This is a genomic window from Marivirga sp., from assembly GCF_035704835.1.
Taxonomy (GTDB): Bacteria; Bacteroidota; Bacteroidia; order Cytophagales; family Cyclobacteriaceae; genus Marivirga.
Genome location: NZ_DASSWQ010000082.1, coordinates 57672 through 115342, shown reverse-complemented (window position 1 = coordinate 115342; position 57671 = coordinate 57672). Strand labels below are relative to the sequence as shown.

The window sequence follows — 57671 nt, the reverse complement described above, 5'->3', positions numbered from 1 at the left end:
AAATTTTCATCAGGTATAGCATCTGCTCGTAAAACTCTTAAACTATTCGCATCCTCTCCTTGCTTCAAATTCACTGGTTTAGAACCATTAAATATTTGAATATCCGGTCTAGGAATCTTCTTTACACCAAATTCTTTGGTTCCGATTCTATTACCATTTGAGTTTACTACTAAAGTAACTTTTGGGGCATTTGGTATAATTGTAACTCTACCTCTTGCTTGACCTGCAATAGTTGTTGCTCCTGTAGCAGAAAAAGAAGGATTATAAGAAGTACCTAATGCCGGTACTAACACATCTAATTCATTCCCACAATTAAGATAAAGTGAACTTAAAGCAGCAGATTGAACTTGGATAACAGGTTGCGCAACAAAATATTCTATTTCCTGTCTGTAAACACTGTCTTTAAGTTTCGCAGTTGCCTCATAAGTTTTCCTAGCAGTTCCTTCTGGCCCATATGCACTAGCTGGCGTAACCGTAAATTCAATTTTTCCAGAACCATTTACAACTGTTAGCTCATTACCATTAAATGTCATTTCTGGATCTTCTGCTGTAGAAGATGCTGCTACAATCAAATCAGCTTTGTATTTTGCACCTGCCGCAACCACTTTAGATTCAGGCAATGCTACTAATTGTATTCTGTCAAATTTCAGATCTCCAGCTCCCACTCTTCTTGCTAACACATCAAGAGCTTTTGCTTCATAAGCCATTACTTTATTTTGATAGTCACTCATTGTGGCCAAGGCTGCTGGTGTTGGAGCTCCCATAAATTCTAAAGTAGCCCAATCTTTTCCTTTTTGATTTGGATTATTTTGGAATCGTGGATTTTCATCCGCATCTAAGGCAAGAGGAGGGAATTTAGCAGCTGAATCAGCAACAGTTTCATCCATAAATTGAGCGTATTCATTTAATGATTTTTGAAGTTTAATACCATTGTTTTTGTTCTCTGGCATCATGTAGTCCCCAACTTTATCATAGTCAGTTTTACCTTCTAATTCACCTTCTTCGCTGTAACCACCAGTAATTTCAATGAAAGTCTCTTTATATGACTTCAATTCATCCACCATAGCACGAGTCTTCTCACGAATTTGTTGGGCTTTATTTAATATTTTAACATCATCTGGTCGTCTCCCAGATTCTTCAACAGCATTTTCAATTCTGCGTAAAGTATTACCGTTTTGTTCTCTTGCAGCGTCAACAGAGACTTCAAGTGAATTATTTATGTCGATGAATTTGTCGAGTACCGTAACTGATACGTTAAGCGCCAAAAGGGCAGTCAGTACCAAGTACATCATGCCAATCATCTTCTGTCTTGGGGTTTCTTTTCCTCCAGCCATAGATATTAATTTTTAAGCTTTTATATACAAATTAACCTTTCATTGCAGAAAGCATATTTCCATATACCTTATTTAACTGAGAAAGATTAGTTGTCAGGTTTTTAACTTCAGTTTGGAATTGAGCAGTATCTTTACTCGCTTCTGTCATACTGTCTAAAGCAGTTGCTAAATTCTTATAAAATTTATTCATTGCTTTAACATGATTTTGAGAATCTTGCAATTCCATTTCATAAACTTGATTTAATGCAGTCAAGTTTTTTGTTACAGCTTGCACCTGTGAGTGGTAAGATTTAGCATCAACCGAAGCGTTTGACATTTCTGACATAGCTTTTACAGTTGAGTCATAAGATTTATTCATCTCTAATAATGACTTACTCGCTTGTTTCACATTCTGAGCATAATCATTAGTAGCTACTGCTGCATTGCTTAAGTTAGACATTTGTTTAGCCGAGTCAGCCATACTTTTCATTCCTTCACCTAGGCTTTTAATTAATTCAGGACCCACTTTACCTTCTTCTAACACTTTATCTAATTGTTGTGCAGTAGATCCAGCATTTTTAGATATTTGCTTATTAGATGCTTTGGCATCTAAATCTTGATAAGAATCATTGTCATCAAAGTCACCAGCTAATTCAGGGTAAACTTTACTCCAGTCAACTTCTTTATGTTGAGGTTCAAAAGCACTTAATAAAAATATTAAAGCCTCTACTCCAAGACCTATACCAAGCATGGCACCTGCACCTGGTAAGTGAAGAATCTTAAATAATGCGCCAACAATTACAACTGCTGCACCAATACCATATACCTTTGGCATGATGGTTTTAAATAGTAACTCCTGAAATCCGCCTTTTTTATTACTCATGTTTGTAGTTTTAAATGGTTAATGTCCTAAATATTGTTCTATTTTTTTAAAAAGTCAATTAAAATTCTGCTCCAGATGATCTTCCTAGATAAGTCATCGCACATCTGAAACCAATATATGCTCTTGTTGAATCTTTATGTTCGAATGACCTGGTACCAGTTTCTAAATAATAAGCTATATCTTTCCATGATCCGCCTCTTACCACTTTTCTGGGCTCACTATCATCATAGAATGTTGGATTTAAATCCCATACTAATGGAACTGAAGCAGGATTGAATGCATCTTCACACCATTCAGAAACGTTTCCTGACATATCAAATAAACCAAAATCATTTGGAAAATATGACATTACTTGAGCTGAGTAGGCATTACCATCATCAAAATAATTCCCTCTTCCAGGCTTAAAGTTCGCTAACATACACCCTTTTGCGTTTCTTATGTAAGGGTTTCCCCAAGGATATTTCGCCATATCTCTTCCGCCTCTTGCAGCATATTCCCATTCAGCTTCTGAAGGTAATCTGAATGCAGGCATTGAGAATTCTCCCATAGACTCACGATATGCATTGAGATAATCTGTTCTCCATTGTGAGAATACCTTTGCTGCTTCCCAATCAACACCCACAACTGGATAATCATCGAAAGCAGGGTGCATATAATAATATGCTTGCATTGGATCTCCATGATGATTGGTGAAATCTTTCATCCAAACTGTTGTGTCAGGATAAATTTCAGTCATAATATAATCTCTACCTAATGTAGAAGCGGAATCTTCCATCATTCTTGTTATAAACTGACGATACTCATTATTAGTAATTTCAGTTTCGTCCATGTAGAAGCCACCAATAGTAACCTGGCGGTTAAAATTTATTTGACTAGCAGCAATATCTTCATCTGCCTGACCCATGTGAAAAGTTCCTGCTGGAACTGCTCTCATACCATAAGGAGTGGCCATATACCATCCTTCTCTACCAGCAACACCTACCAAATTGCCTCCATCGCCTGAACCTCCTCCAAAAAGACCACAGCCTTCAAGAAAAAGAGTTGCAACAAACACAATTGATAGGGTTAATTTTTTCAAAACACCTTTATTATTCATAACACCTATTTGTTTCTAACTTAACGCTAATATATTGTTAATTCTTAAATTTATCTTTTACACCTAAATAAATTAACCTCTAACTGTAAGGTTTTATTGTATTTTAAATAATTTTTAGAAATATCTTCACAATTTTGATAAAAAAGATCTATTTCGCAAACATTTTACGATTAATGTCTAAATCTAGGCGTTCGCACTACCTTTTTACCCGATGTAGATATTGCAGGAAGTCTATAACTCAGCATAACTTCATGGGAGGTTGCACTTTTTGCACTTTGAGCTACAAATGTATAATCAAACGCATAACCAAATTTTAATGTATTTTCCTTGAAGAAGCTATATCCTAACATAACAATTGCGGCTTCTTGCTGTCTGAAGGAAAGCCCACCCCATATCTTCTCTTTATAGGTCGCTACAGCTGAAACATCAAATGTGTAGGAAGTGAATTCAGTAGTTCTAACCAAGAAACTTGGAGTTAAAGTAACATCGTAATTGACCGGAAACGTGTAACCTGCAGTTACCAAAAAATCTTTAGGATAAGCATTTCGAATTGCATCTGAACCAAAACCGAATTCAGCTTCAATCAAATGATTAAAAGCCGCCCCAACATAGAAGTCTTTATGTTGAAAATTTACTCCTAAAGAAAAGTCAGGTCTAACTTGAGTGGCTTGGAGATTTTCAATTTCTGGGTCCGGGTCAATGTAGATATAATTATCTTTATTGATGTTTTGTGTAATAATTCCACCTCTAAAACCAATACTTATTTTTGAATCTTTAATTCCTAGATGATAAGCACCTGATGCTTGAATCTGTATATAGTTTAATTGATTTACTATGTTTTCATTCAGTACGTAAAAACCGAATCCACTATTATACCTCATAATAGGAGAGGTTAAGGATATAAGCTGCGAATTGATTCCGCCAACAGATCCATTAGTTGGCGCATAACCAGCCCATTGTGTTCTGTGCATCGCTGTTAGTTGAGTATAACCTTCCACCCCAGAATATGCCGGGTTATTGAATAAGTTATTAAACATATAATGAGAGAACTGCGCATCTTGACCATAAGCCGAATTTACGACCGTAGAAATGAAGACAAAGCTCAATATTTGTACTAATTTTTTCATATCCTCGACACTTTAGAAGGATAAATATAATAAAAATAACTTTTGTTCAAGCTTTTATGTAATTAATTTAAAGTTATTATAGAATAATATATATTTAAGTAACTAAATATCAATCACTTAAGCCCATTAGCTTTTTTTATATAAAGTTCTAATGCTCCTGTCATTGAAGGAGCGTTTGGCATAGGTGCCTCTATATCTATAATCAAGCCCGCATCCCTTGCTGCCTGAGCAGTTGTGGGACCAAATACTGCAATTCTTGTTTTATTCTGTTTGAACTTAGGGAAATTCACAAGTAGTGAATTAATACCCGATGGACTAAAGAACGCTAAAATATCATAGGTAATATTTTCTAAATCAGATAAATCTGCTGCTACCGTTTTATAAATGATAGCTTCAGTAAAATTATAGCCATTCTTTGTCATGAAAGAAGGAATATCATCTTTTCTGATATTAGAACACGGGAACAAATACTTTTCGTTCTTATGTTTTTTAATTACATTTAAAATATCTTGAGCAGTTCTCTCACCAACAAAAACTTTTCGTTTTCGAACCACTATATATTTTTGCAAATAATTAGCTGTTTGTTCTGAAATACAAAAATATTTCATTTCAGGTGGCATTTCCACTTTACTATCCTTACAAATTCTAAAGAAGTGATCTACCGCATTTCTACTAGTAAAAATTACTGCCGTATGCTTTAATATATCAATTTTCTGCTTCCTAAATTCTTTAGAATCAATAGGATCAACTTTGATGAATTGCCTAAAATCAATTTTGATTTTGTATTTATCCGCCAATTTATGGTACGGAGAATTTGAAATATCTGCCGGCTCAGGTTGTGAAACCATGATACTTTTTACCGGATAAAATCGGTCTTTTACAGTTGTTGACATATTAATCGGTCTACTTTGAAAAGTTTTATCTCATGAAATATTTTAGTCCTATTAAAAATGGGAATATTTCTGTGGTGCAAAAGTAAGAAAATAAATAGAGATTAGTGAAACTGCTTAATTTTAATATTTTAAAATATAATAATATTAGCCTCACGAAATAGAATAGTAGAAGTCCATATATTGCCGTACTTAACCAAATCGGTGGTATGTCTCCTATAAAAAGGTAAATTAGGATAGAACTAAAAAATAAAATCATTAAGAAAAATAGATTGATATTAAGCATTTCCTTTATGTAGAAAGCCGAAATTTTCCCATTTCCAAATAGATTAGAGGCAATGGCTACTACCACAATTTTCAAAATTAAGCCCAAAGCAACTATTCCAAAAATTTTTAAATATTCTAATATTCCATTCGGGTCAATTCCTAAAAAATCCATACCCTTACCTAAACTCAAAAAATATATGAATCCGGAAGTAAGAAAAGTATAAAATCCAGCAAAGACCAAATTATCTTGATCCATAATTCTAACCCTCGATTGATCACCTTCATTTAAGCGAAAAGTGAAAATTTTACTTAATGATAATATATTTATATAACGCTTATCATAATTAATCTTTATAATGGCCATGATGGAGGATGCTACTATTCCTAATATCAATAGAAAATTATCCACAATCCAGTTCGTTTCCCTATTCTCATTATGTAGTCTATAATACTCATCATTATCGGAAGATTTTTTAATAGAATAAATTCCATAATTCAGTTTTTGAACATCATCAGCTAAATTCAAAAACGCAGTTTCATTTTGATTATTCGCAAACGAGTATTTCAAAAATCCTTTTGAAGATTTTTTAATGAGGGTATCTCCAATAAATAAGTATATTTCAGCATCAGTTTTAGCTTCTAGATAGGTTGGGGAAGCATAATTAATATTTAATTTAATTTGCCTTACACTATCCATCGACCATTGAGTTGAGTTCAATAAAGTGTCTCTATAATGCCAAACGCGAATTTCTTGCTCAGAAGTAGCTTGAAAATTTTCCTTTGCTGAATTATCTTGACTGCAAGAAATTAACAAAAATATATATAAGAGGAATACAAACCTTTGCATTAATACAAGATGATTTAATCCATTATTTCTAAAAAACTGCAATATAGCCAAAATGCACTTTCCCTTGAGAAAAATCCGGCATATTTCCTGCTTGTTCGCCTAATGCATAAATTATTCTGAACCATCCATTATTACTTTTAATATCAAGGCCTGCTCCCGTGCTAAAAACCCATCCAATATTGGATTGTAAATTCGCAAAATCAGTCAACAAAAAGAAACTTGATTTTTGGTCAAGAAAGTATCTATAATTCAAATTTATTAATCCAAAATATCGAGTGTAGAAAAAATTCCGGTCAAACCCTCTCAGATTTTGCAATCCACCTAAGCGTAATAAGTCATTTTGAGAAAGAGCAGGATTTTGAATAGCAGCGTATTGAGGAATAGCTTCTATTAAAAATCTTCTACCCAATACCTTTTGTAAATGAAATTTAAATCCTCCTCTGATAGTATTGCTGTTTTCTGGCACATTCTGCCATGCTGCTGGTAATCCAGAGAAATTGGTTATTTGTTTATTTCCTACACTTAAATTTAGCTGCGCAAAAGTATAATCTTTTAACTGTGGGTAAGTCAATGGTATTTTCCATTTAGTATTTATCATAACTGCATTAATAGATGAACTTCTCAGCGGATTTATATCAGATAAATCTATCTCAGAAAAATCTCTAAGCACATTACTATTTAATCGCTGGTAGGATATTTCTAGGCTTACGGATTTCCTTAGGGAATATTGAGTACCTAATTGAAAATCAGTTTGGAGAAACGTACTGTCTTCTTGTAGCAACTCAAAGCCAAAATTAATACCTAAAGGACTTTTAAAAGCATTCAATTGGTGAATTCTAGTATTTAGAAATTGAGAATTAGTTGAATATTTTTGCCAAAACACATCCATTGCAATTCCTCTTTTAAATAAATTCCGCAAGCGCGCGTCTACCTGACCAGTGAAATTCGTGCGAGAACCTTCGGGTATTATTCCAATTAGAGCATCAAATTGATTGGTTTTCTCAGGCTTCACATCTAGCGTAATCATTGCTTTATTATTAGCAAAAGACAAGGCAGGTTTAGTGGATAAGCTTATAAATTCCAATTGCTCAATCTTATCTGAGATATTTCTAAATGCTTGAATATTGAATGGCTCACCATATTTTAAACCTAAATAATTACTTAAATAGGACTGATTTACAGCTTGACTATCTCTTTTTATTAAGAGAGAATCATATGAAATATAATTTTGAGGAAGGATCTTTACCTTAGCATCGATTTTATTTTCCGTAAGATTATCAATGAATAAATTGGCTTTAGCCAAAGGATATCCATTTTCGTGATATTTCAACTTTACATATTCTGTCAATACTTCATTTAACTGATACTGATTGGCAATTTTTCCTACTAATTTTTCAATCTCTGGAATTTCTGAAAGTACTTTAAATTCCTCAACGGCAATAGTACTCCAAAAATAAGGTCTCCCTTTCTCTATTAAAAAGTTATTTTCAGCATCAATTTTAACTTGAGCTTCCCAGTAGCCCGATTTAATTAAGGAATCTTGCAGTTCTCTTTTATGTTGAAAAATACTATCAGATGGGATTTGAGCAAATGAAAACAAATAACCCCAGAAATATAGAAGAGGTAGTAGCAGGTACTTCTGTAAAATTCGAGCTAAGTTTGCATTAATTTTGGCAGGCATATACATACATATTCCCTTTTGTAAGCAGGCATGCTTCTACTGTGACTTTCATTTTTCTACCAATATGGTGATTAAAAACGAAATGGTGGAAGCAATCTGCAAAGAAATTACTCTTCAGCAAGATTATCTGGATAAAGAGCCAATCGAATCCATCTATTTTGGTGGTGGTACTCCTTCCGTGTTAGAGGAAAATCATTTAAAGTCTATTTTAAATAAACTCCGGCAGCATTATAAAATTTCATCAGATGCCGAAATTACTTTTGAAGCCAATCCTGATGACATCACGCCTGAAAAATTGAAGATGTTATTTCAAAACGGTATCAATAGATTAAGCGTGGGCATCCAATCTTTTGATGAAGATATTCTGAAATGGATGAATAGGGCGCACGATAGTAAAGAAGCTTTTCAGTGTTTGGAATGGATTAAAGAAAGTGAGTTTAATAACTTCAGTTTGGATTTGATTTATGGAATTCCTATTTCTACGCATGAAATCTGGGAAAAGGATTTAAAGACTTTGGTTGATTTCCAGCCTCCACATATTTCTTCCTATTGTCTGACTATTGAGCCTGATACTGTTTTTGGAAGATGGCAACAAAAAGGGAAACTAAATGAAGCTTCGGAAGATTATGCTTCGGAACAATTTCTTCATTTATCAGGATATCTAAAAAAAGCTGATTATGAACATTATGAAGTTTCCAACTTTGCCAAGGAGGGTTTTCATTCCAAACACAACAGCAGTTATTGGCAGCAAAAGCCTTATTTAGGAATCGGCCCATCTGCGCATTCCTATGATGGCAAAAACAGGCAATTCAACATTTCTAATAATGCTAAATACATGAAAGCCCTTAAGAAAAATGAAATCCCAGCTGAGATGGATATTTTATCTGCAGAAGATCGCATCAATGAATATTTGATGACTTCGTTACGAACTTCAGCGGGTTGCAATCTTCAATATCTGAAAAACGAATTGAATTATGATTTAATAAAAAATGCAAAACCTCAAATTGAACAATGGAAAAGTTCAGGGCTTTGTATTTTAGAAAGTGATAATTTAAAACTAACTTTAAAAGGTAGGCTTTTGGCTGATAAGTTGGCTTCCGATTTGTTTTTAGTAAACTAGTTACAAAAAAAGGATTCTGGATTGTTTTAAATTACAGTCTTACTTTTCCTATTTTTCTTATGCCTCAAGAAATTAATTGATTGAAAAATTAATTTCCTTTTGTATTGATTTAGAAATAGTATTTCCATTGCTCTGAAAACTAAATTGTAAATCTAGGGAAGTAGTATAAATTCCTTGAGTTAAGGAATCATTATCAAAATTATAATTGCACAAAATGCTGGGGTAATTCTCAGATTCACCTTCTTTTGGTATCCAAGGCAAAGTCACATAGAAGGTCTCATCTGAATTGATTGGATAACCTCCGATAAATTCGCAGCCTGCATTTTTAAAAGGTTTACCAAAACTTAAAGGTTCGGAATTTTCATTCAACTCCGTAGTCGAAAATACTTTAAAAATATTCTCGTCACTTAAATTGTGAGAAACTAAGTAAGTATCATCATTTGAATTATTGATTATTTGAAGATTGAATATAGGTTGAGTGCTATTTTTAAATTCAGTGGTAATAATGCCTTCTTGATTTATTAGATTAAATTTCAGCTCTATACGATCTTGATGAATTTCTTCAGATGTACAATTAAGAAATAGAAAGGATGAGAAACAGATTAAAAAAATTGCTTTCATAAGTCAATAAACGTTTATTAAAATCAATTTAAAAAAATCAAATTTAACTTACTAATCATAAAGACACTATTCTCATGAGATGGCTCATTGACCGGAAGCAGAAAAGCCCGCTATAAAAGTACAGGGACCTAAGGGACCCCTATCGTGGGCGACTTTAGAATTTAAAGACTCATCAAATCCTTAAACTTTGTGGCTTGTCTTCGACTTACTTCTACTTTTTCTCCGCCTTTTAATTTTACCATTAAGCCACCATTGAACCAGGTTTCAATTTCATCTATCCATTCCAAATTGATAATATGCTTTCTGCTCACTCTGAAGAAATGTTTATTATCCAATTTTTCATCCAAGGCATTAAGTGATTTATGAATCATTGGCTTATTTTTATCAAAATAAACTTTGATATAATTTCCATCAGACTCGAATAAACGAACATCTTTCAACTTTACAAACCAGCAATTATCACCATCCTTGACAAAAACCTGATCGTTAACGGTCAGTTGATTACCACTTTTTTGTTTTTCTGCCTGGGCTTCTACCTCTTTTCTAATTTTACTAACTGATTCTGTCAGCCTCTTGGGTTCTATTGGTTTTAAAAGATAATCTAACGCATTAAATTCAAAAGCTTTCAATGCATATTCATCATAAGCAGTTGTGAAAATAACTTTTGGAGTTTTTTCCAAGGTTTCTAATAGCTCAAAACCGGTCCTTCCGGGCATTTGTATATCTAAAAAGATAAGGTCTGGGTTAAGCCTATCAATCATTTCTTCTGCTTCATCTGCATTAGCTGCCTCTCCTAATATTTCAATATCTTTATATTCAGCTAATAAATTACTCAATTCCTTGCGAGCCAACCTTTCATCATCAATAATTAATACCTTCATATTTATAATTTAAAATTTTTAATAACTGATTTGTGGAATCTTCAAAGTGGTTAAAACCAATCCTTCTTGCTCATTTTTGATACTAAATGATGCGTCTTTATCAAAGATTAGTTTTAATCGTTGCTTTGTGTTTTCTAAGCCAAAACCTTTACGGCTTCTTCTCTTGTCTAACTTAAAATTCCCTGAATTTCTGATACAGATATTTAAACACTTTTTTTCATCTACTTGAGTTTCTATCGATAACTTTCCACCGTAAGTTAAATTAGAAATACCATGCTTAATTCCATTTTCCACTAAAGTTTGAATCATTAATGGTGGCACTTGATATCTGTAAGAGTCAGGATGAATCACAAACTCTGTTGTCAGCCTTTCTTCATATCTTATTTTTTCCAAAGCCAAAAAGTCGATCACCGTATTCAACTCATCATTAAAGTTAATCAATCTTTTCTTATCCAATATTAAGGAGTTTCTGAGAATATTGGATAACTGTGTAATGGAATTTTTTGCTTTGGCTGGATCTTCATCTACCAAAGCACGCACACTATTTAATGCGTTAAATATGAAATGTGGGTTAAGTTGAGATTTAAGATTATTTAACTCAATTTCATTCATAGCTGCATCAAACTTCAGCGAGCGATTATAATTTTCCACATAATGATACATAAAGTAAACTAAAGACCAGAGAAAATATAAAATTAAGTTGGCAAGAATACTAAGAAAAATTACGATTGGATTAAGATCGAAAGCTGGATCCAACAGCCCTAGAATTGAAGATATACTAAATAGAAACCCGTAATTAATTATACTCAAAATCAAACAGGCAATTATTACCCGCACCACAAGTTTCTGGATGATGATTTTTAGCCAACCATTTCTAATGATAAAATTCCTGTAAAGATGGGTAATGGTAATATAAAAAGGCACTAAAATGAGCTGACCTATAGCTTGCTCTGTTGAAAGGCGCTCTCCAAGATATGCCAAATAGATGTTAAGCAACCCATAAGCCGTCCAACCTATAATTTGCAAAGTCCAATAGAGTAGCTTTTTATTCATCTCACTAAAAAAATATTTAATTCATATTTACTATAACACAAAAGAAGCTCCTTTTCAGAGATTTAGAAAACCGTCTGTCAAATCTAAACTCTTTAAACCTTCTCTTTTTGACTTTTTACTTTCGGTATGAATGGTCTAATGATTAAACGCGTCCCTCTATCGTATGTAAAATAATTCCAAATCCAGTTGCTAAGAATCACAATTTTATTTCGGAATCCAACAATTGAAATTAGATGCACGAACATCCAAATAAACCAAGCAAAAAACCCACCAAAATGCAAGTTTTTGGGCAGATCAACAACTGCCTTATTACGGCCAACTGTTGCCATACTTCCTTTGTCTAAATATTTGAAAGGCTTTTGTTCTTTTCCTTTTAAGGAAGCCAAAATATTTTTTGCAAGTCTTTCTCCTTGTTGCATGGCTACTGGCGCAAGCATTGGATGTCCTTTAGGGAAATCTTTCGTTTCCATTAACGCGATATCCCCAACGGCATATATATTTTGTGTACCTTCTACTAAATTAAAATGATTTACTCTATATCTACTGTTTTTCACACTTTGTTCTGAAAGGCCATCAATTACATTTCCCATAACACCTGCTCCCCAAAGAAGCGTAGCAGCAGGAATAGTTTCTCCATTACTAAATACCACTTTCTCTCCATCGTAACTATTGACCATCGTATTCAACTTCACCTCTACATCAAATTTCTTGAGATATTCTTGTGATTTTTTATCTGCAAAATCTGACATACCACCTAACAGTCTACCCATTCCTTCCACCAAGTAAATATTTAATCTGCTAAAATCTAAATCAGGATAATCATTAGGCAAAACATGTTTTTTAAGTTCGCCTAATGCACCAGCTAATTCAACTCCTGTAGGGCCACCACCTACAATTACAATATTCATTAAACGTTCAATCTTTTCCTCATCAGAACTTAAAACTGCCTCTTCAAAATTTTGCAAAATATGACTTCTGAAGTCCAACGCCTGTGGGATTTGCTTCAATGGAAATGCCTTCTCAAATTTATCGCTTTGTCCAAAGAAATTAGTTTTTGAACCAGCCGCTATTATCAAATAGTCATAATAAAGTTCCCCGACATTACTGTACACTTTACTTTCCTCATGGTCGATTTTAGAAACGGTAGCCATCCTAAAATATATATTCTTATGGTTCTCTAGCAGTTTTCTCAATGGCTCAGCTATAGAATCAGGTTCAAGTCCTGCTGTTGCAACCTGATAAAGTAAGGGTTGAAAAGTATGATAATTATGCCTATCCAGTAGCACCACTTGCACATCTTGTCCAGCGAATTTTTTTGCCATGGTGATACCCGCAAATCCTCCACCAATTATTACAATTCTCTTTGTTTTGATATTGGGAATTTTAAAAGAATTAGGCTTATCCATAAATGATTGTTTTAAAAAAAAAGTAGCTACATTATTAACTCTTCCAAAATTATTTGGTTTTATCGGTTAAGTTGCCCTCAAATTAGTAGTATCGGTCTAATATTCTTACATAATTAAATTAAATTTTGATTTAATATTTCGCTATAAAAAAGTACAACAAACATTCTTGGAGTTGTACAAGATCCAATTAGACTTTCAATCTTAATTATCAGTTTAAACCATCTAAATCAATAAAGAATTTAGGATTAAGAATTTCAGTACAATTTTTAAAGATGTGTAAATAAAAAAAGAAAAATATAGAAAATCATAAATAATTGATAATCAATTATTTATTTAATTTTAGTTTTCTTTAAAGCCCAGGTTTAAATCAAAAAATAATCTTAATCCAATCGCTCATAAATTGAATTTAAAATCTTAACAGCTGATTCTAAACCTAATTTTCTAATTATATATCGAATAAACACAAAATTTTATATCGTACAATCTTTTATTGTTTTATTACATATTTCTTACACATAAAGTACGTCTACCAAATAATATTTTAATTTTTACGTGCAACTTTTCGTAATTATTCTGCGTCAAGCATACAAAAGAACCTAAAACAAAATATTATGAAAAAGGTAATTATAACTTTATCGATGATTCTTGCATTCGGCAGTGCGTTTGCAAATGAAAAGAAACTGTCTAGTGATGAAAAACTAATTAAAGAAGTAAAGGCTGAAATGGAAGAGCCAATATTTTTTATAACAGATATAGAGCAAAAAGCCGATGTGTTAATTTATAACATTGACGGCCAGCTATTACATAGCTTTCAAAAGGATAAAATCGACTATATCGCCATGAGAAATGTTGACTTAATTATGGAAACTAAAACACAAAAAATATTTATTAAAGTAAAGGAACTAAATCCTACTATTTAAGCTTAGTAGATTATAGTTTAATTCATAGTGAATGGTTGATGTTTTGGTAAGTGAAAGCCTCCATACTGAGAAGTAGGAGGCTTTTCTTTTCAATTGTAATAAAGTTAGTTTAATTTTCTTCAGCTACTGAATCGAGCAATCTAAGTGCATTTGGTCCCAAATGCTTGGCAATAATTTTTCTATAACTAGGGCTATTTCTGTAATTTTCAGTTAAAAATTCCTTAAACGGTTTATCCCAATCACTATTTTTTGGCATTAAAATGCCGAATTCCTCTGCAGTTTGGTCTCCAGCAGGATGTCTTTTAATAGGCTTATTAGATTGTACTGCTTCCAAATAGTAAGTGAAATCAATACTGATAAAATAATTTGGATCTCTTGCAATCATCACCATTCCCTCATCAAAGTAATTAACATATTCAATCTTTAATGAAGGAAAATGCTTATTCTTAATTTTCATAATTTGTTTTTCATTTGTTGTCCCTTTTATTGTGATAGCGGTTTTACCAGCAAACACATCAGAAATATTAGAGATATCATTTAAAGTAGGAACAGATTCGTTAGAAAGCAACATGGCAATATTGGTGATATAAGGCGGACTAAAATTATATTCCTTTTTACGTTTAGCGGTGATTGTTGTATTACTCAATCCAAATACACCATTAGTAGAATTCTTTACGGCCTGTAAATAATCTGTGAAGTTATTGGCGTGTTTCTTCTCCATTTTAGAATTCACTGTAATACCATACTTATCTAGCAAAAAGAATTCGAAATCACTCATTATATCTACACATACTCCCGTAACTTCACCACCAATATTAGCAGCAAAGCCTGGTGCCTCTGAATAAACATAGGTTAAGTTGGCTGTTTTACTCTGCTTTGCCTTTGCAAAAGTGTCTCCCGAAAATTGCGCTTGTGCATTAAAGCCCATAATTATCGCAGAAAACATCAAAAATGAATTGAAAAGTAGGTTTTTCATAGTTTCTATTTTATGTCTAATTTGAAAAGTAATTAAAGCAACTTGAAATAAGAAGCAATTTTCTGTAAAACAAGTACTTTTATCGACTAAATAAAATTTATAAAAGAATGAATACGTAAATCATGAACTTATATCGTACTAAATATAACTATTTTAATATTACATCATTTTTAATGAAATAGCATAAAAAAAGCGCAGTCTCATGTGAAACTGCGCTTTCTTTACTAAAATCTTGATTTTTAAGTATCAATAGAACCCATTACCCTTTTCATAAAACCATTCAATGCTTCTTTTTTGGGGATTCCAGCTCTCACTTCTTTTTGAACTTCCAATGCCCCAGAGAAATTAGATAATAGTTCACCAATCACTTCTAACTCTTCGTCTTTTATACCTTTTGCTTCAATTAAGTCCTCAAGCAATTCCATGCTTTCTACAACATAATCTTCATCATTTTTCTCAATGAACTCTACTATATGCTTAATTATTGGTAACCTCATTTAATAAATCTGTTATGATACTTGGTTTATTTCCTGAAATTGAATTTACTAATTTACCATTTTTAAAACCTGCGAAGGTTGGCAAATTTTTAACTTCTGCCAAAGATCTTGAATTAGGCAATTTTTCAGCATCAACATAAACAAACTTTATATTTTCATTCTCTCCTGCCAATCTTTTAAACTTAGGCTTAGTAATTTTACAATTTCCGCACCATGTAGCTCCATATTGCACCATTACCAATTCATTTCCATCAACTATTTCTTTTAAATTATCTTCTGCTAATTCTATCATTTTCAAATTCGTTTAAATCTTATTGTATCTGAACCACAAATTTACGAATAGGTTGCGATTAGTTAAATTGATTGTTTACATACTAGTATAGATAAAATCTATACTGGAGTCTCCAATTTATAATTGCTCGTATATCCTATTAAAGGAAGTTGTTTTACTTATATAAGATTCCAACTCGCTTATTGGCATTCTTTCCTGCTCTGTAGTATCTCTGTGACGGATGGTAACCGTTTCATCTTCTAGGGTTTGATGGTCAATTGCAATACAATAAGGGGTTCCTATTAAATCCTGGCGAGTATAGCGCTTTCCAATCGATGCAGCTTCTTCATAAACAACATTGAAAGACCCTTGTAATGATTTATAAATCTCCTGACCTTTTTCTGCTAATCCGTCTTTTTTGGTTAAAGGAAGAATAGCTGCTTTCACAGGAGCCAACGCAGGATGCAACTTCAAGTAGGTTCTAGTTTTTACATTATCTCCTTCTCCTACTTCTTCATTTTTATAGGCATTACAAAACAGCATCAAAAACAATCTATCGCAACCAACAGATGTTTCTACTACAAAAGGAATATAATTCTTTCCGACTTCAGGATCAAAATACTGTAATTTCTTTTTGGAAACTTCCTGATGACTTCTCAAATCAAAATCAGTTCGACTATGGATTCCTTCTACTTCTTTAAAGCCAAATGGAAATTTGTATTCAACATCTACGGCTGCATTTGCGTAATGTGCTAATTTTTCATGTTTGTGTAGACGTAAATCTTCTTCTGCTATTCCAATTGCTTTATGCCATTTTAAACGCATATCTCTCCATTTTTCATACCAGCCAATTTCTTCACCTGGACGTACGAAAAACTGCATTTCCATTTGTTCAAATTCACGCATCCTGAAAATAAATTGACGCGCTACAATTTCATTTCGGAAAGCTTTTCCTATTTGAGCAATCCCAAATGGTACTTTCATTCTGGCAGTTTTTTGAACATTCAAGAAATTTACAAAAATACCCTGAGCAGTTTCAGGCCTTAAATAAATTTTACCTGAACCATCTGCTACACTGCCAATTTGTGTCGAGAACATTAAATTAAACTGACGAACCTCTGTCCAATTTGCTGTTCCTGAAATTGGACATTTGATATCTTCCGCTATAATCAATTCTCTTACCGCATCTAAATCTTCCGCCTCCAGTAGTTGACCTGTTTTTTTCAAGAGCGCATCAGCTTTCTCCTGCTCACCTGCATTTTCATATTCTGCAGCTTTTTCCTCTAACAAAACATCCGCTCTATATCTTTTTTTGGAATCTTTATTGTCAATCATCGGATCGTTGAAACTCTCAATGTGACCTGATGCTTTCCAAGTATCAGAATGCATAAAAATAGCAGAATCTAAGCCTACAATATCGTCATTGAAGCGAGTCATGGTATTCCACCATAATTCTTTTATATTTTTCTTTAATTCTGCTCCGTAGGGTCCGTAATCATATACAGCCTGCAAACCTTCATAAATTTCACTAGAAGGATATACAAAACCATATTCCTTCGCGTGAGCAACTATATCTCTAAAAAGTGTATTTTCCGTAGTCAATTCTTTCTTTGCCATGCCGCAAAGATAAATTAAATAGAACCTATTAGGCAATTACAAGAGGAAATTTTACAACCAATTGACCATCACCCAAATGGCTACTATCTTTCATGTAAAAGATTACAAGAGAATTTAAGATTTAGGTAATTTGATAAGGAAAGTAGTCCCTTCACCTTTCACAGATTCCAGATTTATGGTCCCACCTAATCGCTCTACCATATCTTTTACGATATATAAGCCTAAACCTGAACCTTTAGAATTTTCTGAAGCTCTGAAAAACATATCGAAAATCCTGGACTGTGCTTCTAAGGGGATACCTTGGCCATTATCAATCACCTTAATGACAACATTTTCCCCGAAATCCTCGGTCTGCACTGCTACATATTTTCCTGGATGATTATGACGATGATACTTAATAGCATTATCTACCAAATTATTGAGGATAACACCAAGTCTGCTTTGATCTGTCTGTAAAACTGTTTCTGGATCAACCCTCATTCTGAAATCAATACCGGCTGAAAGTTCTCTGTATCTTGTATTTTCAAAGGTTTCCTTAACCAGGTCAAAAAGTTTTACATCTTGTTTTACAATCTCTGTTCGAGTATTGCGAGCAAAACTGATAATTTCGTCAATAAACGTATATAACTTTTTCACCCGGTTTTTCATCATTCCGAGTAATTGTTTAAGCTCCTGACTATCCTCTGTAGTATCACCAATGTTTATTAAACCTTGAATTGAGTTTAGTGGGGCTCTTAAATCATGTGAAACACTATATACAAATCTATCTAGCTCTGCATTAGTGTGTTCTAAAAGCTGATTTTTCTCCTTGATTTCTTCTTCTCTGAGCTTTTTATCTGTGATATCTACTAAAGAGCCCACCATTCTTACCGGTTTTTCATCATGAGACCATTTTGCCTGGCCCGACCCTTGAAACCAACGATAGCTTCCATCTTTGCATTTTAATCTGTACTCAACAGAAAAAGGTTCTTTGTTTTGAAGATGACGTTTGAAGTCTTGTACTAATCGAGGATAATCAGATTTTTCAGCTAATAAATTTTTAAAACTATGTTGATCTGGTGAAAATTCTTTTGGGTTATAACCTAATAATTCATACAATTTTGGGGACCACCATTGTTGGTCTTTATTGATGTTTTCCCAATCCCAAATACCAGCATTTGTACCCTCCACAGCTAATCGAAAACGTTCTTCGCTTTCTTTCAGCTTTCGCTCCTGTTCCAAAATCTTTTGTTCAGATTTATATTGAAGTTTTACCTGAAAATAAATTACTATCGTAAGTCCTAGAAATGTAAACAAATAATTTAAGAAGTAAATTTTATCTTCTTTAGCTTCACTAATAGTATCAACTGAAATGATTTTATAAGTGGTAAATTCACTGACAACAAAACATGCGAATGCTATAAATCCATAAAACAACCAAATTTTCACTTTCTTATAACCAAACAAGGTTATTGAAGCTACTAAAATCGGGAATAAGTAGAGTTGCGAACCATAATATTTCCCCTCATTTGACATAAAAATGAAGACGAAAAATATAGCTATAAGTAATAGACTATGTTTGGACAATTCGTATTTGCCAAATCGGTTGAGTACAAATCCAAAAACACCTCCAAAGATACCTACCATGAAGGATGGAGTTAAGGAAATATCCCAGAGAAATACATTTAATAATCCGTTAACTGTACTTATTACGGTCAAAATTAGGCAGCAAACTCCTACTAATAAAGCTTTACGATAGTCTGCTTCTGATTCAATGCGGGCACCTTCACCCAATATAATATTTCGAAAAGTGAATTTTTTCATACTGATAATCAGTAAATATACTTGTTTTCCGAAATATCTTTAATTAATCAAGAGGTTGTGAATAAATGCAAATGTATTATTTATCTCAATTTTAAAGATTTAGTTGTGGGTTTCCTCTGTTATTCCTCTTAAAAAGGATTTAATCAAAAAACAATGATGTAATAAATCACATATAATTTATTTTAACTTTTGCAGCATAAAAGTACCCATACTATGCCGATTCTGAACTACAACTTCCTTGAAAGGCTCTATCAACTCCATATTACGTTCTTTCATATTTTGGACAAATACTTCTGCATTTATGATGTATCTTATTTGTTCATTGGGTAGCAGATACAAGTTTTCATCTATTAGAAGTTGATCCTGAGGCAAATATTGGTCTGTCATTGTTCGTATAAAGATTTTACCACTTGGGGCTAATACACGAAGAAGTTCATAAATCATCGAATTAAAATGTTCAGCATTTCTAGCAAAATGCAATACCGCACTGCAAATGACCACATCAAAAGTATTGTCAGGAAAAAGAATCTTTTCCATTTTCATGACTTGAAATCTGGCCTCGATATTATCTATTTTAGATTGTTTGGCGTACAATCTTAAAAAATCAATGGCTTCCGAGTTTTGATCAAATCCGAAAACATTCATATTATTTTTCAGACAAAAAATTATATTTCGACCTTCACCAGAGCCTGCATCCAATATTTTGGCTTTATCGGGCAAATATCCCTTTAAAATAAAATCAAGCCAATAAAGATCTATATTACCTAATTCATTATTTAGTTGTTTCCAGTCCATTTTTATATTGGCTGTAAGATTTTTCAAAAGCTATTTTACCTAATTCTACAAGCTCATTGCTTTTATAAAATTCAAATGTACCGCAGGAATTTCTGGAAATCTGAACTAACATATCAGGCTTGATTATTTCCATTTGCAAATTGGTCATTTTTTCCTGCATCAAATCAATAGACCTATTGAGCAAATCAAAATAACCGAATTTTTTGGGGATTGTCGAGGAGTCTTTTGTATTGTAATAAGGTAGAAAGTTTTTAATACGCGTTGTAAAATCCTCTAAAAACTGCTTGTTTTTTTCATCTTGTTGAACTTCTTCTGCGGTAACGGCTATTTTTTTTTCAAAAGGCACCGCTGCGTTTACATCTACAGCGATTAAAATATCCCCTTTAGTTCGTTTCACTCTATCTAATGGAATAGGATTTAAAACACCTCCATCCACAATTTCTTCATTTTCATGATAAATTGGGGTCATTACGGTCGGAATGGCACAAGAAGCACGCAGAGCATCCATCAAATTTCCTTCTGAAAAAAGCACTTCATTTGAAGTTCTAATATTAGAAGCAACCGCAGTGAATGGTATTGAAAAATCTTCAATGTTAAACTCGCCTAAAAGCTTTCTCATTTCCTTAAATACTTTTTCTCCTCTTACGATTCCCTGAAAGCTAAGCGTAAAATCTAATAATTTGAAAACATCAATTTTATCGAAATGAGTGACCCATTCTTTATACTCCTGCATTTTACCAGCAGCATATAATCCACCAATTACAGCTCCCATACTAGAACCAGAAATTGAAGAAATTTCAAAGCCATTTTCTTCTAGGGCTTCAATAACACCGATGTGTGCAACACCTCTAGCGCCACCGCTGCCTAAAACTAAGGCTACTTTTTGCTTCATCAATTTAAAAATTTAGCTGATCGGCAAGTTAGGAAAATTAGGAATTAGAATACAAAATTAAATAGACTGATTGATTTGAACTGAACTATTAAAAAAAATAAAACACTAATTTACCCCTATATCTAATTGATAACCAGTCTTTTGTTTTTAATATGCCCCATAATTATATCGGCATGAACTCTGCTATTTTCAATAAACCATTTGTTAGTTTCCATTCCACCACAAATTACGCCTGCTAAATAAATTCCCTCTACGTTGGTTTCCATGGTTTTAGCATCATATACAGGAGCAAATGGGGCTTCGTCTCTTTTTTCAACTCCCATATTATTTAATAATTCATAATTAGGTTCGTAGCCCGTCATAGCCAACACAAAATCATTTTCAATGGTAATGTTTTCTTCGGGAGTTTTGATATCGATCTCATTTTCTCTAATAGCCTTTAGTTCACTATCAAAATACGCTTTTATACTCCCTTCTTTAATTCTATTTTCTATATCTGGCTTCACCCAATATTTTACTGTTTCACGAATTTTTTCTTCTCGAATCACCATGGTGACCTCCTTTGCTCCTTTTCTGAAACATTCCAAAGCAGCATCCACTGCAGAATTCGCAGCTCCTACTACTGCCAGTTTCATATCAAAATAAGGGTGTGCTTCTTTATAATAGTGAGTAACTTTAGGTAAATCTTCACCTGGAATTCCCAGTTTATGTGGTAAATCATAAAAACCTGTAGCCACAATAATATTCTCAGCTTGAACATCAAATTTGTCAGTATTCACCTTAAAACCATTTTCATTTTTCTCTACTTTATTCACGGTATTGTAAAGCGATGTATTCAATTTATGAGAACTCGTAACTCTTCTATAATATTCTAAAGCTTCCATTCTGGTCGGCTTCGGATTATGAGAGATAAATGGAACTCCACCAATTTCTAATTTATCGGAAGTACTAAAAAATGTCATGCTAAAAGGATAGTGATAAAGTGAATTTACCAATGTGCCTTTGTCAACTATTAAATAGGATAACCCTATTGATCTTGCCTTTATACCACATGCAAGACCTATCGGACCAGCTCCAATTATTAAAACATCTATATTTTGCATCTAATTAATATCTTGAGTTGTAATCAATACCTATTTAATACGAGAAGTGGGGCGAAGGTTTTGAGAATTCGGGATTTTATGAAATTTAAGAAGCTTGGAAACTACACAAACCTGTCAGTTTATCTAACTTTTAAGCTAGTCAGTGAGCTACCAGCTAGGGTAGAATGGCCTCAATGCTATTAAGTTACGCTATATTCCAAACAGTTTTTCGCTTAAGCGAAAAACTGTTTGTTTTCCCTGCCTGCTGCAGACAGGTTTTGCCTCTCGTATGTTTTGTAGTTTAAAGTAACCTTTCCTTATTATTCTATTAACAGTGGTAAATTGCTACCACGACATGTTCCGTATTCATCGGGAAAAGAAGCAAGAGCACACAAAAGAAAAATAACCTTGGTTTTTTTTGAATTGCAGTGAAACATGACCTTCAAAGCCTAACACAATACCATTATGGCTGACCCCATGGTTGGTTAAACACCCACCATTTTTCTAACCAAACTTGTGAAATTATTAGAAGTATATCACTTTTAATCAATCCACTCAAAACCAGTATAGGCTTGTAATGCTTTTGGAACTCGAATCCCTTTTTCAGTTTGATTATTTTCCAAAATGGCTGCTAAAATCCTTGGGAATGCCAATGCACTGCCATTTAAAGTGTGCAGTAAATGCTTTTTCTTATCCGCATCTTTATAGCGCAATTTCAATCGGTTGGATTGATACGTTTCAAAATTGGAAACAGAGCTAACTTCCAACCATTTTTCCTGTGCCGCTGACCATACTTCCATATCATAAGTTAATGCAGATGTAAAACCTAAATCACCACCACATAATCTTAGAACCCGATAAGGCAATTCTAATTTTGTCAGCAAACTTTGAATATAATTACTCATCTCCTCTAAAGCCTGATATGATTTATCAGGATGCTGAACTTGCACAATTTCTACTTTATCAAACTGGTGTAAACGATTCAATCCTCTTACATGGGCTCCCCAAGAACCTGCTTCTTTCCTAAAGCAAGGCGTGTAAGCAGCTAATTTGATAGGCAAATCTTCTTCATTAATGATTTCATCTCTCAACAGATTGGTTATCGGAACTTCCGCTGTAGGAATCAGATATAAATCTGTATCTTCAATATGATACATCTGCCCTTCTTTATCAGGTAATTGCCCAGTTCCGATGCCTGAAGCTTCGTTTACGACAATAGGGGGTTGAATTTCTTTAAAGCCTTGATTATCCGCTTCATCTAAAAAGAAGTTTAATAAAGCGCGCTGCATTCTAGCTCCTTTACCTTTGTAAACTGGAAATCCTGCACCCGTTATCTTAATACCTAACTCGAAATCAATGATGTCATATTCTTTAATCAGATCCCAGTGTGGTTTTTTGCCTGCATATAATTCAGGTTTATTACCATGCTCAGAAATGATTTCATTGTCATCTTCCCCTTTTCCTTTTTTGACATCCTCGTGCGGAACATTTGGTATTTGGTAAAGAGTATCGGTTAATTCCTTTTCAATTTCTTGGGATTCTTCTTGCAAAATTTTACTGCGTTGCTTCAATTCAGCGGTTTTAGCTTTCACTTCTTCTGCCTCCTCTTTCTTGCCTTGCTTCATTAAAATGCCAATGTTTTTGGAAATTTGGTTTGATTCAGCCAAAACTGAATCCAGTTCAGTTTGTAATGCTTTTCTTTTATCATCCAAAGCGATCACTCCATCAATTAGAGATTCCGCATTCGCAATATTCCTTTTCAATAAGCCTTTAACTGCTTTGGCTTTTTCTTCACGCAAATTTGCAACTTGTAACATTTTCCAGATTTTTTGGCAAAATAAGCTATTTTTAACGGTATTATAAACAGAATCCTATCTTAAATGCCAATTTCTATTTTATATTTCTTAATTTGCTTGACAATTAAAAATGCTTGGCATATCATTGTATTATCTAAAGAAAGACTAAGTAAAGTTCAATTGCTTCGTTTTAAAAAATCCAAAAACATAATATCAAATTTATCATACCAACACAGAGTCAGGTTCTCAAATCCTGAACAAGTAAAAGTCCCTTTATGTATAACATTGAAGAATTAAACTTAAAGCTACTTTCTGAACTTAAAGAAATAGCAGAAAAACTGGGAGTATCTCAGTACAAGAAATTGCCGAAGAAAGAACTGATTTACAAAATTTTGGACCAACAAGCACTTTTACCTGAAAGTGATTTGCCAAAAAAAGAAGTAGAAAAATCAACTCCAAAATCTTCTCCGGCACCAAGAAAAGAATCAGCTCCAAGTGCTAAAACTCCCGAGAAGAAAGAGGAAAAGGTTGAAGCTAAAGCCCCTAAAAAGGAGGAAAGAACAGAATCTAAGCAAGATAAGGAATCTGAAAAAACTGATTCCAAGCCACAATCTGAAGCTGTCGATAAGCAAGATCGCAAGCCTCGCCTTGATGCAAAGGACAAAAGACCGAGACCAGAAAGAACAGAACGTTCGAATGAAAAAGGCGAAAGACCTCCTAGAACAGAGAGACCAGAAAAAAATGATAATCGTCCGAAAAAAGCAGACATTAAAGATTTTGACGGCATTATAGAAAATGAAGGTGTATTAGAAATGATGCAAGACGGATATGGTTTCTTGCGTTCATCTGATTACAATTATTTAGCGAGCCCTGATGATATTTATGTCTCTCCATCTCAAATCAAATTATTTGGTTTAAAAACAGGAGATACTGTTAAAGGACAAATAAGACCCCCAAAAGAAGGTGAAAAATATTTCGCTTTATTAAGAGTTTCATCTGTAAACGGAAAAACTACAGAGGAAATCAGAGACAGAGTTCCATTTGAATATTTAACTCCGCTTTTCCCTGAAGAAAAATTCAACTTAAGCACCAAGCCTAACAAATATTCTACTCGTATTCTAGACCTTTTCGCTCCTATTGGAAAAGGACAAAGGGGTATGATTGTAGCCCAGCCTAAAACAGGCAAAACAGAGCTATTGAAAGAAGTGGCAAATGCCATGGCTGAAAACCATCCTGAGGCTTATTTATTGATTTTATTAATCGATGAGCGTCCGGAAGAAGTAACAGATATGGCTCGTTCTGTAAAAGCAGAAGTAATAAGTTCTACTTTTGATGAGCAAGCAGACCGTCATGTGAAAGTTGCCAGTATGGTGTTGGAAAAAGCCAAAAGAATGGTAGAATGTGGTCATGATGTGGTAATTCTTTTAGATTCTATCACTCGTTTGGCAAGAGCATACAATACAGTGGTTCCTTCATCAGGTAAAATATTATCCGGAGGTGTGGATGCCAACGCATTACACAAGCCGAAAAGATTCTTTGGTGCTGCCAGAAATTTAGAAAACGGAGGTTCTTTAACCATTTTGGCTACTGCCTTAATCGAAACTGGTTCTAAAATGGATGAAGTTATCTTTGAAGAATTCAAAGGTACAGGTAACATGGAATTAGTACTAGATAGAAAATTAGCAAACAAACGTATTTATCCTGCAATTGACGTTCCTGCTTCTGGAACAAGAAGAGAAGACTTGTTGATGAGCAAAGAAGAACTACAGAGAGTTTGGATACTACGTAAATTCATGGCCGACATGAACTCAGGTGAAGCGATGGAACTTTTATTAAATAAAATGAAAGGCACTGTTGACAATGACGAGTTTTTGATTTCCATGAATGGATAAATTAGCAAAGAAAATAATCAATATACCTAAGCGGCTTCTTGTAGAGGAGCCGCTTAATTTATATTCGGGCATTCGTGGAATGTTCGGTGAAAGTTCTAAAATCGCAGGACTTCCTCCCGGAAGTGCAGTATATACAGGCTTCAGAAAAGACACCCCTTTTAATATTGACCTTTTTTCTTATAGTGAAGGTCAATTGGAAGAAAAAACCAATGTCCTATTAGAAGAGGTGATTAATTTGCCAAAAAATGGCGATTTTCATTGGGTAAACATTGAAGGTATCCATCATGCCGAAAAGGTAAAGGAAATTTGCGATGCGATTCAGATTCATCCTTTAACAATGGAAGATATTCTTTCTGTAGGACAGAGACCTCAATTAGATGATACTGAAAATTATCTTTTCCTATCCTTAAAAATGCTCCAATTTGATGAAAAGAAAAAGAAAACCCTTAATGAGCAAGTTAGTTTCATCTTAACCAAAGATTTACTAATTACTTTTCAGGAAAGAAAAGGCGATACATTTGAAGCAGTTCGAAACAGATTGAGAGCCGGTAAAGGTAAAATTAGAAAAGAGGGTCTTGATTATCTGCTTTATGCCTTGGTTGATACCGTAGTTGACAATTATTTTGTTGTGCTAGAGAAATTCGGAGATATTTTAGAGGAAATTGAAGAACGCATTATGTTCCAAGGGCAGAAAAGAGACTTTGATTTGCTCTACACGCTGAAGCGTGAGTTAATCCATATTCGAAGATCCGTTTGGCCACTTCGTGAGGTAATTGTAAAATTGGAGCGTGATGAAATCAGATTGATTCGGAAGCAGACCCGTATATATATTCGAGATGTTTACGACCACACCATTCAAGCTATTGATTCAGTAGAAACCTACAGAGATTTCATCTCCAGTTTAGGAGATTTATATCAATCCGTTATCAGCAATAAGTTGAATCAGGTCATGAAAACACTCACCATCTTCTCGGTTATTTTCATTCCATTAACTTTCATTGCGGGAGTTTATGGGATTAATTTCGAGAATGTTCCCGAATTCGGTTGGGATTATGGCTACGCATACTTTTGGTCCCTTATAATCGGAATGGCTGTTGTGACTTTAGCTATTTTTAAATACAAAAAATGGATGTAGATACTTCATCTATAGCTTAAACCAACTCATTACTACATTAATTTAATGAAAAAAGGAACTCTATATTTAATTCCAACCGTGATAGCTCCTGACACTGAATCGAAAGCTTTACCCGCTGATTTAGTGGAATTATGTAATCAATTGGATTATTATTTAGTTGAAAATGTTCGCACAGCCAGAAGATGTTTAAGTGCCATGAATATCAACAAACCCATCCCAGAAATTACTTTTCATGAATTAAGTAAAAACACGGAAGATACTGATATTGCGGAATTGATGCAGCCTCTTTTGAAGGGCAAATCTGTTGGTATCATGTCTGAAGCAGGCTGTCCTGGTATTGCTGACCCAGGTGCCAGAGCGGTAGCATATGCCCATGAAAATAATATTAGAGTGGAACCTTGGGTTGGGCCTTCTTCCTTATTTTTAGCTTTAATGGCTTCGGGTTTCAGTGGTCAGTCTTTTGCTTTTTCTGGTTACTTACCCATTGATAAGAAAGAAAGAACTCAGGCTATCAGAAATTTGGAGCAGACTTTTTTTAAAACTGGTCAGACTCAGATTTTTATGGAAACACCTTACCGTAATAATCAGTTGGTGGAAGATATTTTAAGAATGTGTGCCCCTCAATTGAAGTTATGCATTGCCAAAAATATCAATGCAGAAGATGAGATGATTAAAACGGATACTATTCAGAATTGGAAAAATAATAAGCCTGAATTGCATAAAGTGCCCTGTATTTTCCTATTCGGAATGAATTGATAAATGGCTGACATTTATCACTGATAAATTAAAATTATTGTAAATAGTCTGTTAAATTTGCCCCTTGAAAAATTAAAACGTTATGCCATATTTATTTACCTCAGAGTCGGTTTCGGAAGGACACCCTGACAAAGTAGCCGATCAGATATCAGACGCATTATTAGATAACTTCTTAGCTTTTGATCCACAATCGAAAGTGGCTTGCGAAACGCTGGTTACTACTGGCTTGACTGTTTTAAGCGGTGAGGTTCGCAGTAATTCTTATGTGGATGTACAACAAGTGGCCAGAGACGTGATCAATAGAATCGGTTATACCAAGGGTGAATATATGTTTGACGGAAATTCTTGTGGTGTAATTTCTACTATTCACGAACAATCTCAGGATATCAATCAAGGTGTTGACAGAGGTAATCCTGAAGAGCAAGGAGCTGGTGACCAAGGGATGATGTTTGGCTATGCCACTAAAGAAACTGAGAACTACATGCCTTTAGCATTAGATCTTTCCCATAAGATTTTAATGGAACTGGCTAAATTAAGAAGGGAAAATAACGATATACAATATTTAAGACCTGATTCAAAATCGCAGGTAACCATTGAATATTCTGATGATAATGTTCCGCAAAGGATTGAAGCCATAGTAGTTTCCACTCAACATGATAGTTTTGATAATGATGATGAAAAAATGTTGACTAAAATCAAAAATGACATCATCAACATTTTAATTCCTAGAGTGAAAGCGCAATTAAAGCCTGAATTACAAAAATTGTTTAATGACGATATCAAATATCATATTAATCCTACAGGCAAGTTTGTGATTGGTGGCCCACATGGTGATGCAGGGTTAACCGGAAGAAAAATTATAGTGGATACTTATGGTGGAAAAGGTGCACACGGTGGAGGAGCATTTTCTGGAAAAGATCCTTCAAAAGTGGATAGGTCAGCAGCTTATGCCACTCGTCATATTGCCAAAAACTTAGTGGCAGCTGGTGTGGCGGATGAAATATTGGTACAGGTCTCTTATGCTATTGGAGTTGTAGAACCAATGGGTATTTATGTAAGCACTTATGGAAGTGCGAATGTAGATATGACGGATGGTGAAATCGCTAAAAAAGTATCTGAAATATTTGACATGCGCCCATACGCTATCGAAACTAGACTGAAATTAAGAAATCCAATGTATAGTGAATCTGCTGCTTACGGACATATGGGGAGAGAACCAAAAACTATTCAAAAAACACTTGTTGCAAGCAATGGAGAAGTTTTTTCTCAAGAAGTAGAACTTTTCACTTGGGAGAAATTAGATTATGTCGAGAAAGTAAAAAAAGCGTTTGGACTATAATATTCAATTCCCTTTTTGATAAAATTAATTATGGCACGCGTTGAAAAACGGGTGTCTTTTTATTTTTGAAAATAAATGGAATTCAATTAATTCTTTCTCATTTGTATTTACCTATATAAAAATCATTAATTTCATTCCGTATTTCCTAAAAAACTGACAATGAAAAAAGCTTTATTTATTATTATACCACTTATTATTATTTCTTTAGTAGCCTATTCAATTTTAGGAGGATTTAAAAATATTGAGAAATCCATTGAGAAAGACGTAATGATACATATTGCGGGAACAGAATATAAGGGCAAAATTGGCTCTGACAGTTTGCAAATGTTGTTTATGCAGGCTAAAAACCTGGTGGAATCCGAAGAAACCGCTAGTTCAATTGCAATTGCTTACTATGGTGAAGCGGATACTAAAACGGGTATAGTTCATAATTTTATAGGCGTGGTTGTAGGAGATGAGCCAATTTATAATATGCCAAAAGATTGGGAAATTAAAACCTTTACTAAAACAAACTCCGTGAAAGGATGCATTGAGGCAAATGTAATAGCGATGCCTACTCCAGAGGATATGCTGCAAGACTTAAAATTATATGCCGAGGAGAAAAGCTTAGCTGTAGATTCAATGTTTATTGAATTTTATCCTGGTCCTAATGAGCTTTGTGTACAACTATTTGCAAAAGAGTAAGAAATAGAAAAACAGTTAAGAATTACAGTTCCCACTGACTGACAATATCACTTACTCCTCATAAATAACCTGCAGTAATGTTTGTCCCACTGCCTTTAAGGTTTCTTGTGAGATAACATCCATATTATCCTTATGTGTATGATGAAAGTCTGGAAAGAAATCACCTGAAGTTGGGTCATGAGCTATAATATCTATCATAGGGATTTTGGCAACTTCATTGACAAAATAATGATCATCTACTATCGGTATCACTTGGTTATTTATAAAAAAATTACCGTATCCAATTTTGTCAGCAGTATTCCAAACTTTTTCTACAACACTTGGTGCGTATTTCATAGAATATCCTTCTTTATGAAATTGCGCATTGATTCCTCCTACCATATCTAATAAAATTCCATAATAAGCAGAATAACCTGGGGTATGTTTATTTGCACTCCAATATTGAGAACCTAAACACCACCATGTTTTAGAAGGATCATTACTGGATAGTCCATGCGGCTCCCCATTATCTTCACCGTCAAAAAATATGACATCTATCCCTACATCTGGCTTGTTTTCGGATTTCTGAATGGCATTTATAACTTCTAAAATCACACCGACTCCACTTGCACCATCATTAGCACCATCAATCGGTTCGTTCTTTCTTTCTGTATCTTTATCCGCAATTTTACGAGTATCCCAGTGTGCTGCAAGTAAAATTCGTTTGGTTTTCTCAGGTTGAATGGAAGCAATTATATTAGTTAAATTCCAAACTTCCCCATCGTAAGTATCCGCTTCAAAATTTTGGGTTTGAACTATAGCTCCAAAACTTTTAAGCTTCTCAATGAGATATTCTTTCGTTTCGGTATGTGCTGGTTTATTTGGCACTCTTGGTCCAAAATCCACTTGAGCCTGAATGAATTGATAAGCATTTCCCTCATTAAAGGAAGGTACTTGTAAGTCCATCTTTTTAGTCTCTCCTTCTGCATCTCCCTTTTTTTCCTTAGAGGAATCACATGAAACTATGAAAATAACAAATGATAGAAATAAAAATATATTTTTCATGTATAATTATTATTTTAATATTGCTGAATGGAACAGTATAGTTACCTAAATGAGCTTGATAACTTTAGTGAATGACCATTTCATTTTATTATTATTCAAAATTAAAAATTAAGTTACTATTTGAAGTTTACAATGAAGCAAAAATTTTAATTCATATTAAAAAAGCTAAAATATTCCATAATCAGATGTATTGTTTTGGCACCATTCACAAACTTTATTCGTCATAAGAGAGACGAAACCAAGTTCTTACAAGTAAAAATGCTGTTTTCTCTTTTTTGGTCTATCTATTTCTATGCTTTATTGAAGAAAATTTACGGTTTGTCGATTAAATATTCACACGAGCGTTAAAAGAGTTAAGAAGTAACAAATAACGATATACGTCTTTTTTATAAAATAATATCAACTTAAATTTGTATCAACATTAATTTAATAACAGTGAGATGAAAAAATCTATAAAATTATTCGCAGCAATTTCAGGTTTAATACTTTTTGCCTCTGCTTGTGCTCAAAGAACTTGCCCTACCTACGCTTCCGAAGAGATAAAAAAAGACAGCGTCATAGAAGCAACTGTATAATTTCTCTTTATTCTCTCTATATTTCATATTTAAAAACGAACAGTAATAATTTAGCTGTAAAGGTTTTTTAAATCTCATTAGTTAGTTAAAGTGATATAAGAATATCAAAGATGCAGTATATGCATGTTTTTTCTCGCCTTTAACTTCCATCACAATATCTATTTGCGCTTTACTGACGCCTCTCAGATCCACAATTGAATTCAAACTTGCTTTTAATCTAACAGATGAGCCAACTTTTACGGCCTGATTGAATTTCATTTTTTCAATTCCGTAATTAATCATCATTTTGAGATTTGTCACATTAGCAATTTGTTCCCATAAATAAGGTGCTAAAGAAAGTGTCAAATATCCATGCGCTATGGTGCCTCCAAAAGGACTTTTAGCTGCTCTTTCTTCATCCAAATGAATCCACTGGTGATCAAGAGTTGCATCAGCAAATTTGTTTACTTGCTCTTGGTCAATAGTATGCCAATCAGAAACACCTAATTCTTGTCCTTCGTAGGCTTTAAAATCTTCAAAATTACTGATTTCTATAGGTTGCATTGTAAATTCTATTTTAATTCCAATTGCAATATATAAGCTTATTTACAATTTACTGAATCAAAAAGACAATATGTACTTCCGCTGTAAGCTTGATATTTTTAAAATCCAAGTCAGACTCCATAGAAGCACTTTCATCTGCCGATTCTGACATCATTCTATTATTTTGGAATGATTTATAATAAATAGGTTGAAAATTTTGCTGATTTTCAGAAACCTCCAATACTTTTCCTACTTTTTCATTTAGAGGCGCTAACAATGCATCGGCTTTTAATTTGGCATTTTTAACGGCTTCGACTTGCAACTCTTGGTTAAGTGCTTGCAAACGAGAATGTGTGTATTGGCTTACTCTTACATATTCAATCGCTTTAGGATCTATTTTGGAAAGAATAACATTTAACTTTTTGGCATCGGTCAATTTGAGTTGGAACTGCTTCCTTGCCAAAAAATCTTTATTCTCACTTTTTTTATCCCAGCTATAGTTGTAGCCGTAAACATTCTCCACAGTTAGGTTCTCTTTATCAATACCTGCTTTCTCAATGGAATTAATCAATTGATTTTCAAGTTCACCAATTTCAAATTTACTGCCCGTTTTTAGCTGATATTCTTTCAGACTAATTGTAAAATAAATAATATCCGGTTGAATCTCTCTTTCTGCCATTCCGCTTACAGAAATAGTTCTTAAATTTTTATCGGCTGATTTTTCTTGAGCTTGTAATTTTGGCGCAATACAAATCAATAAAATGACGAAAATAAGTATATTTTGCTTTTTCATATTCAATAATATTTTAAATAAAATGATAAATCTTCATTATCAAATGCCGTGCCCAATTACATTAAAGCAAGCTTAAGTGAATTGAAGAAATGCTGTAGATGAATTTCCAGAAAGGAAGATGACCAACTTATTTTAAGTATTTATCTTTCCAGTTTAGCTTTAAGATTTTCAATATGGTTAATCAGTGCTTCTTGCCAAGTTTTCCCAGCGTCCCAACTGTCTCCTAAATAAATATCTTTCGTATAAAGATGCTGCACATAATATTTATGAACATGCTGCTCTATTCTATATTTCATTACTTTATCATTTTCTCCTTTTCTTACTGAAATTAAAAGTGTTTCTCCTTCTGCTAAATCGTAGCCTAGCATTCTACGTAAGCTTTCTCCATTATTTTGGAGTTTTTTCAGTACCATCAAATAGCCTTCATTTATCATTTCCTCCGTACTCATTTCAGGATCAATTAATCCATATTTAAAAGGATAATGTTGCTTCATAATGGAATCTAATTCAGCATTAGCCTTGTCCACATCCATATCAAGCATTATGCTACTTTCAAATTTGGGTACGGCTAGTTTATCAATTCTAATATCTGGATTAAAATTTGCAACCCTTCGCGATTTGATAACATTAGTTCTCTTGAATGTCTCAGGTACATCGATAATTAGGAAATTTTCTCTTTCCAAATCTGATTTATTAATTAATAATTCCAGATTATCCCCTAACTCTGGTAAGCTTGGTGCATCTAGAAAAAAAGCTTGCATATCGTTCTGAAAGAATCCACCTTTCTCCGGAATTTTAGTTGCATAAAGCTCAAATGCATTATTGGTCTGATGAATAATTAGCATATTTTCTATGCTACGCTCCGTGATATCAGAATAAAAAGCTGTAGTAGCATCCACTCCCGACATAATATCAGATAGTGAATAATACGCTACTGCATCTACTCCAATTTTAATAAAACTATCATGGATTTTTTGTGCTTCTTTATCCCATTTTAGAGCATTAACATTCATGAAAACAACTGCTCTCTTGCTCAATAGGTCTTCTGGCAATTGATTACTATTATTGAAGAAAGGAAAAGACTCCTGTGAAAAGCCATTTAGGCTAACAAAAAACAGTAATAACAAAAATATATAGTATCTCATAAAAGTAAATTCACAGGAAAATTAAAGATTTTTGAATAATCGCCTGAATCTTAACGCCATTATCTATAAATTTATTCTTTGTCATTCAAAATGAAACCCCTTAACAGAACTTTTTTATCATGAAATCATTTAAATTTTGTTTAATTTTTATTTCGTTATTCTACTCAGTGCAAAGTCTTGCTCAAGAAGATTCCACTATTGTCTTTCCTGACTCGACCAAGGTAATGAATGATTTGTATTTGTTAGCATCAGATTCTTTGCAAGGCAGAAAAACTAATACTGCAGGGAATGAAATGGCACGGAACTATATCATTGAAAGACTTCAAAAGCTTGGTGTTTCCGCATATGTACAAGATTATACACAACCTTTTACATTCGGTGTAGATACTATTCCAGCTGTTAATATATTAGGATTTGTTGAAGGATTTTCTGGCAAGCACTTTATTGTAATTTCTGCACACTATGATCATGTGGGTATGAAAGACAGTACAGAAATATATAATGGTGCCGATGATAATGCTAGTGGGGTTGCTGCGCTTTTATCATTAGCTGAATATTTCAGGGATAACCAGCCTGAAAACAATTTACTTTTTGCCTTTTTTGATGCCGAAGAAATGGGATTACAAGGTGCTAAGCATTTTATGCAGTCTGTAGTGATGGATACTAGCAGAATTAAGATGAATGTGAATTTAGATATGGTAAGTCGCGGAGATAAAAATGAATTATATGCAGTGGGCACCTATTTTACACCATTTTTAAAGCCTTTGATTACAGAAGCCTCAAAAGATAAAAGCATTAAACTCTTATTTGGAAGGGACGATCCAATGAAAAAACCTAACTGGGTAACGGCTTCTGATCATGCTCCTTTTCATAAAGCTGAAATACCTTTTATCTATTTTGGGGTAGATGACCATGCCGATTATCACAAAACTACTGATACGGTTGACAAAATAAATCCTAATTTCTATCTGGAAGCCATTCACCTCATTAAAGATGCAATCGAGAATTTTGATGCCAACCTAGATGAAATTGTTTATGGTAAATAATATATGGAATCTTAAAATTCAATAATCAAATGATGATGAATATCAAAGAAAGACATACCTACGACTTCGGAATGATTGGAAATTGTGCTTATCTGGCACTGATTGGTAAAGATACCGACATCAAGTGGATGTGTATGCCTCGCTTTGATAGTTCCTTTATTTTCGGAAGCTTGATAGGAGGTGAAAAAGGAGGTGAGTTTTCTATTAAGCCCACTTCAGAGCAGTACAAAATTAGTCAGACCTATATCACCAATACTAATGTGCTGGAAACTATTGTTGAAACAGATGATTTTGCTTATAAAATCACAGATTGTGCTCCAAGGTTTCGTCAATTTGACCGTTATTACCGACCACAGATGTTGATTAGAAAAATCGAGCCATTAAGGGGATTGCCACAGTTAAGAGTGGTTTGTAATCCCGTGGGTGATTATGGACAAAAAAAACTCACCAGAGAAAGAGGAAGTAGTCATATTCGTTATTTTGGCTTACCGGAAACTTTAAGACTTACGACCAATATCCCTATAAATATGGTGATGGATAGCAGCTCATTTGTGCTAACTAAAACGCGCTACATGGTCATGACTTATGGCGCACCATTGGAAGCTGAATTACAAGAAACTGCAGAAAATTTTATTACTAAAACCGTCCTTTACTGGCAAAATTGGGTGAAATCTACCAGTATTGGTCAGCATTATCAAAAGGAAGTAATCCGCTCCTCTTTAGCTTTAAAAATCCATCAATATGAGGATACAGGGGGAATTATTGCTTCACCAACTATGTCTTTACCTGAATCTCCTGGAAGCACCCGAAACTGGGATTATCGCTACTGTTGGATGCGAGACACTTACTATACTCTTACTGCCTTCAATAATATTGGACACTTTGAAGAAATGGAGAATTATTTTCTTTATCTCACCAACATTCCCATGAGAGGTAAAGAAAGAATTCAACCACTCTATAATTTGGTTGGAGAAGGTACAATTATTGAAAAAGAATTGGACTTACCAGGATATTTGGGCAACCAGCCCGTGCGGATGGGAAATGATGCTTATACTCATATTCAAAATGATGTTTATGGGCAGATACTACTAGCAATTTTGCCACTTTATACCGATAAGCGTTTTGTCAATATGGAGAAATCCCAGTCTTCATATCTTATAAAAACCATTTTAGATAAAATTGAATTCACCATGGATGAAGCAGATGCCGGACTATGGGAATTTAGAAACCTGAAGCAGAAACATGCTTACACTCATCTTTTTCAATGGGCTGGGAGCCACGCTGCTATGAAAATATCAAGAGAAATTGGTGAAATGGAACTGGGCAAAAAAGCTGAGAAGTTATTAAAGCAAGCGGCTGCACATTTGGAAAAATGTTATTCTCCAAAAAGAAAAGCTTATGCTCAAGCTGAAGGTGTGGACAGAATGGATGCAAGTACTTTGCAACTAATCATGATGAATTATATTCCTCATAATAGCCAAAAAGCTAAAGATCATTTAAAGGCATTGGAGAAAGACTTACGAGTAGGAAAAGGATTATTTTATCGCTATAAACATGCCGATGATTTTGGAGAGCCCGAAACCACTTTCTTGATTTGTGCATTTTGGTATGCGGAAGCATTAGCTTGCGTAGGTAGAACAGAAGAAGCTATGGAAGCCTTTGAAGAAATAATAGGTTATTCGAATCATGTCGGCTTATTAAGTGAGGATGTAAAATCATCCGATGGCTCTATGTGGGGAAATTTCCCGCAAGCTTATAGCCACGTTGGTTTGGTGAATGCAGCTTACAGAATCAATAATAAATTGAACAAGCCAGATTTTTTGCCCTAGCCTATTGTGTCCGAGATTATTGTAATTGCCATATTATTCCTTTTGGGATTCTATATCTTCAAAAATATAGGAATGCCGATCTTAGAATACTTGGGTATTATTAGGTCTAAAAAACTAAATGATGTTCAAATCAAAAATTTGGATAAATATTCTCCTTATTATAGAAGATTAAATAGCAAACACAAAAGAGAATTTAGAAGCAGGGTAGCCAGATTTATTCATTCCAAGGAATTTATTCCACGTAATCTAGAGGTTATAACAGAAGAAATGAAAATAGTAGTGGCTTCTTTAGCTATACAAATGACCTTTGGGCTGCCTGAAGTTTATCTATCACATTTTGGTAAAATCTTGATTTATCCTGATAACTATTATTCCACAATTAACAATGATTATCATAAAGGCGAAGTGAATCCACGGTTTGGAATTATAGTATTGTCTTGGAAGAATTTGGTAAAAGGCATTGCAAATGAAAATGACGGCATCAATTTAGGTTTTCATGAATTGGCACATGCTATTCATTTAGAAAACAGAATAGCCAATCAAGAATATGGTTTTATAGACTCAAGGTTATGGGAGAGATATAACGATTTGGCTACTTATGAGATGTTGAAAATTAAGGAAGGAGGTATCTCTTTGTTTCGGGCTGCAGCAGCTATTGACCATCATGAGTTTTTTGCTGTTTTGCTTGAAAACTTCTTTGAAAAACCAAAAGCATTGAAAGCTTATAGTCCTAATTTATACAAAAAGACGACTTTATTATTGAAGCAAGACCCTATAAAGTTATTAAAACTCTGATTAATTATACTTTTTTATTGGAAAGTATAATTAATTGAAACCATCGAAAATCGAGACAGTTTTTATAACATTAATCTTAATTTTAATTTATCCGTTTGTCCTTATATTCAAAAACTAACCAGAAAATAATAAAAATGACCAAATTTTTAAAAAAATGGTTTAAGATATTTAAGAATGCAGGCAGTAAATTTATAGCTGAAAACCCTTTTCAACACAGTGCCTCAACAGCCTATTTTACAATATTTTCTCTGCCTGCTATTGGGTTGGTAGCCATTACTTTAGCAGGCTATTTTTACGAAGATGAGGTAGTGAGAACTCAATTTTTGGAACAAATTAACCAACTAATGGGTGAATCCAGTTCTGAACAAATAGACAGTTTATTGTCTTCAGCCACGGTTCAAACTGATAGAGTTTTATTTCAAATAATAGGTATTGCTACCTTACTTTTCAGTGCAACTACAGTATTTATATCTTTACAAGATAGTCTGAATACTATCTGGCGCATAAAAGCAAAACCAAAAAAAGGAATTATCAAATTCATTATCAATAGACTACTCTCTTTAGCTATGATAGCTGCTTTAGGATTTTTATTGCTAGTTTCTTTATTAGCTGATGCAATCATCTCTTTTATTCAAACCCACATCAGTACTATTTTTGAAGGTGGCGCCATATATATAATTCAAGTAATGAACCTTGTGATTTCCCTTGGGTTTATTACCGTTGTTTTTGCTATTATTTTTAAAGTATTGCCAGATGCCAGACTAGAATGGAGAGATGTATGGGTTGGTGCCTTCGTAACTACTGTTCTATTTGTGGCAGGAAAATTTGCTTTGGGTTTCTATCTAGGTCAGGCAAATCTCACCGATTCTTACGGAGCAGCAGGCTCATTTGTAGCAATTCTAGTTTGGGTATATTATTCAGTGCTTATCTTATTATTTGGCGCTCAAGTTACTTTTACCTACTCAAAGGAAATGGGACGCATCATATTGCCAACAGAAGAAGCTGTAGCTGTCACTATTACAGAAGTTGAAAGGGAAAGAGGTTTAACAGATTAAAATTGTTTTGAAGATATTTTAATTAATTCTTTTCCTCCAATAGCTTGAGCATAATTTTTTCTTCTGCACTCAAGCCATAATTCTTATCACTATCTTGGTAAGAACTTAATTTAGGAATTGATTTATTATTTATATGATGTAGTATTTTGGGGTGAATATAATACGTTTTACAAATCGAAGGGGTATTACCTAATTCATCTGCTACAAGCCTGATGAGAATATTGTCCATTTTCTTTCGACTGTCTTCTTTCAACTGAATAGCTTCAGGATAAAGTTCAACTGCTAATCTAGTGCCCGCCCAAGTCCTAAAATCTTTGCTTGAAAATTCATCTCCCAAATATTTAGTGATATATTCATTGACCTCGCTACTATCCACCGTTTGACTTTCATTATCATCATCAGTATATCTGAAAATTTCATATCCTGGCATTTCTGCAGCTTCATGAATAAATTGGGAAAGTTGATCATCTTCAATCGTTACACTTCTTTCTTTTCCACTCTTTCCCTTATAATTTAACTTTAAATTTTTACCTTTTTCAGATAAATGTTTTCTTCTTAGAGTAGTAAGCCCGTAGGTTTCATTGTTTTCTTTGTAATAATTATTACCTATCCTCACACCATATTCATCTAGTAAACTTACAACTAAGGCTGTTACTTTATCTTTATCCCACTCTTGATGATCCAGATCATCTTGACACTGTTTTCTTATTTTTGGAAGTTGCTCTCCAAAAGACAATAGTCTTTCAAATTTCTTCTCTTGTTGCTGTCTTTCCCAATCCGAATGATAGATGTATTGCTTCCGTCCCTTTGCATCCCTACCTGTTGCTTGAATATGACCATCATCAAATTTGCAAATTTTTACCTCTGACCACATTGGGGGGATTACTATTTTTTTAATACGTTTTAAGAGTGACTTGGAAGTGATTTTATTTCCTGATGAATCAAAATAAGTATAGCCTCTACCAGAACGCTTCCGTTCGATTTCCAAAGCGGAGTCATCAATATGTTTTAGTGTTGTTTTCTTAGATTTCAATATCGGTAAGCTAGTTGTTTCAATTAATTTTAACGCTTATACATGCTAATTGTTAGCCAAATATTTCTTAACTAACTCTTAATTTGTATCCATTTTTATTATCAACTTTAATAAGTTAGCAACGCATTAATAAAAGACTTCAATATGATTCGAGTTTTATGGATCGGCCTGTTCTTCATCCTATTAGCATGTGATTCAAATTCTAAGAAATTTAATCACTTAGAAAATGACCTGAGAACAGTCTCATCAAATTTTAATCAACTTGAGGGTAGGTGGTCTGGAAATTTTCAAAAGTTAAACCCAACTTTCGATACGGTTTATTATATCGATTTAAAGGAAAAAATAGAATACCAATTATCAGGTACTATTTCGGATTCTTCTCTAGTTAAATCTATAAGCTTAAAAGATACTTTTGATATTCTGCCTATTACTATTCATATTTTCAACATCGATAGTATGAAGTTGACAGCCGAAGCAAAAATATCATGTGAACTTTTTGAGCGCCAAATTCCATTAAATGCTGATATTTCTCAAAATTTGAGGGGGTTGAAAATCATTCATTTTGGAGAAATCGAAAAGGTTCATAAATCTCAGGACGCTCTATCTACTGAAATAAGCACCTATCAGTATAAATCTCTTCAATCAGCACTTACCAGTAAAGCATTTCAACTTGAGCTAAAAAAGCAAAGTAACGATTCATTGGTTTTTGGTCTTCCTTATGGCTATGGCTTAATAAAAGTGAGCAGACTGTGAAGAAAAATTCAATTCTAATTACTAAAAGCGGACTGAAATTCAATTTTATTTGTGGAGCATGAGAAAAAACAATTGATAGAAGTAATCCAGATTATTGATTCTATTCTTTAATAAATTTGAAGTAAGTTTTCTGCCTAAATGCAATAATAATAGAATCCTCATAATTCTATCCTTAGCTATTAGATTCGTAACTTTGTAATCAATACGAAAAACATCTATGAACAAGATGTTAAAAGAATTTTAAGATAAGGAAAAATGGCTAAAGTGGAGAAAAAAAAGGAAGAAAATAAAAATACTTATGAATCACTTAAAGCTTTATATTACTCTGGAAAAGTAAAACCATCTCTCAATAAAATTACAGCCGAATTAGAAAATGATAATGACAACCTAGAACTTACACTTTTGGCTTGTCAGGTATTGGAAAGAACAAAAGAATTTGACCGACTATCCTCTTTTGCTGATGCAGTCATTAAATTATCCCCTGAAATTTCAGCTGGATACTATTACAAAGGTGTTGCGCTACAGCATGTAAAAGGTAGCGAGCAAGAAGCATTAAAGAATTTCAATAAAGCTCTTCAAATTGATCCTGAAAATACGGTTTATCTTAAAAGCAAAGCTACTACTCACTTGCTACTTTTTAAAGACTTTGACCTGCCCTTAAAGTTTGCTGAACAACACAGAGTAAAAGCTGAATCATCCTTATTGAAAGTAGTAGAATTAGTTGAGCAAAAAGAAAATCCTAATTATATAGAATTTTACACACTTGCGGAAGTGAATATGATGATGGACCAAGCCCTAAATGCAAAAATGTATTATTTAAAAGCAGTTAACGCTTATGAGGTCATGGAAGACGAATCCGAACAGGATAAAAATATTTATAAAGACATCATTAAAGCTCAAAAGAAATGCATCAAGCAATTAGAGAAGTTTACGGAGTAATCTGATTAAAAACAGTTTAATTCAATTCCTGAAATCACTTTTTTCTAATTCTGACAACCTCAAGTTTCTACCTGAAAAAAGTCGTATATTTGGGTCAAGCTATACTAAATTATTGATTATCCGCAGCTTCATTCTTTACTGCTTTAAAAAACTTCTTTTGGAAAATTAAGATTACCGCTACCCCTGTAAAAATAGCAGCATCCGCCACATTGAAGATCGGCCAAAGGGAAATGTAATCACCACCCCAAAGCGGTACCCAATTGGCTACTCTTCCCTCCCAAATATCAACATAAAACATATCCACTACTTGGCCGTGAAACCAAGGAGACATAGCATTGTATGGTGCGTTGTCAAACCATACACCATAGAAAATACTATCTATTAAATTACCGATTGCTCCGGCTAAAACTGCTGCCATGCTCCAAAGAACCCCTGGATGTGTTTTTTCCTTCGCTAATTTATAAAGGTAGTAAGCAATGAAAAACATGGCTACTAAGCGAAATAAACTTAAGCCCAGTTTGCCGTATTCTGAACCGAATTGCATGCCGAAAGCCATGCCAGGGTTAAGTGTATAGTATAATTTAAACCAGTCGCCAAAGACTTCAATTTGTCCGGCTATGCCCATTTCCATATTATAATGAACCCATAGCTTTACAGCTTGGTCAAGAGCAATTAAAACAAAGCTTAATAAAAAATATTTTGCGTATTTCACTTTTAAAGATTTTTCACCACTACGGACAATTCAACTTTTAAATCGTCTATTTCTATTTCTGTGGTTTCGGTTAAATTTTCAGCCAAATCTAATGAAACTGCTTGAGTTTCGGAACAAATGTAATCCTTGTTTTGCAAAATGGCAGCATCCACTAATTCATTTCCTTGTTTTACTACTACTGCTATCTTATCCTGAACCTCTAAGCCTTGTTCTTTTCTTAGATTTTGGATACGATTCACCAAGTCCCTTGCAAAACCTTCTTTGCGCAAATCATCATCTATGCTGATATCCAAAGCAACAGTAATGCCAGCTTCAGAAGCCACTGACCAGCCAGGAATATCTTGAGAGGTGATTTCCACATCTTCCAAAGTCAAAGTGTGCTTTTCGCCATCCACTTCTATTTCAAAAGCATTGTTTTGCTCAATCTTTGCAATTTCTTCCTGTCCCCATTGATTGATGATTTGGGTAACCACTTTCATTTTTGGTCCAAATTGCTGCCCCAATTTACGGAAGTTAGGTTTTACATTTTTCACCAAAACACCGGAAGCATCATCAATATATTCAATTGATTTTACATTCACCTCAGAGATAATCAAATCCTCCACAGCCTCAATTTGCTGGCGATTTTTCGCACTTAAAACGGGCACTAGTATTTTATGTAGTGGTTGCCTTACCTTGATTTTCTGTGCCTTACGGATGCTATGCGTCAAGGAACTGATATGCTGAGCTAAATACATGCGCTCTTCCAAATCCTTATTGATTACGCTTTCATCTGCTTGTGGGAAATCCACTAGGTGAACAGATTCTTCTTTCATTCTCCCACTTATAGTATTTAAGCTTTGGAATAAATTATCCATATAGAAAGGAGCGATTGGTGCACCTAAGATGGCAATGCTTTCCAAACACTCATAAAGCGATTGGTATGCAGCTTTTTTATCCTCATTATATTCACCTTTCCAGAATCGCTTACGATTCAAGCGCACATACCAGTTACTCACATCATCCTGAACGAAATCTTGGATTAAGCGAGCGGCTTTGGTTGGCTCATAATCATCATAAGCAGCATCTACTGCTTTCTTTAAAGAATTTAATTTTGATAAAATCCAACGGTCACTTTCGGTGCGTTTTTCCAATGGAATGCTTTCCCCTTCAAAAGTGAAACCATCCAAATTGGCGTAAAGCGCAAAGAAATTATAAGTATTTTGAAGGGTACCAAAGAATTTTCTTTGAACTTCTTCAACCCCTTGCAAATTGAATTTCAGGTTGTCCCATGGATTGGCATTGGCAATCATATACCAACGAGTGGCATCAGGACCGTATTTCTTTAAAGTTTCGAATGGATTGATGGCATTACCCAATCTCTTGGACATTTTATTGCCGTCTTTATCCAAGACCAAACCATTAGCAATTACATTTTTGTAAGCCACTGAATCAAACAACATTCCTGAGATAGCATGCAAAGTAAAAAACCAACCACGGGTTTGGTCAACTCCCTCAGCTATGAAATCAGCAGGATAGTTTTTATCGAAAGTCTCATTATTTTCAAAAGGATAATGCCATTGTGCGTAAGGCATGGCTCCTGAATCGAACCAAACGTCAATCAAATCTGGCTCTCGGAACATTTTCTGGCCAGATTCACTGGTTAAAATCACATCATCCACATATGGACGGTGTAAATCGAAATCTTCTGCCAGTTCTTCCTTCATAAAACCTGCTTTCACAGATTTATTTACTTCATTTCTTAATTCTTCTAAGGAACCGATACAAATTTGTTCCTTTCGATCTTCGGTTACCCAAATTGGCAAAGGCGTTCCCCAATAACGAGAGCGACTTAAATTCCAATCCACTAAGTTCTCTAACCAGTTACCAAAACGACCTTCACCAGTTGAAGCAGGTTTCCAGTTAATGGATTTATTCAATTCCACCAATCGATCCTTCATGGTCGTGGTTTTGATAAACCATGAATCTAACGGATAATATAAAATCGGCTTATCTGTTCTCCAGCAATGTGGATAGGAGTGTTCGTATTTTTCTACCTTAAAAGCCTTATTCTCTTCTTTTAATTTGATGGCAATTAGGACATCCGTTGGTTTAAAGTCAGGATCGTTTCGTGTTGCATCATCATAATATTCTTCTTTCACATACTTCCCTGCAAAATCTGTTACCTCAGTCACAAATTTTCCTTGTTTATCAACCAATGGCACATCTTTTCCCTGCTCATCTTTCACCATTACGGCTGGCACATTGTTTTGCTGTGCAACCCTAAAGTCATCAGCACCAAAAACAGAAGCGGTATGTACTATCCCAGTACCATCTTCCGTAGTCACAAAATCACCAGGAATTACGCGGAAAGCATTTTTCTCCAATTCCTCAGAAGTTACATATTGCATCAATTGTTCATAGCGGTTTTCCACTATGTCTTTTCCCTTGAAAGTTTGTGCAATTTCAAAAGGAACTAATTTGTCACCCGCTTTATAATCTTCAAGCTTTAAATCTTTGGCTTTAGCATTGAATTGTTTACTGACCAAATCTTTCGCTAAAACAACCGAAACTGGTTCGTACGTATATTGATTGAAGGTTTTAACCTTTACATAGTCAATTTTCTCCCCCACTGCCAAAGCACAGTTGGAAGGCAAAGTCCAAGGAGTAGTTGTCCAAGCGATAAAGCGAACATCTTCCTTCTCGTTTTCAAAAAGGAAAGCCGATTTATCATCTCTTTTCACTTTAAATTGAGCGGTAACTGAAGTGTCCTTTACATCACGGTAGCAACCAGGCTGATTCAATTCATGAGAACTCAAACCAGTTCCTGCAGCAGGAGAATAGGGCTGAACGGTATAACCTTTGTATAATAAATCTTTATCGTAAAACTTCTTAAGCAAATGCCAAAGGGTTTCCATGTATTTGCGGTCGAAAGTGATATAAGGGTCATCTAAATCCACCCAATAACCCATTTTTCGGGTCAAATCATCCCATTCACCTTTGAATTTCATGACGGCTTTTCGGCATCTGTCATTATATTCGGCCACAGAAATTTTCTTCCCAATGTCTTCTTTGGTAATGCCTAATTCTTTTTCTACTTGCAATTCCACTGGTAAGCCATGGGTATCCCATCCCCCTTTTCTTTTTACCTGAAATCCTTTTAAGGTTTTGTAGCGACAGAAAATATCTTTTACAGCACGCGCCATCACATGGTGAATACCTGGTGTTCCATTAGCGGAAGGTGGTCCTTCATAAAAAGTAAAAGTGGGTTTTCCCTCTCGGGTGGTCACTGATTTTTGGAAAATGTTATTTTTGTTCCAAAACTCAAGGACTTCATCTGCCAGCTCGGCATAGTTTAAGTTTTTATATTCTTTGTATTGACCCATTTTTATGATTTTTTCTGCTCCTCTGCCTTAAAAGGAACTTTAGGTTCTGCTTTTTGAATTTTTTTAATATTGATTTCTTCGTCCTCAGCTTCTAAATAAAAGTCATCATCGTATTGCTCAATTAAAGGATGGCTGCCTTTTCTTCTTTTACCATCATCAAAACTGAGCAATAAAGAAGGCAAAACTAATAAATTGGTGAACATTGCCAGTAAAAGCGTGGTAGAAGTTAAAGCTCCCAATGCCACTGTACCTCCAAAACTTGATGTCACAAAAATGATAAAGCCAGCAAAAAGAACAACAGAGGTGTAAATCATACTTTTACCAGTTTCCTTTAAGGTTTTAGTAACAGCGAGTGGCACGAAGAAATTATTGGCAAATAACTCTTGCCTGTATTTAGCTAAAAAGTGAATAGTGTCATCTACTGAAATACCAAATGCTATGCTAAAAACTAAAACCGTACTTGGTTTTAATGGCACTCCCAAATAACCCATCAAACCTCCAGTGATAATTAATGGGATTACATTAGGGATTAAAGAAATCAGGATCATTCTTAAATTTTGAAACAAAATACCCATTACTAAGGCAATTATCCCAAAAGCAATTAACAAGCTATACCTTAAGTTTTCTACCAAATATTCATTCCCTTTTATAAATATTGGAGTTGTCCCTGTGATATGAATATCAAAGTCATCCCCTTCAAAAATTTCATTCATTCGTGGCTTAATGGAATTTTCTATTAAGGTATTCATTTTGTCTGACCCTATATCCGCTATTTTCAATGAAATCCTCATGGTGGATAGATCCTCATTCGTGAAATTATTCATCACAGAAACATCATCTTCATCCTGCTGCAGATATCGCATAATAAAATTATAATCTCTTGAAGTCGGTAAATCATAAAATGCTGGATTTCCGTTATAATAAGCCTGTCTAGCAGACTTCACCATACTGACAATTGAAATTGGTTGGCTCATGGAAGGTATGCTGTCCAGATATTGTTCTAGCTGGTTTACTTTTCGTAATGTATTTTTTTGGACAATCCCTCTCTTTTTCTTTGTATCAATTACTATTTCCATTGGCATGATACCACTGAAATTCTCCTCAAAGAAACGTAAGTCTTTTATAGTTCTACTATCCTTTGGCAAATCGTCCACCATATGGCTGATCGAGTTTAACTGAAATCCTCCAATAAATGCAAAGGTAACAATGATTACAGTTACGAGATAAATTACCGTTCTGTGGGAATGAACTGACTTGTTGAGCCAAGTTAAAGCATTGTCTGTCATTTTGAAGTTCATATGCTTCAGTTGCTTTCTTCCAGGCTCTGGTAAATAAGAGAAAACCGCTGGAATTAGTATTATACTCACTACAAAAGTGGCGAAAATGTTGATTCCAGCAACGATACCAAATTCTGTTAAAAGCTTAATATCCGTAAAAGCTAAAACCAAAAACCCAACTGCAGTTGTAAAATTAGTAATCAAAGTAACCACTCCAATTTTCCTGATGATGGTGCTAATCGCTTTTATCTTATTTCCATGACTTTCAAATTCTTGATGATATTTATTTAACAAATAAATACTATTCGGAATGCCAATGACGACAATTATTGTTGGTATTAAACTGGTTAGAATAGTAATCTTATAACCTAGCAAATCTAAGGTCCCGACAGACCAAATCACCACAGAGAAAATGACTAGTAATGGGAAAAGAACGGCATCCCAAGATCGAAAAAAGGCTAGTAAAATAAGTGCGGTAACTATTACTGATAAAACCAATAATTGAATGATTTCCTGACGAACTTTACTCATCATGGTAGATCGAACAAACGGTAATCCTGCATAGTGTAATTCTATCCCTGTAGTTTCTTCAAAAGCTTCACCTAATTGGGTAATATCAGACATCAATCTTTCACGCTCGGGTGAATTAAAAATTTCTTCGTCTAAGGTAATGATGACAGCAGTTGCTCCATTCTCTTCATTTAATAATTGAGAAGAAAAGAATTTCTGATCTTTTATTTCTTGTAATAAACTATCAAGCTCGGCTTGCTCTTTAGGCAAATCTGTAATGAGAGGTTGCAACTCGAATTTACGCTTTTCAGTATTTTTTTTAAGCTTTTGTAAATTTCCGATAGAAAGGATATTATTTACTCCTTTTACCTCTTTTAAGGCATTGGAAAAATATTGAAGTCTTGCAAAATTTTGAGGTGTGTAAAGAGCACTGTCTTTAATTCCTAGCGCAAGGATGTTATCATCAACTCCAAACTGGGCTTCAAAATCAAGTAATGCTTGGTAATCTTCATCGGTCTCAGGAACCAATTTGGCCAAATCATAATCAAGTTCTACATTTCGAGCACGATACCCCATGAAAATGGTCACCAAAACCAAAACGATGATGAGAGGTAGTCGATATTTTATTACGTTATGCGCTAGTTGTGTCCACATATTTTTAAACAAGCCACAAAGGTAATGATTTTTCTAGTCGACACACTCCTAAAACCATCCTTTTCAGCCTTAATGTAGTATTTTGATGAATTTTATATTTAGATTGTAAAACTACTTGACGAAGAGAGTGTTTAAGAAGTATATAAAATTTAGATTTTGGACAAAAATAAGATTCAGGTAATTGTAGTAGGTGGCGGCTTGGCAGGACTAATTTCTTCCATTTGTTTGCAAAAAGCAGGAGTTAATACTCTATTATTCGAAAAAAAGGAATATCCTTTTCACCGTGTTTGTGGAGAATATATTTCCAAAGAGGTAAAGCCTTTTCTTGAAAGAATGGATTTATTCCCAGATCATTTAAAACCTTCTGAACTTACCCGATTCCAATTATCTGATATTAAAGGTTCCATGGCTGAAGTTGATTTACCACTTGGCGGATTTGGAATAAGCCGCTTTCAACTTGATGACTTTTTATATCAAAAAGCTTTAAATGCTGGAGTAAAAGTAAAAACAAAAACAGAAGTAAGCGATATTGTATTTCAGGACAATGAGTTTAAAATCAATCTAAAAACCGGAGAAACCCTTACTTCAGAATTTGTAATTAATGCATATGGCAAAAGATCGAAATTAGATAAGACATTTGATAGACCTTTTATTCAGAAGAAATCTCCATTTTTAGGAGTAAAGTATCATGCTAAAGTAAATTTTCCGAAAGATCTAATTGGCCTCTATAATTTCAAGGGGGGGTATTGCGGAGTGAGTCATATTGAAGATGACAAAGTAAATATTTGCTACTTGGCCCGAAGGGAAAATTTAAAAGAATATAGAGGAATTGCAGAAATGGAAGAAGCTATATTACATCAAAATCCACTACTAAAAAATATTTTCGAAAGTTCTGAAATGCTATTTGACAAACCTGAAGTTATTAATGAAATTTCATTTGAACGGAAAGCTTCGGTTGAAAACCACATGTTGATGGCGGGTGATACAGCAGGTCTTATCACGCCACTTTGTGGGAATGGTATGGCTATGGCTATTCACAGCGGATATTTGGCTAGTTCTTCTATCATAAAATTATTCGAAGGGGAATTAAAAAATAGAAATGAGGTGGAGACTGAGTATCAAAATATTTGGCAGAAAAACTTTTCTAAAAGGCTTTGGGTAGGTCGAAAAACTCAAAATTTATTCGGTAATCAAATGAGGGCTGGTTTATCGGTAAAATTTCTTCGGAACTTTCCATCAATAGCAAAAAGCCTGATTCAACAAACACATGGAGAGGTTTTTTAATACTTGTGAAATTACTACTTAATAAATAAGCTTCCAACGAAAGGCCCATCTCCAACCTAGTTCATATTTCTGGATTTCCGCCAATTCTAAAATCTCCTTCCAATCTTTTTTAGTAAAGGCCCGCCATACAGATAGACATGCATCGTTTTGCACCATGGGAGATTTACTAAAAAATCGTGTAATCCACTTTATTGAATAATAAGCGAAGTGGTGCCGATGTAAATCATTAATAATTATTTTGTGAGATTGCTCGCGAAACTGTCTTAATAAATTGACCAAATCAGTTTGTGAGAAATGATGAAGAAAAAGTGTGCAGCTTAATACATCAAAATTTTTGGATTTAAAGCTCTCCGAAAAAATATCTTCTGCATGAAATGATATTTCTGGGTAGTCTTTGCAATGATTTTTGGCATATCTGATCACATTCGGGTTGGCATCAAATCCATGCAACTGAACCTTAATTTTTTGAATACGGCACCATTTGGCTATTTTCAAAAGCATTTCTCCACTTCCGCAGCCCAAATCTGCTATTTTCCATTCCTTTTGAGGATCGTTTTTAAAGATTTCCTTTACGGCATTAAGCGTTATGGCATTTCCACCCAGCAAATGATTTATAATATCTAATTCTTTTAGAGCACGATAAAGAGAAGGGCTGTCATCAGATAAATCATCCATGATTTCCTGTTCTTCAGATCGATAGGATAAATCAACTTTTGTCATTTCTCTACGCGCTCTAAAAGCATACTTTCCATCGTTAATCCGGGTCCAAAGGCAAAGCTTAAGATTTTATCTTTTGGTTGAATTTTTAGCCACATTTCTTCCAAAACATAGAGCACAGTTGGAGAGGACATGTTTCCAAATTCTCTTAATACTTTATATGCTGCTTCGTTGATTTCTGTAGGTAATTTTAAGCCTTTCTCTACAGCTTGTAATATTCTTTTACCACCAGGATGTATAGCAAATTGATTAATATCTTTTAAAGTCAATTGAAGTTTATCCATGAGTTCTTCACTCAATTTAGCAATATTTTGAGCAATTACTTCCGGTACATAACTGCTTAGCTTCATCTCGAAACCAAAATTACCAATATTCCAGGCCATTTCTTGCTCAGAGTTTCCTTCCACCACACTTTTAAAAGCTTTCATTTCAAGTGCTTTATCCGTTTTTTTATTACTGACCACTACAGCACAAGCACCATCGCCAAATAAAGTATTTGCCAATAAATTATCTTCCGTGTAGGTTGATTGAAAATGTATGGTGCATAGCTCTACGCAGACAATCAATACTTTTGCATCTTTCTCGGACCGAGCAATGTGATGAGCTGTTTTTAATGCATTAAAAGCCGCAAAACAACCCATAAACTGAATGGATGTACGCTCAATATCTGCATTTAAACCTGCGTTTTTAATCAATTGTATATCCAATCCAGGTGCAAACATTCCAGTGCAGCTTACCGTGATTAAATGTGTAAATTCTTTTGGGTCATATTTATTAAAAACCTTTTCTAAACTTTTTTGGGCTAGCGGTAAGGCATGCTTTTCAAATAATTGCATTCTTTCCGATGTATTGGGTAAGGCTTTACGGTCTTCCAACTTAGGATAAAACAACCAATCTTTATCATCAGAAAATTGGTAATCTGCAATTACTGTATGTCTTTTCTGTATGCCTGACATCCTAAAAATAGCTTTTAATTTTCGGCTATTTTCTTCATTTAGTTGCATGGCTTTTTGCATGAAGCCTGCTATATCATTTTGAGCAATGCTTATTTCAGGATTAGCAGGAGAAATCAGGTTGATGTATGGCATAGATAGTTCGTGAATGCTTATATTAACCGAAATTTTCGACTTTTGTTCCATGAAGAAAGCTATTCATATCCTTAGACATCTAAGAATCCCATTTTCCTTCTTTTTATTACCGGTTTATATATTCGCTTTGGGTATAAGTCCAAATTTTGGTGAAGATAGAATTTTATTAACATTTATACTTTTACATTTCTTTATCTATCCTGCAAGCAATGCATATAATTCTTACTTTGACAAGGATGAAGGCAGTATTGGACTGATGAAAACTCCGCCCCCAGTTTCTATTGGATTATACTACACCAGCTTAGTTTTCGATTTCATCGCGATAGCTTTAGCCTGGTTGATAAGTATGGAATTTGCACTTTTGGTTTTTGTATATGGACTAGCCTCCAAAGCATACAGCCATCCTGGTGTTCGGCTTAAAAAATACCCGTGGCTGGGCTGGTTTGTAGCTGGCTTTTTCCAAGGAGTATTTACATTCTATATGGCTTATGTCGGCATAAATGATTTCGGATGGGAAATAGCTTTAAAATGGAAAGTAATTTTGCCTGGCTTATTGACTTCAGCTTTTTTATGGGGTTCCTATCCTATGACGCAAATTTACCAGCATAATGAAGATGGAAAAAGAGGCGACCATACCCTTTCTATTTTGCTAGGAGTAAAAGGTACATTCCTGTTTACTTTAATTGCTTTTCTTTTGGCAACATTAGGGTTCGAATATTACTTCCTGAATTACCATACTGAAAAAATGGCCATTGCATTTCTACTATTTATGGCACCTACGGTCATATATTTCTTAGCCTGGTTTGCCCTCGTTCACAGAAATGAAAAATATGCTAATTTCGGCTGGACAATGGGGTTAAATATAATTTCTGCAATTTGCCTTAATGCATTTTTCATTTATTTCTTTATTCAGATTAGCCATTTATATCAGCTTAACCTTTAACCTCTGACTTTTGGTGAATTGCATCACCTATATATTTCAATACTTGCCTCAAAGCGGCTTTTCTAGTATCCTTTTCTCTCACGCTTGAATGGCGATGTAAAACAAATTGAAACTTTAAAGATGTGAAATTCTCATTGATTTTTATTATCCGTAATACGTAACTATCATCTTTAATATATTGATGATATTCGTGTAAAACATCAATAATATGTTTCTCAATAGATGCCACATCAGTTGCAAATTCATTTTTTAAATCAAAATCAAAGCTTACCTTCCTTATTGCTCTTTTGGTGTAGTTGAAGATTTGTGTTGTAAAAACCAGAGAATTAGGAATATAAATTAAGTCTTCATCATCATTGACGATGTGCATATTTACTAAAGTGATGTCGGTAACTGTTCCTTTTACATCTCCAATTTTAATTTCATCACCAATCATAACCTCTTCTGAGAACATGATGAGCATTCCATTTATCATATTAGCAATATAATCTTTCGATAAGATTGCAATTGCGGCTGCTACTATACTTAAAGAGGTGATAAGGTTTATAGGATCGATAGTAAATAAAAGGAGAATTGCCCCAATTAACACGAAAGTATGAATGATATTGGCAATATGATTTATGCCTAAAATAAAATTGCTTTTTACTCCTCTTGATAGTTTATGCTTCTGCTGATAGTAAAAAACAACAGCAAGTCTTATAAATGAAATCCAAAGGTCCGCATTAAGATAAAGCCGTAGTGCTTTGATGTAATGAGGGGGAATACCAATTTCCAGAAGTTGTGCTTTAAAATTATTTATGGCAACTAGGGCAGCAATAAAAGTTACTGCTTTAACAATAAACCATATTCTTTTCTTACGCTCTAGATTAACTGTGGGGGCAATGGATTTTTTATTCATTTTGCAAAGTTATAACAATCTAATAACACTATAAGTAGGTGCTCTCAGCTACATCCCTTATTTTTGTAAAAATATTTTACAAATTTAAGATGATAGATAAGAAAAGAAACCCTTGGCACGATATCCATTATGGAGATGAGGTGCCAGAGTATGTAAATGCCGTAATTGAAATTTCTAAAGGCAGCAAGGGTAAATTTGAATTGGATAAAGAAACAGGTTATTTAATGTTAGATAGAGTACTTTTCAGCTCTGTGCATTATCCTGCAAATTATGGATTTATCCCGCAAACTTATTGTGATGATAAAGATCCATTGGATATAATGGTGATTACTTCTATTGAATTACCCCCACTTTGTATGGTGAAAGCAAAAGTACTGGGTGTAATGAAAATGATGGATCAAGGTGAAGCTGATGATAAAATCATTGCAGTTGCCGCTAATGATATGTCTGTAAATTATATGAATGATATTGATGACTTACCTCCTCATACTTCTAAAGAAATGCAAAGGTTTTTTGAAGACTATAAAAAATTAGAAAACAAAAAGGTGGTAGTGGAAGATTTCTTTGATAAAAAAGAAGCACACAAAGTGATTCAGGATAGTATTGACCTGTATGATAAAACTTTTAGGAAATAATAGACTAGAATTTAATTTAAGTGAAAAGGCTATCTAATTTGAATTTTAGATAGCCTTTTTAATTTTTATTGGAAGGTGGTGAATCAGATTTTTGATATTTTGCCTCCTGAACTAGTATTTACATCCACCACAGATGGTTTTCCTCCATAGCTAATTTTTCCTGATGAAGATGCTTTTGCAATTAGCTTTTCTTGTACCTTTAATTCTATTCGGCCAGAAGAGCTTGCTGCTAAATCGGCATTTTCACAAGTGAAGTCGGAAGCAGAAATTCTACCTGAGCTGCTTACTTTTGCCTCAAAATTCTCTGCACTCCCATTTAATGTAAATTTACATGAACTGCTTACCTGCGCTTCTATATTTCCAGATTCAGCTGATAATTCAATTCTTGACGAGCTTGAACCTGATACCTCAATATTTATAGCTTTAACATTCAAATCCATTCTAGCTGAACTTGAACCTTTAATTTCTAAATTATTTGCTTCAATTAAATCTTCCGAAGTCATTCTTGATGAGCTGCTTGCCTTTAAGCTTTCCAGGTCCTGAAAATAAACTGTAACTGCTACTTCTACATTATTATACATTTTATTGGAAGCCATTCCAATCTTTAATGCTCCATTTTTTACTTCAGTAATTACATCCTCTAAGTCTCCGGAAGTACTAATTTCTACTTTAGGTTCACTTCCTTTTTTAAGTGTTACTCTGATACTGGCAGAGGAAGAAACTGAAGTAAATTCCGATAAAGATCGTACTTCCGTTTGCTGAGCTTGTGCTTGAATTGCAAAAATAGCAATCAATAGGACTAATAATAAGTTTTTCATTTTTCCAAAGGTTTGTTTCTAAGTAAAGATGCCAAGAAAAAAAATAAGTTGCATGGACATGCAAAAAAAATCATCTACTCCTTAAAACCATAAGCATAAAAAAGGACAACAAATAAAATTTTGATGTGCCTTAAGCTGATTTATTAAGTTAATTCCTTTTAGAATTTGTTCAACACTTTGTTTACCTCAGACTCAGGATTTGCACACTTTTCTCCCGGTTGCTTTCCGCAAAAGCCACAAGCCTCACCATCTTTATTGAGGAAAGGACTCTGTGAAGCACAGGTGCCTTTAAATTCTCCGTTTTTTATAAATATCAATCTTACAGACATTAAAATAAAAAACGCTCCTATTAATCCTATAGCAAATAAAAAAGTAGTCATAATTATTAATTTTTTAAGCTTTTTTCAGCTTAGCTCTACTGAGTTGCAAATTTAACAATCTATGTGCACAACGCCTATAAGGAACGCAAAGTTTCTTCCACTAAAATAAATCTCATATAATACGCTAGGCAATAGTTATTCTGTCCTTTCATCATGGGGATATTACTTATTCGCCTTAAATTGCATTTTCCTCATTCAATTATTGAAGCTATGAAAGAAGTACAAAAATACCCAGATCCAAGAAGAGAAAAGAAGCTAGCAGCCTTTGACAGACTACTTACCGTCATGGATCAGCTTCGTAATTTATGTCCGTGGGATAAAAAGCAGACTATCGAAAGTATCCGACACCTGACAATTGAGGAAACTTTTGAATTATCTGATGCCATTTTGGAAAATGATTTGGAAGAAATCAGAAAAGAGTTAGGAGATATTATGCTACATATCGTTTTCTATGCTCGAATGGCAGATGAGCAAAAAGCTTTTGATATGGCCGATGTGTTAGATGGAATTTCTGATAAACTTGTCAATCGTCATCCTCATATTTATGCTGATGTAGAAGCCAAGGACGAAAAAGCAGTGAAAGAAAACTGGGAAAAAATAAAGCTAAAAGAAAAAGGTAATAAATCAGTTCTTGGAGGAGTTCCAAAATCTCTACCTGCTTTAATTAAATCAATCCGCATTCAGGAAAAAGCAAGAGGGGTGGGTTTCGACTGGGATAAGAAAGAACAAGTTTGGGGAAAGGTGGAAGAAGAAATGCAGGAATTCAAAGTGGAAGAAGAATCTGGAAATAAGGAAAAAGCCATAGAGGAATTTGGCGATTTAATGTTCAGCTTAATTAATTATGCGCGCTTTGCGGGTATCAATCCTGAAGAAGCGCTTGAAAAAACAAATAAGAAGTTCATCAAACGATTTAATTACCTTGAGGAAGAAAGCAAAAAAGAAGGGAAGCAAATTTCAGAAATGAGCTTAAAGGAAATGGATGTTTATTGGGAAAAAGCTAAGAAGCTGTAGCTCTGCGTATAAAACAAAATAGAAAGTATTATTTGAATGCTTATTCCTAAAAGAATGAGTAAAGAACTTCGCTAAAAAACAACATACTTAATATTCCACTCAGCATGATAACTTTGCAAAAGTTACTTAAGAAATGATAATGCTTGACGGTATCAGCCAGACTTAATTTATGAATGAAATATATGACAAAAAGTGTCAATCCCGAGAAGTAGAAATATAAAATATCATTCTCCAAAAATTGAGTCATATAGAAAATTAGGAAGTAAAAACCAGAAATAAGAACATATAAAAGCAGTTTCGTTTTCCGGATTCCCCAGATGATAGGTAACGTTTTACAACCAAAATTAGCATCTCCTTTCCAATCTTCCATATCCTTTACAATTTCGCGTATTAAACTAATGGCAAATGCAAATAGTGCATAAATATGAACCAAAACGGGTCTTTGTCCAAAATAAAGGGAGATAATCGAAATTGAAAGTCCTGTTAAAGCCGCTACAATTAAATTTCCAATTAACGGTAATCTCTTTAATTGATTAGAATATAACCAGAGCATAAATGCCGCTATAAAGTGAATAGCTCCAATTTTCCAATCTAAAAAAGTTCCAATAATGATGGCTGCAAAATTTAGGAAAGAGTGCCAAAAAAGAACTACTCTTCGCTTGATAACTTTCCCAACTATGACCTTTTCTGGTTTATTGATGTAGTCAATTTTCACATCATAATAATCATTGATGATATAACCAGCTGCAGCTAAAAAAACAGTGCTTAAACTAAGAAGGAAAAGTTCAAGGTTAAAAACACGTATCCCCTCCAATAAAAATAGTGCCGTGAGGTATTGGGTAAACACTATAATCAGAAGATTTTGGATACGAATCAGCTTTACAAAACCTGGAAATGAAAAGTTCTTGGGCAACTGCTGTGTCATTTTAAAGCTTCAACTGATTTTGAATTAAATTTCACCAATCAATTGCGTTTGTCCTAATAGGGCGTCTTTTATTTTCCTAAAAATTATTTTTTCCTAAAAACTTTAGGTGAAAACGCCCAAACTGAGGAAGACATTTTTTGTATTTATTTTCGGTTAAGCGAAAATTCTTTTGTTTTCTTTTGAATCTTTTCCCGATGAATACGGGACAAGTAGTGGTAAAAAATCATGTTTGTAAATCCATACTAATGGCAGCAAATTTCTACCACAAAGAATCAAGAGGACACAAAAGTAAAATAATCTCAGTTATTATTAATCTTTAAAGCCATTTATCACTGATTGTCCAAAATATTCTGACTAATCAATCTGTAAATCTCCTGTACATTTTCATCACTTTGGAGCATTTCCATGTGCTTATCTAAAGTTTCCAAATCACCTCTTTTGGCAGGGCCTGTTTGCACAGATTTTGGAGAATGTTTTAAGGATTTTTCAATGGTTTCCGAAATCAGTGGATGAAGTAAAGAAAAATCCAATTGAGCATTTTTCATGATTTTCTCCGAAATACTCATCATGTGGTTGGTAAAATTACAAGCAAATACTGCCGCTAAATGCATTTGTTTTCGCTGAGCAGTAGAAACTATTTGAATATTCTTACTTAATGATTTAGCAAGGCTATTCAAAATCTTTAAGGCTTCCTTATTTTCGCTTTCCAATAAGAACGGAACATTTTCGAAATCAAGCTTTTTACTTTTTGAAAAGGTTTGCAAAGGATAAAAAACCCCAGTTGCAGCTGCTGATGAATACTCTAAAACATCCAGTCCTTTGCTACCGGAAGTATGAACCATCAGACTTTGTTCTGGCAACTTAATTTCTTGCGCAATACTTTGAATAGCATCGTCAGGAACTGCTAATATGAAAATTTGAGAAGGGCTGTCTGAGAAATCTAAGCTTTCTTTAATTTTAGCATTATATAAATTTCCAACCAACTTCTTAGCAGATTTTCCATCAGGTGTATAGACTTCATTTACAAAATGCCCCACGTTTTCAAGAGCAGGTGCCAAATGCCAGGCTACATTTCCTGCTCCTATAAAACTGATATGGTAAGCTGCATTTTTCACTCTAAGCCTTTTCGCTTCATTTTATAAAATTCAGAATATCTTCTGAAAATTGCCATTCCAAACCCAAATGTCAAGACGAAAGTGCCAATCCAAAGAAGATTTATCAATGGCTTTTCTAAAGCTTTCAAAATCACATAATCTTTCTGAGTAGTTCTTACTGATAGTGTGAA

General features: G+C 34.1%; 54 protein-coding genes (2 of these 54 cut by a window edge). 18 read left to right on the top strand and 36 right to left on the bottom strand.

What is annotated here, in order from left to right:
* From gldM to VFM92_RS14625, 7 genes are all read right to left on the bottom strand, one after another.
* Positions 1 to 1334 carry the 5' portion of a gliding motility protein GldM gene (gene gldM, locus VFM92_RS14655; RefSeq protein WP_325122979.1) on the bottom strand. The gene continues 253 nt to the left of window position 1, outside the view, so only the first 1334 of its 1587 coding nucleotides appear in the window; its start codon is at positions 1332 to 1334; its stop codon lies beyond the left edge, outside the window.
* 31 nt (positions 1335 to 1365) lie between these two features.
* On the bottom strand, positions 1366 to 2196 hold the full coding sequence (gldL, locus tag VFM92_RS14650; protein ID WP_325122978.1) for a gliding motility protein GldL: 831 nt from the start codon (positions 2194 to 2196) through the stop codon (positions 1366 to 1368).
* Positions 2197 to 2254: 58 nt separating this feature from the next.
* On the bottom strand, positions 2255 to 3292 hold the full coding sequence (locus VFM92_RS14645; RefSeq protein ID WP_325122977.1) for an SUMF1/EgtB/PvdO family nonheme iron enzyme: 1038 nt from the start codon (positions 3290 to 3292) through the stop codon (positions 2255 to 2257).
* A 170-nt stretch (positions 3293 to 3462) separates the two neighbouring features.
* Positions 3463 to 4419 carry a type IX secretion system membrane protein PorP/SprF gene (locus VFM92_RS14640; protein ID WP_325122976.1) on the bottom strand — a complete coding sequence of 319 codons (957 nt, stop codon included), beginning with the start codon at positions 4417 to 4419 and terminating at the stop codon, positions 3463 to 3465.
* 113 nt (positions 4420 to 4532) lie between these two features.
* Positions 4533 to 5312 (bottom strand): uroporphyrinogen-III synthase, encoded by a 780-nt coding sequence (locus tag VFM92_RS14635; protein WP_325122975.1) that lies wholly within the window; start codon positions 5310 to 5312, stop codon positions 4533 to 4535.
* A gap of 25 nt (positions 5313 to 5337) precedes the next feature.
* On the bottom strand, positions 5338 to 6423 hold the full coding sequence (locus tag VFM92_RS14630) for a DUF4271 domain-containing protein (RefSeq protein ID WP_325122974.1): 1086 nt from the start codon (positions 6421 to 6423) through the stop codon (positions 5338 to 5340).
* Between the two features lie 28 nt (positions 6424 to 6451).
* Positions 6452 to 8104 (bottom strand): hypothetical protein, encoded by a 1653-nt coding sequence (locus VFM92_RS14625; RefSeq protein ID WP_325122973.1) that lies wholly within the window; start codon positions 8102 to 8104, stop codon positions 6452 to 6454.
* Here VFM92_RS14625 and hemW point away from each other — a divergent pair.
* Positions 8094 to 9224: a radical SAM family heme chaperone HemW gene (gene hemW, locus VFM92_RS14620; protein WP_325122972.1), complete on the top strand. Its 1131-nt coding sequence runs from the start codon at positions 8094 to 8096 to the stop codon at positions 9222 to 9224. The two genes, VFM92_RS14625 and hemW, sit on opposite strands and share 11 nt — an antisense overlap.
* 72 nt (positions 9225 to 9296) lie before the next feature.
* On the opposite strand, the gene VFM92_RS14615 is transcribed toward hemW, so the two are convergent.
* From VFM92_RS14615 to VFM92_RS14600, 4 genes are all read right to left on the bottom strand, one after another.
* Positions 9297 to 9845 (bottom strand): hypothetical protein, encoded by a 549-nt coding sequence (locus VFM92_RS14615; protein ID WP_325122971.1) that lies wholly within the window; start codon positions 9843 to 9845, stop codon positions 9297 to 9299.
* A 161-nt stretch (positions 9846 to 10006) separates the two neighbouring features.
* On the bottom strand, positions 10007 to 10726 hold the full coding sequence (locus VFM92_RS14610) for a LytR/AlgR family response regulator transcription factor (RefSeq protein WP_325122970.1): 720 nt from the start codon (positions 10724 to 10726) through the stop codon (positions 10007 to 10009).
* Positions 10727 to 10744: 18 nt separating this feature from the next.
* Positions 10745 to 11779, bottom strand: coding sequence for a sensor histidine kinase (locus VFM92_RS14605; RefSeq protein ID WP_325122969.1), 1035 nt, complete (start codon positions 11777 to 11779; stop codon positions 10745 to 10747).
* A 92-nt stretch (positions 11780 to 11871) separates the two neighbouring features.
* Positions 11872 to 13185: an NAD(P)/FAD-dependent oxidoreductase gene (locus VFM92_RS14600; protein WP_325122968.1), complete on the bottom strand. Its 1314-nt coding sequence runs from the start codon at positions 13183 to 13185 to the stop codon at positions 11872 to 11874.
* Positions 13186 to 13796: 611 nt separating this feature from the next.
* Between VFM92_RS14600 and VFM92_RS14595 the strand changes: the two genes are divergently transcribed.
* Positions 13797 to 14105, top strand: a complete 309-nt coding sequence (locus VFM92_RS14595; RefSeq protein WP_325122967.1) for a hypothetical protein — start codon at positions 13797 to 13799, stop codon at positions 14103 to 14105.
* A gap of 109 nt (positions 14106 to 14214) precedes the next feature.
* Here the strand turns inward: VFM92_RS14595 and VFM92_RS14590 are convergent, their stop codons facing one another.
* The 9 genes from VFM92_RS14590 to serS all read right to left on the bottom strand — a co-directional run bounded on the left by VFM92_RS14590 (position 14215) and on the right by serS (position 23855).
* Positions 14215 to 15081: an ABC transporter substrate-binding protein gene (locus VFM92_RS14590; protein ID WP_325122966.1), complete on the bottom strand. Its 867-nt coding sequence runs from the start codon at positions 15079 to 15081 to the stop codon at positions 14215 to 14217.
* 239 nt (positions 15082 to 15320) lie between these two features.
* Positions 15321 to 15578, bottom strand: coding sequence for a DUF6952 family protein (locus VFM92_RS14585; protein ID WP_325122965.1), 258 nt, complete (start codon positions 15576 to 15578; stop codon positions 15321 to 15323).
* The gene (locus VFM92_RS14580) at positions 15559 to 15870 is read right to left on the bottom strand and encodes a thioredoxin family protein (RefSeq protein ID WP_325122964.1); all 312 of its coding nucleotides are present in this window, start codon (positions 15868 to 15870) and stop codon (positions 15559 to 15561) included. Before VFM92_RS14580 ends, VFM92_RS14585 begins: the two co-directional genes overlap by 20 nt.
* Before the next feature lie 117 nt (positions 15871 to 15987).
* The gene (locus tag VFM92_RS14575; RefSeq protein ID WP_325122963.1) at positions 15988 to 17466 is read right to left on the bottom strand and encodes a glycine--tRNA ligase; all 1479 of its coding nucleotides are present in this window, start codon (positions 17464 to 17466) and stop codon (positions 15988 to 15990) included.
* 114 nt (positions 17467 to 17580) lie between these two features.
* On the bottom strand, positions 17581 to 19269 hold the full coding sequence (locus VFM92_RS14570; RefSeq protein ID WP_325122962.1) for a PAS domain-containing sensor histidine kinase: 1689 nt from the start codon (positions 19267 to 19269) through the stop codon (positions 17581 to 17583).
* Positions 19270 to 19446: 177 nt separating this feature from the next.
* The gene (locus VFM92_RS14565) at positions 19447 to 20064 is read right to left on the bottom strand and encodes a class I SAM-dependent methyltransferase (protein ID WP_325122961.1); all 618 of its coding nucleotides are present in this window, start codon (positions 20062 to 20064) and stop codon (positions 19447 to 19449) included.
* Entirely contained in the window at positions 20042 to 20956 is a 915-nt protein-coding gene (locus tag VFM92_RS14560; RefSeq protein ID WP_325122960.1) for a patatin-like phospholipase family protein, read from the bottom strand. Before VFM92_RS14560 ends, VFM92_RS14565 begins: the two co-directional genes overlap by 23 nt.
* Positions 20957 to 21078: 122 nt before the next feature.
* Positions 21079 to 22059 (bottom strand): YpdA family putative bacillithiol disulfide reductase, encoded by a 981-nt coding sequence (locus tag VFM92_RS14555; RefSeq protein WP_325122959.1) that lies wholly within the window; start codon positions 22057 to 22059, stop codon positions 21079 to 21081.
* Between the two features lie 521 nt (positions 22060 to 22580).
* Positions 22581 to 23855 (bottom strand): serine--tRNA ligase, encoded by a 1275-nt coding sequence (gene serS / locus VFM92_RS14550; protein ID WP_325122958.1) that lies wholly within the window; start codon positions 23853 to 23855, stop codon positions 22581 to 22583.
* 254 nt (positions 23856 to 24109) lie between these two features.
* Here serS and rho point away from each other — a divergent pair, with 254 nt between their 5' ends.
* The 5 genes from rho to VFM92_RS14525 all read left to right on the top strand — a co-directional run bounded on the left by rho (position 24110) and on the right by VFM92_RS14525 (position 29640).
* Positions 24110 to 25726, top strand: coding sequence for a transcription termination factor Rho (rho, locus tag VFM92_RS14545; protein ID WP_325122957.1), 1617 nt, complete (start codon positions 24110 to 24112; stop codon positions 25724 to 25726).
* Complete coding sequence (gene corA / locus VFM92_RS14540; protein ID WP_325122956.1) at positions 25719 to 26861, top strand: magnesium/cobalt transporter CorA; 1143 nt, start codon at positions 25719 to 25721, stop codon at positions 26859 to 26861. Before rho ends, corA begins: the two co-directional genes overlap by 8 nt.
* Positions 26862 to 26906: 45 nt before the next feature.
* Positions 26907 to 27617: an SAM-dependent methyltransferase gene (locus VFM92_RS14535; protein ID WP_325122955.1), complete on the top strand. Its 711-nt coding sequence runs from the start codon at positions 26907 to 26909 to the stop codon at positions 27615 to 27617.
* A gap of 82 nt (positions 27618 to 27699) precedes the next feature.
* Positions 27700 to 28956: a methionine adenosyltransferase gene (gene metK, locus VFM92_RS14530; RefSeq protein ID WP_325122954.1), complete on the top strand. Its 1257-nt coding sequence runs from the start codon at positions 27700 to 27702 to the stop codon at positions 28954 to 28956.
* Positions 28957 to 29115: 159 nt separating this feature from the next.
* Positions 29116 to 29640, top strand: coding sequence for a hypothetical protein (locus VFM92_RS14525; protein WP_325122953.1), 525 nt, complete (start codon positions 29116 to 29118; stop codon positions 29638 to 29640).
* Between the two features lie 51 nt (positions 29641 to 29691).
* On the opposite strand, the gene VFM92_RS14520 is transcribed toward VFM92_RS14525, so the two are convergent.
* The gene (locus tag VFM92_RS14520) at positions 29692 to 30684 is read right to left on the bottom strand and encodes a M28 family peptidase (protein WP_325122952.1); all 993 of its coding nucleotides are present in this window, start codon (positions 30682 to 30684) and stop codon (positions 29692 to 29694) included.
* A gap of 440 nt (positions 30685 to 31124) precedes the next feature.
* Between VFM92_RS14520 and VFM92_RS14515 the strand changes: the two genes are divergently transcribed.
* On the top strand, positions 31125 to 31259 hold the full coding sequence (locus tag VFM92_RS14515) for a hypothetical protein (protein ID WP_325122951.1): 135 nt from the start codon (positions 31125 to 31127) through the stop codon (positions 31257 to 31259).
* An 81-nt stretch (positions 31260 to 31340) separates the two neighbouring features.
* Here VFM92_RS14515 and VFM92_RS14510 read toward each other — a convergent pair whose 3' ends face one another.
* The 3 genes from VFM92_RS14510 to VFM92_RS14500 all read right to left on the bottom strand — a co-directional run bounded on the left by VFM92_RS14510 (position 31341) and on the right by VFM92_RS14500 (position 33719).
* Entirely contained in the window at positions 31341 to 31802 is a 462-nt protein-coding gene (locus VFM92_RS14510; RefSeq protein WP_325122950.1) for a MaoC family dehydratase, read from the bottom strand.
* A 49-nt stretch (positions 31803 to 31851) separates the two neighbouring features.
* Positions 31852 to 32574: an SIMPL domain-containing protein gene (locus VFM92_RS14505; RefSeq protein WP_325122949.1), complete on the bottom strand. Its 723-nt coding sequence runs from the start codon at positions 32572 to 32574 to the stop codon at positions 31852 to 31854.
* Between the two features lie 140 nt (positions 32575 to 32714).
* Complete coding sequence (locus tag VFM92_RS14500) at positions 32715 to 33719, bottom strand: hypothetical protein (protein ID WP_325122948.1); 1005 nt, start codon at positions 33717 to 33719, stop codon at positions 32715 to 32717.
* A 119-nt stretch (positions 33720 to 33838) separates the two neighbouring features.
* On the opposite strand from VFM92_RS14500, the gene VFM92_RS14495 reads away from it, so the two are divergent.
* From VFM92_RS14495 to VFM92_RS14480, 4 genes are all read left to right on the top strand, one after another.
* The gene (locus VFM92_RS14495) at positions 33839 to 34765 is read left to right on the top strand and encodes a M20/M25/M40 family metallo-hydrolase (protein ID WP_325122947.1); all 927 of its coding nucleotides are present in this window, start codon (positions 33839 to 33841) and stop codon (positions 34763 to 34765) included.
* Between the two features lie 29 nt (positions 34766 to 34794).
* On the top strand, positions 34795 to 36594 hold the full coding sequence (locus tag VFM92_RS14490; protein ID WP_325122946.1) for a glycoside hydrolase family 15 protein: 1800 nt from the start codon (positions 34795 to 34797) through the stop codon (positions 36592 to 36594).
* A gap of 72 nt (positions 36595 to 36666) precedes the next feature.
* Entirely contained in the window at positions 36667 to 37389 is a 723-nt protein-coding gene (locus VFM92_RS14485) for a zinc-dependent peptidase (protein WP_325122945.1), read from the top strand.
* A gap of 134 nt (positions 37390 to 37523) precedes the next feature.
* The gene (locus VFM92_RS14480; RefSeq protein WP_325122944.1) at positions 37524 to 38444 is read left to right on the top strand and encodes a YihY/virulence factor BrkB family protein; all 921 of its coding nucleotides are present in this window, start codon (positions 37524 to 37526) and stop codon (positions 38442 to 38444) included.
* A gap of 22 nt (positions 38445 to 38466) precedes the next feature.
* On the opposite strand, the gene VFM92_RS14475 is transcribed toward VFM92_RS14480, so the two are convergent.
* Entirely contained in the window at positions 38467 to 39477 is a 1011-nt protein-coding gene (locus VFM92_RS14475) for a DNA topoisomerase IB (RefSeq protein ID WP_325122943.1), read from the bottom strand.
* A gap of 144 nt (positions 39478 to 39621) precedes the next feature.
* Between VFM92_RS14475 and VFM92_RS14470 the strand changes: the two genes are divergently transcribed.
* Positions 39622 to 40230, top strand: a complete 609-nt coding sequence (locus VFM92_RS14470; protein WP_325122942.1) for a hypothetical protein — start codon at positions 39622 to 39624, stop codon at positions 40228 to 40230.
* A gap of 255 nt (positions 40231 to 40485) precedes the next feature.
* The gene (locus tag VFM92_RS14465; protein WP_325122941.1) at positions 40486 to 41169 is read left to right on the top strand and encodes a hypothetical protein; all 684 of its coding nucleotides are present in this window, start codon (positions 40486 to 40488) and stop codon (positions 41167 to 41169) included.
* Positions 41170 to 41278: 109 nt separating this feature from the next.
* Here the strand turns inward: VFM92_RS14465 and VFM92_RS14460 are convergent, their stop codons facing one another.
* From VFM92_RS14460 to VFM92_RS14450, 3 genes are read right to left on the bottom strand one after another with little or no spacing between them, the layout of a single operon-like run.
* The gene (locus tag VFM92_RS14460; RefSeq protein WP_325122940.1) at positions 41279 to 41881 is read right to left on the bottom strand and encodes a lipoprotein signal peptidase; all 603 of its coding nucleotides are present in this window, start codon (positions 41879 to 41881) and stop codon (positions 41279 to 41281) included.
* A 2-nt stretch (positions 41882 to 41883) separates the two neighbouring features.
* Positions 41884 to 45246 (bottom strand): isoleucine--tRNA ligase, encoded by a 3363-nt coding sequence (gene ileS, locus VFM92_RS14455; protein ID WP_325122939.1) that lies wholly within the window; start codon positions 45244 to 45246, stop codon positions 41884 to 41886.
* Between the two features lie 2 nt (positions 45247 to 45248).
* Positions 45249 to 47687, bottom strand: coding sequence for an efflux RND transporter permease subunit (locus VFM92_RS14450; protein ID WP_325122938.1), 2439 nt, complete (start codon positions 47685 to 47687; stop codon positions 45249 to 45251).
* A 156-nt stretch (positions 47688 to 47843) separates the two neighbouring features.
* Between VFM92_RS14450 and VFM92_RS14445 the strand changes: the two genes are divergently transcribed.
* Positions 47844 to 48971, top strand: coding sequence for an NAD(P)/FAD-dependent oxidoreductase (locus VFM92_RS14445; protein ID WP_325122937.1), 1128 nt, complete (start codon positions 47844 to 47846; stop codon positions 48969 to 48971).
* A gap of 18 nt (positions 48972 to 48989) precedes the next feature.
* Here VFM92_RS14445 and VFM92_RS14440 read toward each other — a convergent pair whose 3' ends face one another.
* Both VFM92_RS14440 and VFM92_RS14435 read right to left on the bottom strand, forming a co-directional pair.
* The gene (locus tag VFM92_RS14440) at positions 48990 to 49691 is read right to left on the bottom strand and encodes a methyltransferase domain-containing protein (RefSeq protein ID WP_325122936.1); all 702 of its coding nucleotides are present in this window, start codon (positions 49689 to 49691) and stop codon (positions 48990 to 48992) included.
* Positions 49688 to 50827 (bottom strand): type III polyketide synthase, encoded by a 1140-nt coding sequence (locus tag VFM92_RS14435; RefSeq protein ID WP_325122935.1) that lies wholly within the window; start codon positions 50825 to 50827, stop codon positions 49688 to 49690. Before VFM92_RS14435 ends, VFM92_RS14440 begins: the two co-directional genes overlap by 4 nt.
* Between VFM92_RS14435 and VFM92_RS14430 the strand changes: the two genes are divergently transcribed.
* Positions 50826 to 51719 carry a UbiA family prenyltransferase gene (locus VFM92_RS14430; protein WP_325122934.1) on the top strand — a complete coding sequence of 298 codons (894 nt, stop codon included), beginning with the start codon at positions 50826 to 50828 and terminating at the stop codon, positions 51717 to 51719. The two genes, VFM92_RS14435 and VFM92_RS14430, sit on opposite strands and share 2 nt — an antisense overlap.
* On the opposite strand, the gene VFM92_RS14425 is transcribed toward VFM92_RS14430, so the two are convergent.
* Positions 51709 to 52617, bottom strand: a complete 909-nt coding sequence (locus tag VFM92_RS14425; RefSeq protein ID WP_325122933.1) for a mechanosensitive ion channel family protein — start codon at positions 52615 to 52617, stop codon at positions 51709 to 51711. The two genes, VFM92_RS14430 and VFM92_RS14425, sit on opposite strands and share 11 nt — an antisense overlap.
* A gap of 89 nt (positions 52618 to 52706) precedes the next feature.
* Here VFM92_RS14425 and VFM92_RS14420 point away from each other — a divergent pair, with 89 nt between their 5' ends.
* Positions 52707 to 53252 (top strand): inorganic diphosphatase, encoded by a 546-nt coding sequence (locus tag VFM92_RS14420; RefSeq protein WP_325122932.1) that lies wholly within the window; start codon positions 52707 to 52709, stop codon positions 53250 to 53252.
* An 83-nt stretch (positions 53253 to 53335) separates the two neighbouring features.
* Here VFM92_RS14420 and VFM92_RS14415 read toward each other — a convergent pair whose 3' ends face one another.
* Together VFM92_RS14415 and VFM92_RS14410 are read right to left on the bottom strand one after the other, a co-directional pair.
* On the bottom strand, positions 53336 to 54070 hold the full coding sequence (locus VFM92_RS14415) for a head GIN domain-containing protein (protein WP_325122931.1): 735 nt from the start codon (positions 54068 to 54070) through the stop codon (positions 53336 to 53338).
* A gap of 158 nt (positions 54071 to 54228) precedes the next feature.
* A complete protein-coding gene (locus VFM92_RS14410; RefSeq protein ID WP_325122930.1) occupies positions 54229 to 54450 on the bottom strand; it encodes a hypothetical protein in 222 nt (73 codons plus the stop codon).
* A 210-nt stretch (positions 54451 to 54660) separates the two neighbouring features.
* Here VFM92_RS14410 and mazG point away from each other — a divergent pair, with 210 nt between their 5' ends.
* Complete coding sequence (gene mazG / locus VFM92_RS14405; protein WP_325122929.1) at positions 54661 to 55461, top strand: nucleoside triphosphate pyrophosphohydrolase; 801 nt, start codon at positions 54661 to 54663, stop codon at positions 55459 to 55461.
* Positions 55462 to 55507: 46 nt separating this feature from the next.
* Here the strand turns inward: mazG and VFM92_RS14400 are convergent, their stop codons facing one another.
* From VFM92_RS14400 to ccsA, 3 genes are all read right to left on the bottom strand, one after another.
* Positions 55508 to 56386, bottom strand: a complete 879-nt coding sequence (locus tag VFM92_RS14400) for a geranylgeranylglycerol-phosphate geranylgeranyltransferase (RefSeq protein WP_325122928.1) — start codon at positions 56384 to 56386, stop codon at positions 55508 to 55510.
* A 329-nt stretch (positions 56387 to 56715) separates the two neighbouring features.
* A complete protein-coding gene (locus VFM92_RS14395; RefSeq protein ID WP_325122927.1) occupies positions 56716 to 57501 on the bottom strand; it encodes a Rossmann-like and DUF2520 domain-containing protein in 786 nt (261 codons plus the stop codon).
* On the bottom strand, positions 57498 to 57671 hold the final stretch of the coding sequence (gene ccsA, locus VFM92_RS14390) for a cytochrome c biogenesis protein CcsA (RefSeq protein WP_325122926.1). It continues 2358 nt past the right edge of the window; only the last 174 of its 2532 coding nucleotides appear in the window; the start codon falls outside the window, past its right edge; the stop codon is at positions 57498 to 57500. The genes VFM92_RS14395 and ccsA overlap by 4 nt, the downstream gene beginning before the upstream one ends.

Coding starts and splice junctions, on each gene's coding strand:
- VFM92_RS14515 (WP_325122951.1), top strand. CDS start 31,125: ATGAAAAAATCTATAAAATTATTCGCAGCAATTTCAGGTTTAATACTT.
- VFM92_RS14430 (WP_325122934.1), top strand. CDS start 50,826: ATGAAGAAAGCTATTCATATCCTTAGACATCTAAGAATCCCATTTTCC.
- VFM92_RS14595 (WP_325122967.1), top strand. CDS start 13,797: ATGAAAAAGGTAATTATAACTTTATCGATGATTCTTGCATTCGGCAGT.
- VFM92_RS14485 (WP_325122945.1), top strand. CDS start 36,667: ATGCCGATCTTAGAATACTTGGGTATTATTAGGTCTAAAAAACTAAAT.
- VFM92_RS14490 (WP_325122946.1), top strand. CDS start 34,795: ATGATGATGAATATCAAAGAAAGACATACCTACGACTTCGGAATGATT.
- VFM92_RS14520 (WP_325122952.1), bottom strand. CDS start 30,684: ATGAAAAATATATTTTTATTTCTATCATTTGTTATTTTCATAGTTTCA.
- VFM92_RS14435 (WP_325122935.1), bottom strand. CDS start 50,827: ATGGAACAAAAGTCGAAAATTTCGGTTAATATAAGCATTCACGAACTA.
- VFM92_RS14600 (WP_325122968.1), bottom strand. CDS start 13,185: ATGGATAAGCCTAATTCTTTTAAAATTCCCAATATCAAAACAAAGAGA.
- VFM92_RS14500 (WP_325122948.1), bottom strand. CDS start 33,719: ATGAGATACTATATATTTTTGTTATTACTGTTTTTTGTTAGCCTAAAT.
- VFM92_RS14635 (WP_325122975.1), bottom strand. CDS start 5,312: ATGTCAACAACTGTAAAAGACCGATTTTATCCGGTAAAAAGTATCATG.
- VFM92_RS14535 (WP_325122955.1), top strand. CDS start 26,907: ATGAAAAAAGGAACTCTATATTTAATTCCAACCGTGATAGCTCCTGAC.
- VFM92_RS14470 (WP_325122942.1), top strand. CDS start 39,622: ATGATTCGAGTTTTATGGATCGGCCTGTTCTTCATCCTATTAGCATGT.
- VFM92_RS14415 (WP_325122931.1), bottom strand. CDS start 54,070: ATGAAAAACTTATTATTAGTCCTATTGATTGCTATTTTTGCAATTCAA.
- VFM92_RS14555 (WP_325122959.1), bottom strand. CDS start 22,059: ATGCAAAATATAGATGTTTTAATAATTGGAGCTGGTCCGATAGGTCTT.
- VFM92_RS14510 (WP_325122950.1), bottom strand. CDS start 31,802: ATGCAACCTATAGAAATCAGTAATTTTGAAGATTTTAAAGCCTACGAA.
- VFM92_RS14580 (WP_325122964.1), bottom strand. CDS start 15,870: ATGATAGAATTAGCAGAAGATAATTTAAAAGAAATAGTTGATGGAAAT.
- VFM92_RS14585 (WP_325122965.1), bottom strand. CDS start 15,578: ATGAGGTTACCAATAATTAAGCATATAGTAGAGTTCATTGAGAAAAAT.
- VFM92_RS14615 (WP_325122971.1), bottom strand. CDS start 9,845: ATGAAAGCAATTTTTTTAATCTGTTTCTCATCCTTTCTATTTCTTAAT.
- VFM92_RS14400 (WP_325122928.1), bottom strand. CDS start 56,386: ATGACACAGCAGTTGCCCAAGAACTTTTCATTTCCAGGTTTTGTAAAG.
- VFM92_RS14565 (WP_325122961.1), bottom strand. CDS start 20,064: ATGGACTGGAAACAACTAAATAATGAATTAGGTAATATAGATCTTTAT.
- VFM92_RS14525 (WP_325122953.1), top strand. CDS start 29,116: ATGAAAAAAGCTTTATTTATTATTATACCACTTATTATTATTTCTTTA.
- rho (WP_325122957.1), top strand. CDS start 24,110: ATGTATAACATTGAAGAATTAAACTTAAAGCTACTTTCTGAACTTAAA.
- VFM92_RS14630 (WP_325122974.1), bottom strand. CDS start 6,423: ATGCAAAGGTTTGTATTCCTCTTATATATATTTTTGTTAATTTCTTGC.
- VFM92_RS14505 (WP_325122949.1), bottom strand. CDS start 32,574: ATGAAAAAGCAAAATATACTTATTTTCGTCATTTTATTGATTTGTATT.
- VFM92_RS14465 (WP_325122941.1), top strand. CDS start 40,486: ATGGCTAAAGTGGAGAAAAAAAAGGAAGAAAATAAAAATACTTATGAA.
- VFM92_RS14640 (WP_325122976.1), bottom strand. CDS start 4,419: ATGAAAAAATTAGTACAAATATTGAGCTTTGTCTTCATTTCTACGGTC.
- VFM92_RS14440 (WP_325122936.1), bottom strand. CDS start 49,691: ATGACAAAAGTTGATTTATCCTATCGATCTGAAGAACAGGAAATCATG.
- VFM92_RS14645 (WP_325122977.1), bottom strand. CDS start 3,292: ATGAATAATAAAGGTGTTTTGAAAAAATTAACCCTATCAATTGTGTTT.
- metK (WP_325122954.1), top strand. CDS start 27,700: ATGCCATATTTATTTACCTCAGAGTCGGTTTCGGAAGGACACCCTGAC.
- VFM92_RS14425 (WP_325122933.1), bottom strand. CDS start 52,617: ATGAATAAAAAATCCATTGCCCCCACAGTTAATCTAGAGCGTAAGAAA.
- mazG (WP_325122929.1), top strand. CDS start 54,661: ATGAAAGAAGTACAAAAATACCCAGATCCAAGAAGAGAAAAGAAGCTA.
- VFM92_RS14570 (WP_325122962.1), bottom strand. CDS start 19,269: ATGAAAAAATTCACTTTTCGAAATATTATATTGGGTGAAGGTGCCCGC.
- VFM92_RS14450 (WP_325122938.1), bottom strand. CDS start 47,687: ATGTGGACACAACTAGCGCATAACGTAATAAAATATCGACTACCTCTC.
- VFM92_RS14410 (WP_325122930.1), bottom strand. CDS start 54,450: ATGACTACTTTTTTATTTGCTATAGGATTAATAGGAGCGTTTTTTATT.
- gldL (WP_325122978.1), bottom strand. CDS start 2,196: ATGAGTAATAAAAAAGGCGGATTTCAGGAGTTACTATTTAAAACCATC.
- VFM92_RS14575 (WP_325122963.1), bottom strand. CDS start 17,466: ATGGCAAAGAAAGAATTGACTACGGAAAATACACTTTTTAGAGATATA.
- VFM92_RS14560 (WP_325122960.1), bottom strand. CDS start 20,956: ATGAAGCAAAAAGTAGCCTTAGTTTTAGGCAGCGGTGGCGCTAGAGGT.
- corA (WP_325122956.1), top strand. CDS start 25,719: ATGGATAAATTAGCAAAGAAAATAATCAATATACCTAAGCGGCTTCTT.
- VFM92_RS14590 (WP_325122966.1), bottom strand. CDS start 15,081: ATGAAAAACCTACTTTTCAATTCATTTTTGATGTTTTCTGCGATAATT.
- VFM92_RS14495 (WP_325122947.1), top strand. CDS start 33,839: ATGAAATCATTTAAATTTTGTTTAATTTTTATTTCGTTATTCTACTCA.
- VFM92_RS14480 (WP_325122944.1), top strand. CDS start 37,524: ATGACCAAATTTTTAAAAAAATGGTTTAAGATATTTAAGAATGCAGGC.
- ileS (WP_325122939.1), bottom strand. CDS start 45,246: ATGGGTCAATACAAAGAATATAAAAACTTAAACTATGCCGAGCTGGCA.
- VFM92_RS14625 (WP_325122973.1), bottom strand. CDS start 8,104: ATGCCTGCCAAAATTAATGCAAACTTAGCTCGAATTTTACAGAAGTAC.
- serS (WP_325122958.1), bottom strand. CDS start 23,855: ATGTTACAAGTTGCAAATTTGCGTGAAGAAAAAGCCAAAGCAGTTAAA.
- VFM92_RS14610 (WP_325122970.1), bottom strand. CDS start 10,726: ATGAAGGTATTAATTATTGATGATGAAAGGTTGGCTCGCAAGGAATTG.
- VFM92_RS14420 (WP_325122932.1), top strand. CDS start 52,707: ATGATAGATAAGAAAAGAAACCCTTGGCACGATATCCATTATGGAGAT.
- VFM92_RS14605 (WP_325122969.1), bottom strand. CDS start 11,779: ATGAATAAAAAGCTACTCTATTGGACTTTGCAAATTATAGGTTGGACG.